This is a genomic window from Streptomyces reniochalinae (genome assembly GCF_003323735.1).
Taxonomy (GTDB): domain Bacteria; phylum Actinomycetota; class Actinomycetes; order Streptomycetales; family Streptomycetaceae; genus Streptomyces; species Streptomyces reniochalinae.
Genome location: NZ_QOIM01000045.1, coordinates 1 through 56,195, shown reverse-complemented (window position 1 = coordinate 56,195; position 56,195 = coordinate 1). Strand labels below are relative to the sequence as shown.

Annotated in this window: 52 protein-coding genes and 1 rRNA gene (1 of these 53 running past the window's edge); 14 read left to right on the top strand and 39 right to left on the bottom strand. The window is 72.1% G+C overall.

Going from position 1 to position 56,195, the window contains the following annotated elements; translation table 11 throughout:
- Window positions 1-1,695, bottom strand: the 5' portion of a protein-coding gene (locus DQ392_RS29645) for an AMP-dependent synthetase/ligase (RefSeq protein ID WP_114018797.1). Its footprint begins 192 nt before the window's first position; 1,695 of the gene's 1,887 nt are visible here — the first part of the coding sequence; it begins with the start codon at window positions 1,693-1,695; its stop codon lies off the left edge, out of view.
- 144 nt (window positions 1,696-1,839) lie between these two features.
- Window positions 1,840-3,159 (bottom strand): acetyl-CoA C-acetyltransferase, encoded by a 1,320-nt coding sequence (locus DQ392_RS29640; RefSeq protein ID WP_114018796.1) that lies wholly within the window; start codon window positions 3,157-3,159, stop codon window positions 1,840-1,842.
- A gap of 72 nt (window positions 3,160-3,231) precedes the next feature.
- Between DQ392_RS29640 and DQ392_RS29635 the strand changes: the two genes are divergently transcribed.
- The 3 genes from DQ392_RS29635 (at window position 3,232) to DQ392_RS29625 (ending at window position 5,922) form a co-directional block, all read left to right on the top strand.
- Window positions 3,232-4,605 carry a 3-oxoacyl-ACP reductase gene (locus DQ392_RS29635; RefSeq protein WP_114018795.1) on the top strand — a complete coding sequence of 458 codons (1,374 nt, stop codon included), beginning with the start codon at window positions 3,232-3,234 and terminating at the stop codon, window positions 4,603-4,605.
- A 26-nt stretch (window positions 4,606-4,631) separates the two neighbouring features.
- The gene (locus tag DQ392_RS29630) at window positions 4,632-5,609 is read left to right on the top strand and encodes a MaoC/PaaZ C-terminal domain-containing protein (RefSeq protein ID WP_114018794.1); all 978 of its coding nucleotides are present in this window, start codon (window positions 4,632-4,634) and stop codon (window positions 5,607-5,609) included.
- A 73-nt stretch (window positions 5,610-5,682) separates the two neighbouring features.
- Complete coding sequence (locus DQ392_RS29625; protein WP_114018793.1) at window positions 5,683-5,922, top strand: hypothetical protein; 240 nt, start codon at window positions 5,683-5,685, stop codon at window positions 5,920-5,922.
- A gap of 4 nt (window positions 5,923-5,926) precedes the next feature.
- Here the strand turns inward: DQ392_RS29625 and DQ392_RS29620 are convergent, their stop codons facing one another.
- The 7 genes from DQ392_RS29620 to DQ392_RS29590 form a co-directional block, all read right to left on the bottom strand.
- Window positions 5,927-6,565: a TetR/AcrR family transcriptional regulator gene (locus DQ392_RS29620; protein ID WP_114018887.1), complete on the bottom strand. Its 639-nt coding sequence runs from the start codon at window positions 6,563-6,565 to the stop codon at window positions 5,927-5,929.
- 136 nt (window positions 6,566-6,701) lie between these two features.
- Complete coding sequence (locus tag DQ392_RS29615; RefSeq protein WP_114018792.1) at window positions 6,702-8,051, bottom strand: dicarboxylate/amino acid:cation symporter; 1,350 nt, start codon at window positions 8,049-8,051, stop codon at window positions 6,702-6,704.
- Window positions 8,052-8,443: 392 nt separating this feature from the next.
- On the bottom strand, window positions 8,444-8,761 hold the full coding sequence (locus tag DQ392_RS29610; RefSeq protein WP_114018791.1) for a DUF4229 domain-containing protein: 318 nt from the start codon (window positions 8,759-8,761) through the stop codon (window positions 8,444-8,446).
- Window positions 8,762-8,895: 134 nt separating this feature from the next.
- Window positions 8,896-9,591, bottom strand: coding sequence for a UdgX family uracil-DNA binding protein (locus DQ392_RS29605; RefSeq protein ID WP_114018790.1), 696 nt, complete (start codon window positions 9,589-9,591; stop codon window positions 8,896-8,898).
- 50 nt (window positions 9,592-9,641) lie between these two features.
- Entirely contained in the window at window positions 9,642-10,706 is a 1,065-nt protein-coding gene (locus tag DQ392_RS29600) for a hypothetical protein (RefSeq protein WP_220182671.1), read from the bottom strand.
- A gap of 162 nt (window positions 10,707-10,868) precedes the next feature.
- Window positions 10,869-11,321, bottom strand: coding sequence for an Lrp/AsnC family transcriptional regulator (locus DQ392_RS29595; protein WP_114018789.1), 453 nt, complete (start codon window positions 11,319-11,321; stop codon window positions 10,869-10,871).
- Window positions 11,322-11,361: 40 nt separating this feature from the next.
- Window positions 11,362-12,048 (bottom strand): UbiX family flavin prenyltransferase, encoded by a 687-nt coding sequence (locus tag DQ392_RS29590; RefSeq protein WP_114018788.1) that lies wholly within the window; start codon window positions 12,046-12,048, stop codon window positions 11,362-11,364.
- A gap of 110 nt (window positions 12,049-12,158) precedes the next feature.
- On the opposite strand from DQ392_RS29590, the gene DQ392_RS29585 reads away from it, so the two are divergent.
- Together DQ392_RS29585 and DQ392_RS29580 are read left to right on the top strand one after the other, a co-directional pair.
- The gene (locus DQ392_RS29585) at window positions 12,159-13,301 is read left to right on the top strand and encodes a hypothetical protein (protein ID WP_114018787.1); all 1,143 of its coding nucleotides are present in this window, start codon (window positions 12,159-12,161) and stop codon (window positions 13,299-13,301) included.
- Window positions 13,302-13,537: 236 nt separating this feature from the next.
- On the top strand, window positions 13,538-14,140 hold the full coding sequence (locus DQ392_RS29580; protein WP_114018786.1) for a rhomboid family intramembrane serine protease: 603 nt from the start codon (window positions 13,538-13,540) through the stop codon (window positions 14,138-14,140).
- Between the two features lie 130 nt (window positions 14,141-14,270).
- Here DQ392_RS29580 and mqnP read toward each other — a convergent pair whose 3' ends face one another.
- Together mqnP and DQ392_RS29565 are read right to left on the bottom strand one after the other, a co-directional pair.
- Window positions 14,271-15,191 (bottom strand): menaquinone biosynthesis prenyltransferase MqnP, encoded by a 921-nt coding sequence (gene mqnP, locus DQ392_RS29570; protein WP_114018785.1) that lies wholly within the window; start codon window positions 15,189-15,191, stop codon window positions 14,271-14,273.
- Complete coding sequence (locus DQ392_RS29565; protein WP_114018784.1) at window positions 15,188-16,639, bottom strand: menaquinone biosynthesis decarboxylase; 1,452 nt, start codon at window positions 16,637-16,639, stop codon at window positions 15,188-15,190. The genes mqnP and DQ392_RS29565 overlap by 4 nt, the downstream gene beginning before the upstream one ends.
- 144 nt (window positions 16,640-16,783) lie before the next feature.
- Here DQ392_RS29565 and DQ392_RS29560 point away from each other — a divergent pair, with 144 nt between their 5' ends.
- Window positions 16,784-17,176 carry a PLD nuclease N-terminal domain-containing protein gene (locus DQ392_RS29560; RefSeq protein WP_245982136.1) on the top strand — a complete coding sequence of 131 codons (393 nt, stop codon included), beginning with the start codon at window positions 16,784-16,786 and terminating at the stop codon, window positions 17,174-17,176.
- 86 nt (window positions 17,177-17,262) lie between these two features.
- Here the strand turns inward: DQ392_RS29560 and DQ392_RS29555 are convergent, their stop codons facing one another.
- The 7 genes from DQ392_RS29555 to hemL form a co-directional block, all read right to left on the bottom strand.
- Window positions 17,263-17,811 (bottom strand): SRPBCC family protein, encoded by a 549-nt coding sequence (locus DQ392_RS29555; protein WP_114018783.1) that lies wholly within the window; start codon window positions 17,809-17,811, stop codon window positions 17,263-17,265.
- A 61-nt stretch (window positions 17,812-17,872) separates the two neighbouring features.
- Complete coding sequence (ccsB, locus tag DQ392_RS29550; protein ID WP_114018782.1) at window positions 17,873-19,000, bottom strand: c-type cytochrome biogenesis protein CcsB; 1,128 nt, start codon at window positions 18,998-19,000, stop codon at window positions 17,873-17,875.
- Window positions 18,997-20,799: a cytochrome c biogenesis protein ResB gene (gene resB, locus DQ392_RS29545; RefSeq protein WP_114018781.1), complete on the bottom strand. Its 1,803-nt coding sequence runs from the start codon at window positions 20,797-20,799 to the stop codon at window positions 18,997-18,999. Before resB ends, ccsB begins: the two co-directional genes overlap by 4 nt.
- A gap of 3 nt (window positions 20,800-20,802) precedes the next feature.
- Entirely contained in the window at window positions 20,803-21,597 is a 795-nt protein-coding gene (locus DQ392_RS29540) for a cytochrome c biogenesis CcdA family protein (protein ID WP_114018780.1), read from the bottom strand.
- Between the two features lie 7 nt (window positions 21,598-21,604).
- Window positions 21,605-22,207 carry a TlpA family protein disulfide reductase gene (locus DQ392_RS29535; RefSeq protein ID WP_114018779.1) on the bottom strand — a complete coding sequence of 201 codons (603 nt, stop codon included), beginning with the start codon at window positions 22,205-22,207 and terminating at the stop codon, window positions 21,605-21,607.
- Between the two features lie 168 nt (window positions 22,208-22,375).
- Window positions 22,376-23,035, bottom strand: a complete 660-nt coding sequence (locus DQ392_RS29530; RefSeq protein WP_245982135.1) for a histidine phosphatase family protein — start codon at window positions 23,033-23,035, stop codon at window positions 22,376-22,378.
- 101 nt (window positions 23,036-23,136) lie between these two features.
- Window positions 23,137-24,465, bottom strand: a complete 1,329-nt coding sequence (hemL, locus tag DQ392_RS29525; RefSeq protein ID WP_114018885.1) for a glutamate-1-semialdehyde 2,1-aminomutase — start codon at window positions 24,463-24,465, stop codon at window positions 23,137-23,139.
- A gap of 317 nt (window positions 24,466-24,782) precedes the next feature.
- Between hemL and DQ392_RS29520 the strand changes: the two genes are divergently transcribed.
- Window positions 24,783-25,373 (top strand): hypothetical protein, encoded by a 591-nt coding sequence (locus DQ392_RS29520; protein ID WP_242753161.1) that lies wholly within the window; start codon window positions 24,783-24,785, stop codon window positions 25,371-25,373.
- 304 nt (window positions 25,374-25,677) lie between these two features.
- Here the strand turns inward: DQ392_RS29520 and DQ392_RS29515 are convergent, their stop codons facing one another.
- On the bottom strand, window positions 25,678-27,498 hold the full coding sequence (locus DQ392_RS29515) for a BCCT family transporter (RefSeq protein WP_114018777.1): 1,821 nt from the start codon (window positions 27,496-27,498) through the stop codon (window positions 25,678-25,680).
- Between the two features lie 495 nt (window positions 27,499-27,993).
- Here DQ392_RS29515 and DQ392_RS29510 point away from each other — a divergent pair, with 495 nt between their 5' ends.
- The 3 genes from DQ392_RS29510 (at window position 27,994) to DQ392_RS29500 (ending at window position 31,566) form a co-directional block, all read left to right on the top strand.
- Window positions 27,994-29,016 carry a hypothetical protein gene (locus DQ392_RS29510; protein WP_114018776.1) on the top strand — a complete coding sequence of 341 codons (1,023 nt, stop codon included), beginning with the start codon at window positions 27,994-27,996 and terminating at the stop codon, window positions 29,014-29,016.
- 206 nt (window positions 29,017-29,222) lie between these two features.
- Window positions 29,223-29,939: a DUF3558 domain-containing protein gene (locus DQ392_RS29505; RefSeq protein WP_114018775.1), complete on the top strand. Its 717-nt coding sequence runs from the start codon at window positions 29,223-29,225 to the stop codon at window positions 29,937-29,939.
- 139 nt (window positions 29,940-30,078) lie between these two features.
- Complete coding sequence (locus tag DQ392_RS29500) at window positions 30,079-31,566, top strand: DUF2637 domain-containing protein (RefSeq protein WP_181856632.1); 1,488 nt, start codon at window positions 30,079-30,081, stop codon at window positions 31,564-31,566.
- 22 nt (window positions 31,567-31,588) lie between these two features.
- On the opposite strand, the gene lysS is transcribed toward DQ392_RS29500, so the two are convergent.
- On the bottom strand, window positions 31,589-33,337 hold the full coding sequence (gene lysS / locus DQ392_RS29495) for a lysine--tRNA ligase (protein WP_114018774.1): 1,749 nt from the start codon (window positions 33,335-33,337) through the stop codon (window positions 31,589-31,591).
- 138 nt (window positions 33,338-33,475) lie between these two features.
- Between lysS and argS the strand changes: the two genes are divergently transcribed.
- Window positions 33,476-35,254: an arginine--tRNA ligase gene (gene argS, locus DQ392_RS29490; protein ID WP_114018773.1), complete on the top strand. Its 1,779-nt coding sequence runs from the start codon at window positions 33,476-33,478 to the stop codon at window positions 35,252-35,254.
- Window positions 35,255-35,329: 75 nt separating this feature from the next.
- Here argS and DQ392_RS29485 read toward each other — a convergent pair whose 3' ends face one another.
- From DQ392_RS29485 to DQ392_RS29435, 11 genes are all read right to left on the bottom strand, one after another.
- Window positions 35,330-35,896, bottom strand: a complete 567-nt coding sequence (locus tag DQ392_RS29485; protein ID WP_114018772.1) for a GAF domain-containing protein — start codon at window positions 35,894-35,896, stop codon at window positions 35,330-35,332.
- The gene (locus tag DQ392_RS29480) at window positions 35,877-36,158 is read right to left on the bottom strand and encodes a P-loop NTPase family protein (protein WP_114018882.1); all 282 of its coding nucleotides are present in this window, start codon (window positions 36,156-36,158) and stop codon (window positions 35,877-35,879) included. Before DQ392_RS29480 ends, DQ392_RS29485 begins: the two co-directional genes overlap by 20 nt.
- On the bottom strand, window positions 36,136-36,513 hold the full coding sequence (locus tag DQ392_RS29475; RefSeq protein ID WP_114018771.1) for a DUF742 domain-containing protein: 378 nt from the start codon (window positions 36,511-36,513) through the stop codon (window positions 36,136-36,138). The genes DQ392_RS29480 and DQ392_RS29475 overlap by 23 nt, the downstream gene beginning before the upstream one ends.
- A gap of 4 nt (window positions 36,514-36,517) precedes the next feature.
- Window positions 36,518-36,934 carry a roadblock/LC7 domain-containing protein gene (locus tag DQ392_RS29470; protein WP_114018881.1) on the bottom strand — a complete coding sequence of 139 codons (417 nt, stop codon included), beginning with the start codon at window positions 36,932-36,934 and terminating at the stop codon, window positions 36,518-36,520.
- Between the two features lie 949 nt (window positions 36,935-37,883).
- Window positions 37,884-38,240, bottom strand: a complete 357-nt coding sequence (locus tag DQ392_RS29465; protein ID WP_181856631.1) for a cupin domain-containing protein — start codon at window positions 38,238-38,240, stop codon at window positions 37,884-37,886.
- Between the two features lie 307 nt (window positions 38,241-38,547).
- The gene (hemB, locus tag DQ392_RS29460) at window positions 38,548-39,549 is read right to left on the bottom strand and encodes a porphobilinogen synthase (RefSeq protein WP_114018769.1); all 1,002 of its coding nucleotides are present in this window, start codon (window positions 39,547-39,549) and stop codon (window positions 38,548-38,550) included.
- Window positions 39,546-41,183 (bottom strand): bifunctional uroporphyrinogen-III C-methyltransferase/uroporphyrinogen-III synthase, encoded by a 1,638-nt coding sequence (locus tag DQ392_RS29455; RefSeq protein WP_114018880.1) that lies wholly within the window; start codon window positions 41,181-41,183, stop codon window positions 39,546-39,548. Before DQ392_RS29455 ends, hemB begins: the two co-directional genes overlap by 4 nt.
- A gap of 62 nt (window positions 41,184-41,245) precedes the next feature.
- Window positions 41,246-42,256, bottom strand: a complete 1,011-nt coding sequence (hemC, locus tag DQ392_RS29450) for a hydroxymethylbilane synthase (RefSeq protein ID WP_114018768.1) — start codon at window positions 42,254-42,256, stop codon at window positions 41,246-41,248.
- Complete coding sequence (locus DQ392_RS29445; RefSeq protein WP_114018767.1) at window positions 42,253-43,569, bottom strand: glutamyl-tRNA reductase; 1,317 nt, start codon at window positions 43,567-43,569, stop codon at window positions 42,253-42,255. Before DQ392_RS29445 ends, hemC begins: the two co-directional genes overlap by 4 nt.
- A complete protein-coding gene (locus tag DQ392_RS29440; protein ID WP_114018766.1) occupies window positions 43,566-44,354 on the bottom strand; it encodes a redox-sensing transcriptional repressor Rex in 789 nt (262 codons plus the stop codon). The genes DQ392_RS29445 and DQ392_RS29440 overlap by 4 nt, the downstream gene beginning before the upstream one ends.
- A 612-nt stretch (window positions 44,355-44,966) precedes the next feature.
- Window positions 44,967-45,203, bottom strand: coding sequence for a glutaredoxin family protein (locus DQ392_RS29435; RefSeq protein WP_114018765.1), 237 nt, complete (start codon window positions 45,201-45,203; stop codon window positions 44,967-44,969).
- A gap of 54 nt (window positions 45,204-45,257) precedes the next feature.
- Here DQ392_RS29435 and DQ392_RS29430 point away from each other — a divergent pair, with 54 nt between their 5' ends.
- The 3 genes from DQ392_RS29430 (at window position 45,258) to DQ392_RS29420 (ending at window position 49,099) form a co-directional block, all read left to right on the top strand.
- A complete protein-coding gene (locus DQ392_RS29430) occupies window positions 45,258-46,202 on the top strand; it encodes an HAD family hydrolase (protein WP_114018764.1) in 945 nt (314 codons plus the stop codon).
- A gap of 400 nt (window positions 46,203-46,602) precedes the next feature.
- Entirely contained in the window at window positions 46,603-47,451 is an 849-nt protein-coding gene (locus DQ392_RS29425) for an ECF subfamily RNA polymerase sigma factor, BldN family (protein WP_114018763.1), read from the top strand.
- A 268-nt stretch (window positions 47,452-47,719) separates the two neighbouring features.
- Window positions 47,720-49,099, top strand: a complete 1,380-nt coding sequence (locus DQ392_RS29420; RefSeq protein ID WP_114018762.1) for a DUF5667 domain-containing protein — start codon at window positions 47,720-47,722, stop codon at window positions 49,097-49,099.
- Between the two features lie 109 nt (window positions 49,100-49,208).
- Here the strand turns inward: DQ392_RS29420 and DQ392_RS29415 are convergent, their stop codons facing one another.
- The 8 genes from DQ392_RS29415 to rrf all read right to left on the bottom strand — a co-directional run.
- Window positions 49,209-49,535, bottom strand: coding sequence for a hypothetical protein (locus tag DQ392_RS29415; RefSeq protein ID WP_114018761.1), 327 nt, complete (start codon window positions 49,533-49,535; stop codon window positions 49,209-49,211).
- Between the two features lie 145 nt (window positions 49,536-49,680).
- Window positions 49,681-50,943, bottom strand: a complete 1,263-nt coding sequence (locus DQ392_RS29410) for a lysophospholipid acyltransferase family protein (protein ID WP_114018760.1) — start codon at window positions 50,941-50,943, stop codon at window positions 49,681-49,683.
- Complete coding sequence (locus tag DQ392_RS29405) at window positions 50,936-52,033, bottom strand: NAD-dependent epimerase/dehydratase family protein (RefSeq protein ID WP_114018759.1); 1,098 nt, start codon at window positions 52,031-52,033, stop codon at window positions 50,936-50,938. Before DQ392_RS29405 ends, DQ392_RS29410 begins: the two co-directional genes overlap by 8 nt.
- Window positions 52,034-52,193: 160 nt before the next feature.
- The gene (locus DQ392_RS29400) at window positions 52,194-52,292 is read right to left on the bottom strand and encodes a 30S ribosomal protein bS22 (protein ID WP_003948845.1); all 99 of its coding nucleotides are present in this window, start codon (window positions 52,290-52,292) and stop codon (window positions 52,194-52,196) included.
- 182 nt (window positions 52,293-52,474) lie between these two features.
- Window positions 52,475-52,684, bottom strand: a complete 210-nt coding sequence (locus DQ392_RS29395) for a helix-turn-helix domain-containing protein (RefSeq protein ID WP_157846443.1) — start codon at window positions 52,682-52,684, stop codon at window positions 52,475-52,477.
- A gap of 857 nt (window positions 52,685-53,541) precedes the next feature.
- On the bottom strand, window positions 53,542-54,723 hold the full coding sequence (locus DQ392_RS29390; RefSeq protein ID WP_114018758.1) for an acetoin utilization protein AcuC: 1,182 nt from the start codon (window positions 54,721-54,723) through the stop codon (window positions 53,542-53,544).
- Entirely contained in the window at window positions 54,692-55,987 is a 1,296-nt protein-coding gene (locus DQ392_RS29385; RefSeq protein WP_114018757.1) for an MFS transporter, read from the bottom strand. The genes DQ392_RS29390 and DQ392_RS29385 overlap by 32 nt, the downstream gene beginning before the upstream one ends.
- A 96-nt stretch (window positions 55,988-56,083) precedes the next feature.
- Window positions 56,084-56,195 (bottom strand): 5S ribosomal RNA (gene rrf, locus DQ392_RS29380); the annotation flags it as partial.

Genomic DNA, 56,195 nt, shown 5'->3' with positions numbered 1-56,195 from the left:
CAGGTCCTCGTCGGCCACCAGGTCGGCCACGGACAGGTGTTCCTTCTTGTGCATCCGCTGCCAGTGCGCGAGCCCGTCGGGCTCCAGCGTCACCAGCGCCGCCACGTACGGGCGGTTGTCACCCACCACCAGGCACTGGCTGACCAGCGGATGGGCCCGCAGCCAGTCCTCCAGCGGCGCGGGCGCCACGTTCTTGCCGCCCGAGGTGATGATGAGGTCCTTCTTCCGCCCCGTGATGCTCAGGTACCCCTCCGAGTCCAGCGCCCCCAGGTCGCCGGTGGGCATCCAGCCGTCGGTGTCCGCGTGCGGGACGGCGCTCTCGGACTCCGCGTCCCAGTAGCCGCGGAAGACGTGCTCCCCCTTGATGAGCACCTCACCGTCGTCCGCTATCCGCAGCGACGTGCCGGGAACGGGCCAGCCGACCGTGCCCAGCCGTGGTTTGAGCGGCGGGGTGGCCGTGGTCGCCGCCGTCGTCTCGGTCAGCCCGTACCCCTCGTAGATCGTCACGCCCGCGCCCTCGAAGAACGCGGCCAGCCGGTGGCCCAGCGGGGAGCCGCCGCAGATGACGTAGCGGCAGCGCCCGCCCAGCGCGGCCCGGATCCGCCGGTAGATCAACGCGTCGTACAGCCCGCGCGCCGCCCGCAGCCCGACCCCGGGGCCGCCGCCGAACCCGTGCTCCTGTGCCTCGACCGCCTCCCCGTACCGCTGCGCGATCCGCGCCCCCCGGTCGAAGGAGGAGGCCCGGCCCATCTTCTCCGCCGTCGCCCGCCCGGTGTTGTAGACCTTCTCCAGCACGTACGGGATGCCCAGCAGGAACGTCGGGCGGAATCCGGCCAGGTCGGCCAGCAGGTCGTCCGTCTTGATACTCGGCGCGTGCCCGAGCCGCACCCGCGCCCGCAGGCAGCCGATCGCCACCATCCTGCCGAACACGTGCGACAGCGGCAGGAACAGCAGCGTCGAGGGCTCCTGCGACGTGACCGACTTGAAGACCGGATGCAGCAGCTCGATCGCGTTGTCCACCTCGGCGAAGAAGTTCCCGTGCGTGAGCACACAGCCCTTCGGGGCTCCCGTGGTGCCCGAGGTGTAGATCAGCGTCGCCACCGACTGCGGTGACAGGTCGGCGCGGCGCTCGGCCACCAGCGCGTCGGGCACCTGCCGCCCCGCGTCCACCACGTGGGAGACCGCGCCCGAGCTGAACTGCCACAGGTGCTCCAGCGCGGGCAGGTTGCCGCGCTCGGCGCTCAGCAGACGCGTCTGCTCCACGTCCTCCACGAAGCAGGCGCGGACCCGCGCGTCCTGGAGGATGTGGCGGGCCTGCGAGGCCGACGACGTCGGGTACACGGGCACCGTGATCAGGCCCGCCGCCCACGCGGCGAAGTCCGTCAGCGTCCACTCGTAGGTCGTACGGGCCATGATGGCGACCCGCTCGCCCGGCTGGAGGCCCAGCGCGATCAGGCCCTTGGCCATCGCCAGGACCTCCGCGGCGAAGTCGCCGGCCGACGTGGCGTACCAGGATCCGTCGGGGCTCTTGCGGCTGAACGCCGGCTGCTGGGGTGCCTCGGCGGCGTTGGTGAACGGGATGTCGGCGAGGGAGCCGGTGGTCACCCGCGGTGCCAGCGGCGGCACCGAGACCTCGCGGACACGGTCGGCCTCCACGGTGGTGCGCGGCGGCGTGAGGGTGGGCGGCTGCGGCATGGTGCGGCTCCTTGGTGGTCGGTGGGTGGGATCCCCCGGCCCCTCCCCCGGACTCCGTCCGGGGCCCCGCTGTCACCGTTCCCGGGGACTCGGCCTTGCGGATCCCGGGTTCCCGGCCTCTCCGGGGCGGGCTGGGGGCAGTGCCTAGGCGCGCTCCAGGACGGCGGTCACCCCCATCCCTCCGGCCGCACACACGGAGATGAGCGCTTTGGCCCCGGCGGGGGCGTCCCGCTGGGCGAGCAGCGCGGCGCCGGTCGCCACGAGCCGCGCCCCGGTCGCCGCGAACGGGTGCCCGGTGGCCAGCGAAGAGCCGGCGACGTTGAGCCGTTCCCGGTCGACGGGGGCCAGCCCCGCCTTCTCCCACGCGGCGAGCGTGGCCAGCACCTGGGAGGCGAACGCCTCGTGCATCTCGACCAGTTCGAAGTCCTCGATGCCGAGGCCGAGCCGCTCCAGCATGCGGGGCACGGCGACGGCGGGCGCCATCAGCAGCCCGTCGCAGGCGTCTTCGCCGTCGACGAAGTCGACGGCGGCCGTCTGGTAGGCGGACAGGTAGGCGAGCGGCCGCAGTCCGCGTTCGGCCGCCCAGTCCTCGCTCGCCAGGAGCACGGTGGCGGCGCCGTCGGTCAGCGGCGTGGAGTTCCCCGCGGTCATGGTCGCCTCGGCCGCGCCGCTCGCCGCGTCCCCGCCGGCGGCCGCTCCGAACACGGGTGCCAGCGCCGCGAGTTTCTCCGGCGTCGTGCCGGGGCGCAGGTTCTGGTCCCGGGCGAGCCCGTTGAAGGGCACGACGAGGTCGCGGAGCAGACCGGTGTCGTAGGCGGTGGCCAGCCGCTGGTGGCTGGTGGCGGCGAGGACGTCCTGCTCGTGGCGGCCGATGCCCCACGCGCGCGCGGTGCGGGCGGCGTGCTCGCCCATGGACAGCCCTGTGCGGGGCTCGGCGTTGCGCGGGATGTCCGGCATCAGGTGGCGGGGCCGGATCCGGGCGAGCTCGCGGGCCCGCTCCTTGAGGGTCTTCGCACGCCGGGTGGCGAGCAGGATGCGCCGCAGCTGGTCGTTCACGCCGAGCGGGGCGTCGCTGGCGGTGTCGGCGCCGCCGGCGATGCCTGCCTCGGTCTGGCCGAGCGCGATCTTGTTGGCGACGGCGATGACGGCCTGGAGGCCGGTGCCGCAGGCCTGTTGAATGTCGTAGGCGGGGGTGCGGTGGTCGAGCGCGGAGCCGAGGACGGTCTCGCGCGCGAGGTTGAAGTCGCGGCTGTGCTTGAGGACGGCGCCCGCGACGAACTCGTCGACCGCGTGTGCGCCGTGCAGCCCGTGGCGCTCCACCAAACCGTCGAGGGCCGCGGTGAGCATGTCCTGGTTCGAACAGGTGGCGTAGGGGCCGTCCGAGCGTGCGAAGGGGATACGGCTGCCGCCGATGACGGCGACGCGGCGCGGACGGTCCGCGCTGATGAGGCCGGTGGAACTCATCCTCGACCAAACTCCTGACCTGAAAGTAACCTTACTCCGAAGTAAATTTACGCGAGCCGGAGGAGTAGGGGAATGGCCGATCGCTACCTTCGTTGGACGCACACAGGACCGGGCCGTTTCCTCACACGCCGGCTCGGCCTCCCCCGTCCCGAGGTACTGCACCGCTGGACCGCGGAGCGTCCCACGCTGGAGGGCGGCCCGCTGCTGCACCTGACGGCCACCGCCACCGGAGGCTGCGACGAGAAGGAGCTGCGCACGGCGCTGGACGGCTGCGGCCTTCCCGTCGTACACGGTCCTGCGGACGGGGAAGGGCGCGTCGCCGCCGTACTCGTCGACGCTACGGCCCTCGGCACCGTGGCGGAACTGTCGGGCGTACACGCGTGCCTGCACCCGCTGCTGCGCCGGCTCGCGCCGTGCGGGCGCGTGGTACTGCTCGGAGCACGCCCCGCGCCGGACGACCACCACCAGGCCGCGGCGCAGCAGGCGTTGGCCGGCTTCATCCGCTCGCTCGGCAAGGAGCTGGGGCGGGGCCGCACGGCGAACCTGGTCCGCCTGGCAGCGACGGCGGGCGCGGACTCCGCGGCCTCCACACTGCGCTTCCTCTTCTCCCCCAGGTCCGCCTTCGTCAGCGGCCAGGTGGTCGAGGTGGCGGCGGACGAGACCGTGGCGCACTCCCGAGGCGGCGGCCCCACCGTAAGCGGCGACGGAAGCGGAACCGGCGGGGGGCGGCGTCTCGCCCTGGTGACCGGCGCCGCCCGCGGCATCGGCGAACAGATCGCACAGCGGCTGGCGCGCGAGGGGGCCCACGTCCTGTGCCTGGACGTGGAGCAGGCCGCGGACGACCTCGCCCGCGTCGCGGACCGCGTCGGCGGCACGGCGCTGCCCCTGGACATCACCGCCGACGACGCGGGCGCCCGCCTCGTCGAGGCGCTGCCGGACGGCCGGCTCGACGTCCTGGTCCACAACGCGGGCATCACCCGGGACCGCAGGCTCGTCAACATGGCCGCCGACCGGTTCACCTCCGTACTCGACGTCAACCTGGCCGGCGTGCTGCGCACCACCGACCACCTGCTGGCCGCGGGCGCGCTGCGCGGCTCACGCGTCGTCGCCACCGCCTCGATCGCGGGCATCGCCGGCAACGTGGGCCAGACCAACTACGCGGCCAGCAAGGCGGGCGTCATCGGCTTCGTACGGGCGCTCGCCCCGCGCGCGAGGGCGGAGTACGGGACCACGGTCAACGCCGTGGCGCCCGGTTTCATCGAGACGAAGATGACGGCCGCCGTACCGTTCCTCATCCGCGAGGCGGGGCGCCGGATGAACTCCCTCTCCCAGGGCGGGCAGCCCCTCGACGTGGCCGAGACCGTGGCCTGGCTCGCCGAGCCCGCCAGCCACGCGGTCAACGGCCAGACGGTCCGCGTCTGCGGCCAGTCCCTGCTCGGTGCCTGAGACGCCGCGACCTGAACGGAGCCCCCATGACGACACCGACACCACTGGCCCTGCACCTGCTCAAGGGAGCCCTCACCTCGCCCACCAAGCGGGGCCCCCACACCGGCGCCCGCCTGCCGCAGGACACGCTCACCCTGCCGCCCACCGCACCGGAACCCGAGCACGTGCGCCGCTACGCGCGGGTGTGCGGCCACGACCCCCGCGCGGACACGCTCCCGCCCGCGTACCCGCACGTGATGGCGTTCCCCCTGGCCACCCGGCTGATGGCACGCCGGGACTTCCCCTTCCCCCTCCTGGGGCTGGTGCACACCCGCATCGAGCTGACACGGCAGCGGCCGCTCGCCCGCACGGACGGGATCGCGCTGAGCGTCCACACCGAGGGCCTGGCCGCGCACCGCAGGGGGACGACGTTCGACGTGGTGACGCGGGCGGTCAGCGACGGGGAAGCCGTGTGGCACTCCCGCAGCACGTACCTGTGCAGGCACTCCGCCCCGGACACCGCGCCCGACGGGGACACACGTCCACGAGACGCGCCACCAGCGGGCGCGCCCGGCGAGGGCGCACAGCCCCCGGGCGCCGGCCCGCGCCGGAGCACGCGGCCGCCGGACGCCGAGCCCCTGCCCGCCGGGGAGACGTGGAGCCTGCCCGCGGGGCTGGGCCGCCGCTACGCCGCGGCCTCGGGCGACCGCAACCCCATCCACCTCCACGCGCTCACCGCCCGCGCCTTCGGCTTCCCCCGCGCCATCGCCCACGGGATGTGGACCTTCGCCCGCTGCCTGGCGGCCCACGAGGCGGGCAGCGGCGGCCGGGCCGACGGCATCGGCTTCGCGGAGGCGGACTTCAAGGCGCCCGTGCTCCTCCCGGCCCGGGTCGTGCACGCCGCCGACCCGGCCACCGGCGCGTTCGAGCTGCGCGGTACCGGCGAGCGGCCCCGGCTCCACCTCACCGGCCGCGTCAGCGCCGGACCCGGAAGCCGCGGCGAGACGGTCACCCGTTCGGCGTAACAAGAGGGGCGGGTGCACAGGCCCGGTGGTTGCGTGGCTGGAGTAGCGATCCTCTATGACGGGAGACTGGGTAATGGTCGTCGCGAAACTGCACGAAGCCGGACTGCGGAGTGAACACGCCTACTGCGCGGCCATGGCCTCGGTCGGCATCTCCTTCCTGAGCTGGGCCGCATCCGTCAAGGCGGAGAAGGCCGGCACGGACAGGGCCGACCGGTGGGGCATCTTCATCGGCGAGTGGGCGCCCACGTTCTTCGGCCTGGGCCTGGCCCTCTCCCAGTACGAGAACGGGAAGCTCTCCGGCTGGAAGAAGTAGCCGCTCACCTCGGCGCGGGCACCCACCGGGCGCCCTTGGTGAGGTTCTCCAGACCGGCCCAGCAGAAGTTCATCAGCGTCGCCGCCGTCTCCTTCGCGGAGGGGGCGGCGTCGGCACGCTGCGCCTTTTGCGTGTTGGCCCACTCGGCCAGCGACTCGGCCGCGCCGACCAGCGCGTGCGCCAGCCCTGAGACCTCCCGCTCGGCCAGTGCCCCGTCGCACCCGGCGTCCTGCGCCGCCTGCGCCAGCAGCTCCGTCACCAGCGTGAGCACCTCGACGCGCATCGCGGCGACCTCCCGCGCGATCGGCTCGCCCTGGGTGCGGGCACGGTGCAGCACGGCGACCCCGTCGGGGCGTGCCGCGGTGTGCGCGAAGAAGGCCGTCAGCCCGTTCCACAGCTGCTGGTCGGCCGAGACGCCACGCTCCCTCGTGCCCTGACGCACCGCCGCCACCAGCGCGCCGATCTCCCGCCGCACGCAGGCGGTGAACAGGTCCTCCTTGGACTTGAGGTAGAGGTACACCAGCGGCTTGGAGACCCCGGCGGCCTCCGCGATGTCGTCCATGGAGGCGGCCTGGTAGCCGTGGCGCGCGAAGGCGGCCACAGCGGCGTCCAGCATCTGCCGCTCCCGCACCTCGCGCGGCATCCGCTTCTGCCCCACGCTCTCCAACCCCTCTTCCCCGTCGCCCCGTCTGCCCCGTACCGCGTCAACTCCGGTCCCCCGCAAGCGTACGCGCCCCCGGCCGGGGGCCGGGGGCGCGCGGACACAGCGGGCGGGCAGGTCAGCCGGTGGTGACGGGCTCCTGCTTGACGGCCGGGCGGGGCACGGACGGGGCGTCGGCGTCCTCGATGCTGAAGCTGCGGGCGTGGGCGAACATCTCGCGGTCCAGGATCTTCTCCTTGGCGGAGACCAGGACCGGGATGACGACCTGCCCGGCGACGTTCGTCGCCGTGCGCATCATGTCCAGGATCGGGTCGATGGCCAGCAGCAGGCCCACGCCCTCCAGCGGCAGACCCAGAGTCGACAGCGTCAGGGTGAGCATCACCGTCGCGCCCGTGAGCCCCGCCGTGGCGGCCGAGCCGATGACCGAGACGAAGACGATCAGCAGGTACTCCTTGAGCCCCATGTCCACGTGGAAGAACTCGCCCACGAAGATGGCCGCGATCGCCGGGTAGATGGAGGCGCAGCCGTCCATCTTCGTCGTCGAGCCGAACGGCACCGCGAACGACGCGTACTCCTTGGGCACCCCGAGCCGCTCGGTGACCTTCTGCGTCAGCGGCATCGTGCCGACCGAGGAGCGGGAGACGAACGCCAGCTGGATCGCGGGCCAGGCGCCCTTGAAGAACTGGAGCGGGTTGACCTTGGCGACCGTGCCCAGCAGCAGCGGGTAGACGCCGAAGAGGACCAGCGCGCAGCCGACATAGATGTCGGCGGTGAAGGTGGCGTAGCTGCCGATCAGGTCCCAGCCGTAGTCCTTGATGGCGGTGCCGATCAGGCCGATGGTGCCCACGGGAGCCAGCCGGATGATCCACCACAGCGCCTTTTGGAGCAGCGCCAGGACGGACTCGCCCAGCTTGAGGATCGGTTCGGCCTTCTCCCCCAGCTTGAGCGCGGCGATACCGACGACGACCGCCATGAAGACGATCTGGAGCACCTGGAGTTCGGTGAACGGCGTGATGACGTCCTTGGGGATGATCCCCGTGAGGAAGTCCAGCCAGGAGCCCTGGGTGTCCGGCTCGGCGGCGTCCTTGGCGGACAGCCCCGTGCCGGATCCCGGGTTGGTGACCAGGCCGATGAGCAGCCCGAGCGCCACGGCGATCAGCGAGGTCGCCATGAACCACAGCAGGGTGCGGGTGGCGAGCCGGGCCGCGTTGTGCACGTTGCGCAGGTTGGTGATCGAGATGGTGATCGCGAAGAAGACCAGCGGGGCGACGGCCAGCTTCAGCAGCTGGACGAAGATCTCACCGATCTTGGTGAGTGCGGTGCCCAGCCAGGCGACGTCCCAGTTGTTGGCGACCCAGCCGAGGACCACGCCGAGGACGAGGCCGGCCAGGATCTGCGCCCAGAAGGGGACCTTGGGTATGCGGAAGCCCTTCGCGGGCGTGGCGGTATCGGACGGTGACGAGGACACGGACCTACTCCGGGGGCGTCATGGAGCGCGCCCAAAAAGGCGCGCTCTTGGGCTGGAAGGGGCGTCGCGAGCAGGGATCGCAGGACGGTGCGGTCGATTCGCGCCGGAGGGTAGTCCGGCCGCGCTGTCAGCGACAGGTCGCCGACATGCAGCGGCACAGATCGACGTGCAGCCGTGCCACGAGCGCCAGGCCGGGCCTTGCCCGGTGCGCGTCGGAAGTGGGGGCTGCGTTCGTCATGGCCGTCACGCTAACACTCCGTCTTTGGCTTACCCAAAGCATTCCTTTGGGTGGCAGGTACGGAACAGCTCAACGCCCCGCCGGGAGAAGCGCATTCCCGACGGGGCGTCGACGAAGGTGTGACGAGGGTTACACGACTACGGGAGTCACACGGCTACACGGTCCGCGACTCGCCGCGCGGCTGGGCGCCGTCCTCCTGGGACTGGTTGGCCGCCAGCCGCTCCTTGGCCCGGCCCACACCGCCCACGATCTGCTCGGACATGGCGTCCCGCTGCTTGCGCAGCAGCACATAGCTCAGGGGCGCCGAGAGGACCAGCGCCAGCAGCACCACCCAGACCGGGTTCGACTTGCCGATACCCGAGGGGATGACGCCGAACTGCGCCAGCAGCCCGACGACGACAAGGCAGCCGACGAAGATGCCAAGCCGCATGGTGGTGTAACGGAGCGTGGCGTGCGACCTGCTGCTGCTCACGGTGTCTTCTCCTCCATGCTCTCGGGCGTGTGGACGTTTGGGGCGTTTCGCGGATCCTCCCAGTCAAGCACAGGCCCCGCGGCGATCTTCGCCGCCCCCGGCCCGGGCAGCGGCCGGACCCAGGCGCGCCGCGGTCACTCCAGCACCCGCGCCGCCACTTGCAGATCGGCGAGGAAACCCGCGTACACCTCGTCCCGGTTCTCGGCGCGCAGGATCGCGGACGGATGGATCGTCGGCACCACCCGCTCGGAACGCCCCCGCACCACACGCTCCGTGCAGGTGCCGCGCTCCTTGGTGACGCGGAACGACGAGCCGAACAGCGCCTTGCCCGCCGTCGCCCCCAGCACCACCAGCACCTCGGGCTCCGTCAGCGCCAGCTCGGCGGCCAGCCACGGGCCGCACGCCCTCATCTCCCGCAGCGTCGGCGGCTTGTGGATACGCCGCTTCCCCCGCCCCTCCTCGTGCGCCCACTTGAAGTGCTTGACCGCGTTGGTGACGTACGCCTGCGCCGGATCGATCCCCGCCTCGCCCAACGCCCGGTCCAGCACCTGGCCGGCAGGGCCAACGAAAGGCCGGCCCCGGCGGTCCTCCTGATCCCCGGGCTGCTCCCCGACGAGCAGGACACGGGCCCGGGCGTCGCCACTGCCGAAGACCGTCCGCGTCGCGTCCTCGTGCAGCGGACACCCACGGCAGTCCGCCGCCGCTCCCCGCAGCCTGCGCAACCCCGCGTCGCCCCGCCCCGGCCGCTCCGGCAGGAACGGCGACGCGTCGTACGCCTCCTCGGGCCTGTCCGCACCGGTCCTTCGCCCCGCGCCCTTGTCAGTCGCCATACGGCTCGCGGTACCCCGCACCCCGGCGGCCCTCACAGGCCGCCGGCGGCTTACACCCGCATGGGCTGGGGCGCCTCGCGGCGGTCCGGGTCCGGCCCGTCGAAGGAGCGCAGGACACCGTGGTGGGCGTCGCGCTCGACGGGGCGGAAGCCGGTGTCGCGGATGAGCTCGACCAACTCGTCCCGCGTGAGGACGTCCGGGTCCCGAGAGGCCGCGGCAGCCGTCAGGCCCGCCATCTCGTCCGCGCCGTGCTGGAGCGCCAGCTGGGACGTCTGCGCGCCGTGCACCGCCCAGCGGGCCGCCACGTGCGCCACGTTGTCCAGCAGCAGCCTGCACACGGCGAACGTCGCCAGGACCTCGGCGCCGGTCGCGCCCTGCGGCCCCTCGTGGCGCAGCGGGACCAGAGCACGGAAGCCACCGGTCTCGTCCTGGAGCGCACGCAGCCGCAGCAGGTGGTCGACGCGCTCGGCGACCTCCTCGCCGTACCCGAAACGGAGCGTGCAGACGGTGGTCAGGCCCTTGTGGTGCGCCAGCCGGTGCACCCGGGCCCAGTCCGTCCAGCCCGCGCCCTCCGCCTCCCGCGCCACGTCCTCGGCCTCCGTGCCGGGCCCCTCGAAGCCCTCGCCCAGGGAAGCCGGCGCGGCCGCCAGCAGCTCGTCCAGCACCTCGCTCTCGCTCACCTGCGAGGCGGCGGCGAAACGGCTCACGTCGGCGGCTGTGAACGCGCGCAGCGCGACCGACTCGGGCAGGGCGGCGCGCAGCGCCCGCAGCGCCCGCACCCACTGCTCCCAGGCCGCGTCCTCGGCCGCGCCCAGGTGCAGTTCGGTGGCGCCGTCGGCTGCCAGGCGGGTGGCGGCCTCGACCATGTCGTCCACGTCGTCGGAGAGTTCGAGGCGGCGCTGCTCGGCGAAGTAGGCCACGTCGCCGTTCTTCAACGCCCGCGCCTCGTGCGCCAGACCGCCGAGCCAGGCCAGGTCGTCGGACGCGAAGAGCGCGACCCCGTCCTCGTGCCCCAGCCGCTCACCGGAGCGGACCTTGTTCTCAGCGTTCTCAGCGTTCTCAGCGTTTTCGGCGTTCTCCGCGTCCGCCGGCCGCCGCCGCAGCTCCCCGTCCATTCCTCGCGCCACCTGCCTGCCTCGTTGGTGCTTCTCGCGGTGTCGACCTGCCGCGTTCCATACGGCCCGCGACCGGGCCTCCCGTGCGGCCCCCGACGGGGCCCCGGGGGCCTTCCGGTGCCTCCGCGCGTCCCGACGACACTACGCCAGGCCGCCGGGGCCTCACTCCTCGGGCAGCTCGCCCACCCGGTTCTCCCACTTGGTGGACAGCACGATCGTGGTGCGCGTGCGGGAGACGCCCTCGGTGCCCGACAGCCGGCGGATGGTGCGCTCCAGCCCGTCCACATCCCCCGCCCGCACCTTGAGCATGTACGAGTCGTCGCCTGCGATGAACCAGCAGTCCTCGATCTCGTGCAGGGACCGCAGCCGCCCCGCCACGTCCTCGTGGTCCGTCGCGTCGGTCAGCTGGATGCCGATGAGGGCCGTCACCCCGAGCCCCAGCGAAGGGGCGTCGACAGTGGCGCGGTAGCCGGTGATCACCCCGGCCGCCTCCAGCCGGTTGATCCGGTCGGTGACGCTCGGCCCCGACAGCCCCACCAGCCGCCCCAGTTCCGCGTAGGAGGCCCTCCCGTTCTCCCGCAGCGCCTGGATGAGCTGCCTGTCCACCGCGTCCATGGTGCCGCTGCCTCCCGTTGTAGAAGTCCGAACCACGAATCTAAGGCATGGGCCCGACACCGCCCCGACCAAGCTCCCCCTCCCAGCGCCGGTACAACTGGTGCGGCACACCCGCCGCGTCCAGCGCCCGCCCCGCCACGAAGTCCACCAGGTCCTGGATGTGCCGGGCGCCCGCGTAGAAGGCGGGCGAGGCGGGCAGCACGACGGCGCCCGCCTCGTCCAGCGTCACCAGGTGCCGCAGCGTCTGCCCGCTGAGCGGGGTCTCCCGGACGGCGACGACGAGCGGACGGCGCTCCTTGAGCGTCACACTCGCCGCGCGCTGGAGCAGGTCCTTCGAGAGTCCGAGCGCCACACCGGCCACGCACGCCGTGCTCGCCGGGACGATCACCATGCCCTTGACCGGATACGACCCGGACGACGGCCCCGCCGCCAGGTCGCCCGGCGGCCAGTGGCGCACCCGGGCGGGGTCGGCGCCCGGCTCCGCCTTGAACGCGTCCGGGCTGCCGTCCGCGCCGCGGGCCAGCCAGCCGCGCAGGTCCGCCTCCGCGTGCGCGTCGCGGAACGGATGGCCCGTCTCGTCGAGGATCGTGAGGCGGGAGGCGCGGCTCACGACCAGGTCGACGTCCTCACCGGCGCTCAGCAGACCGCGGATGACCGCGGCCGCGTACGGCGTTCCCGAGGCCCCTGAGACGCCCACGATCCACGGCACCCGTCCTGTGTCACTCACGGGCCCGACCCTACTTGTGCCCTCCCGCTCCGCCCGGCGGGTCCGCCCCCTGGCCGGGAAACCGGACAGGCTCGGGGCGGGCACGGGGGCGCCCGCGTACCCTCGAGGCCATGCGTGTCACCCCGCTCCGCCTGACGGTCGCAGCCACGTGCGCGACGACGCTCGTCGCCGCCCTCACCGGATGCTCGGTGGCGGAGCGGCTGACCACGGGTCTGAAGGTGAAACACGCCTTCGAGAAGCTCGGCGAACAGCCGACGGCCTCCGTGCTGATGTCCGTGGACGGAAGCACGAGCGAGGCCGAGAAGTTCCTGCGCGCGGCAGGCGCCTCCGACACGGCCGCGACCCGGCACACCGCGAAGCTCCTCACCCGGGGTGAACTCACCTTCGCGGTGGGCTCCGACCGGGAGGAGACCCCGCTGAAGGAACTGAGCCGCTCCGAGCGGCTCCGCTTCGCGGCGGCGATCAACTTCGGCGGCAAGGACGTGCTGGCCGCCAAGTCGGTGGAGGAGAAGCTGTACATGCGGGTCAACCTGCGCTCGCTGGTGGCGCAGACGGGCGGAACCGCCGCGGACAAGCAGCGCGCCCGCCGGATCGTCTCGCTCGCCAAGGACCTGCCGACGACACTCGGCTCGGCCAGGGACGCGCTCAGGGGCAAGTGGGTGGAGATCGACCCCGAGGCGTTCGACGACTTCGCGCGCGCGGCCCAGGAGATCGCCGAGGACGAGAAGAAGGGCAAGTTCGGACAGCACGGCCCCGCGGTCTCCGAACAGAGCGACGAGACGAGCAAGCGCCTGAGCCGGGCGACCGCGGCGGGCCGCGCGCTCAACGGCGAGTCCGAGCGGGAGTTCCTGGAGGGCCTGGAGAAGACGCTCGGCGAGCACGCCGAGTTCCACAAGGCGGGCGAGTGGGGCGGCGCCGAGCACGTGACGGTCTCCATGCCGGCGCGCGAGGCCGCGCCGGACCTCTCGCGGGCGCTGGAGGCCCTGGGGGCGCGGCTGGACCCGGCCGAGGTCCCGGACAAGAAGGTCAGCGCGGACCTCCAGATCAGGCGCGGCCAGCTCACCGGCCTCACCGTCGACCTGGAGCAGTTCCTCGAAGGGAAGGACGCCAAGAAGGTGCACCTGCCGCTGCGGCTGGACTTCGGCGGGGGCCACGCCGTCTCGGTGGAGGCCCCGGACGGCGTCCGCGAGCTGGAGCCGCAGGACCTGCTGGCGGCCGTGGCGTACGGCGCTCTGGGCACCGGCGGGCTGTAGGGCCATCCTGGAGAGCGGCGCCGGAAGGCGGCTCATGAAGCCGCCCCGGGCCGCCGGGGAAGCGGCGGAACCACCGCCGGCGCGGGAGCACCACCGGCCGGAGGAGCCGGAGAACCACCGCCGGAGAAGCGGGGGAACCGGACAGCCCCCGCCCGGCGTTGTACGGACGACGGGACCCGTGTCGGTCCTGGGGGCATCGGGGACGGCGGGGACCGCTCCTCGCGAGGGAGGCGAGCATGGCGAACGGCTCGGGGGGCTCGGGCACCAGGGCGATGGCTGCGGGAAAGCTGATCGTCGGCTGGGTGGCGCTGCTGTGGCTGCTGGAGGCCGTCGACCAGGCCACGGACAACGCGCTGGACACCTTCGGCGTCGAGCCCCGCCGCGTGGACGAGCTGGTGGACGTCGTCCCGAGCGCCTTCATGCACTTCGGCTTCGAGCACCTGATCGCGAACACGCTGCCGCTGCTGATCCTCGGCTTCCTCGCGGCCCTGCGCGGGGTGGGCAGATTCCTGGCCGTCGCCGCGACGATCATCGTGGTCAGCGGCCTCGGCGTCTGGCTGATCGCCCCGGACGGAAGCAACACCGCGGGCGCCTCGGGGCTGATCTTCGGGCTGTTCGGCTATCTGCTGGCCCGCGGCTTCGTGGACCGCAGGATCACCGATGTCGCCCTCGGCAGCGTCGTCGCCGTCTTCTACGGCTCCATCCTGTGGGGCGTCCTGCCCACCGACACCGGCATCTCCTGGCAGGGCCACCTCTTCGGCCTCATAGGCGGCATCGTCGCCGCCCGCCTGACGGCCGAGCCCCGCCCGGCGGGCGAGGGCAAACCGGCCTGGCACTGAGCCACCCGGTGTGAGGGTAGCCAGGGAACTGGTTCTCCAGACGGCTGAGCTGTGAGTGCAGGCGGTCGGTCTCCGAAACGGTCACGGCGCTCTCCCTTCCCTAGCTCTCGATGGCAGAGGGAGAGGCTGCTCACACACTCAGCCCGCGCACCGCGAGATCCAGCAGGGCGCACACGAACAGGGCGATGCCGATGAAGCTGTTGACCTGGAAGAAGGCGCGGTTCAGGCGGGTCAGGTCGTGCGGGCGGACGATCGTGTGCTCGTAGACGAAGGCGGCGGTGACGATGACGAGGCCCAGCCAGTAGAAGGCACCCGCGTCCGTCAGCAGGCCGAAGGTGACCAGCAGGGCCACGGTGACCAGGTGGGCGGCGCGCGTGGTGTGGATGGCGGCCGCGGTGCCGAAGCGGGCCGGGAGGGACTTCACGCCGCCCGCCCGGTCGGCCTCGACGTCCTGGCAGGCGTAGATCAGATCGAAGCCGCCGATCCAGATGCCGACGGCCAGGCCGAGGACGGCGCCGTGCCAGGACCACGAGCCGGTGACGGCGAGCCACGCGCCGAGGGGGCCGATGGCCTGGGCGAGTCCGAGGATGGCGTGCGGGAAGTGGGTGAAGCGCTTCCCGTACGGGTAGACGACCATCGGCAGCGCCGCGAGGGGTGCCAGGGCCAGGCAGAGCGGGTTGAGCAGGGCGCAGGTGCCGAGGAAGACGACGAGGGCGACGGCGGCGCCGGTCCACGCCGTGCGCACGGAGACCGCGCCGGTGACCAGTTCGCGGCCCGCGGTGCGCGGGTTGCGGGCGTCGATCTCGCGGTCGATGATCCGGTTCGCGGCCATCGCGAAGGTCCGCATCCCCACCATGGCGACCGTCACCAGCAGCAGCTGCCACCAGTGGACGCTGCGGCTGTCGCGGTACATGGCGGTGAGCGCGGCGATGTAGGCGAAGGGCAGCGCGAAGACGGAGTGCTCGATGACCACCAGGCGGAGGAAGGCGCGGACGCGTCCGACGCCGGCGCCGGGCCCGGGGCCGACGATGCCCTCGGCGGTGCTGCTCACAGGCCGTACTCCTTCCAGCGGCGCGTCACCAGGTCGGCCACCTTCGCGTCGGACTCGATCATCTCCGGCCAGCCGCCGTCGCGCGTGTAGCCCTCCTCGGGGGTTTTGCGGGTGGCGTCGATGCCTGCCTTGCCGCCCCAGAACTGCTGGTAGGAGGCGTGGTCCAGGTGGTCGACGGGGCCCTCGGCCACGGTGAGGTCGCGCGCGTAGTCGACGTTGCCCAGGGCCCGCCAGGCGACCTCGTGCAGGTTCCGCACGTCGCAGTCGGCGTCGACGATGACGATGAGCTTGGTCAGCGACATCATGTGGGCGCCCCAGATGGCGTGCATCACCTTCTGGGCGTGCTTGGGGTACTTCTTGTCGATGGCCACGATCGCGCAGTTGTGGAAGCCGCCCGCCTCGGGCAGGTGGTAGTCGACGATGTCGGGCACGACGATCTTCAGCAGCGGCAGGAAGAACCGCTCGGTGGCCCGGCCCAGCGGCCCGTCCTCGGTCGGGGGCCGGCCGACCACGATCGACTGGAGCAGCGGCCGCTTCCGCGTCGTCACGCAGTCGATCCGCAGCGCGGGGAAGAGCTCCTGCGGGGTGTAGAAGCCGGTGTGGTCCCCGAAGGGGCCCTCGGGCAGCATCTCGCCGGGATCCAGCCAGCCCTCCAGCACGACCTCGGCGTCCGCGGGGACCTGGAGCGGGACGGTCTTGCAGTCGACCATCTCGACGCGCTTGCCCTGGAGGAAGCCGGCCAGCAGGTACTCGTCGATGTCGGCGGGCAGCGGCGCGGTGGAGGCGTAGGTGACGGCGGGCGGGCAGCCGAAGGCGATGGCGACGGGCAGTTTCTCGCCGCGCCGCGCGGCGACCTGGTAGTGGTTGCGGCTGTCCTTGTGGATCTGCCAGTGCATCCCGATGGTGCGCTTGTCGTGCCGCTGGAGCCGGTAGAGGCCCAGGTTGCGCACGCCGCTTTCGGGGTCCTTGGTGTGGGTGAGGCCCAGGTTGAAGAAGGAGCCGCCGTCGCCGGGCCAGGTGAACAGCGCGGGCAGCCGGTCCAGGTCCACCTCGTCGCCCCGGCGGACGACTTCCTGGACAGGCGCCTCCTTCACCTTCTTCGGCGGCACGTGCGTCATGGCACCGAGCTTCCCGAATGCCTCACGGAAGCCGACGAAGCCCTGCGGCAGCTCGGGCTTGAGCAGGCCGCCGATCTTGTCGCTGATCTCGTCGTAGGAGGACAGGCCGAGCGCCTTGAGCAGCCGGCGGTCCGTGCCGTAGACGTTCATGGCCAGCGGCATGTCCGAGCCCTTGACGTTCTCGAACAGCAGCGCGGGGCCGCCCGCCTTGTTCACCCGGTCGACGAGCTCCCCGACCTCCAGGTGGGGGTCGACCTCGGCCTTGACCCGGACGAGGTCGCGGTCACGCTCCAGCGCCCGCAGGAGCGAGCGGAGATCGTCGTATGCCATACCCCCCAGTATCTCCCTCGCGGCCCGCGCCCTGAGCGCCGGGGCCTGGGCGCGGCCCATTACGCTGGCACCGTGGGACCCGGACGCCGGGCCCTGCACCGCATCCGTCCGGCGGCATCTCGCACCCAGGGGGCGTTCCGCGTGATCATCAGGCTCCTGCCCGTCCTCGTGATCCTGGCCCTGTGGATCTACGCGTTCATCGACTGTCTGAACACCCCCGAGAACGAGGTGCGCAAGCTGCCCAAGGTGGTGTGGGTCATCCTCATCCTGCTGTTCGGGCAGGTGCTGCTGGGTCCCATCGCCTGGTTCCTGGTGGGCCGCCCCCGCCGCAACACCCCCTACGGCGCGGTACGTGCCGACGAACGCCGCTGGGTCGCCCCCGACGACAACCCGGAGTTCCTCAAGTCACTGGAGGGCGGCCGGCCGCCCGAGGATGAGGACGAGGCCGGCCGGGGCGGCGATTCCGCGCCCGAGCCGCGGCACCCGGACGAAGAGCTGCGCAACAACCGCCAGGACCGCAACCAGGACGACTCCTGACCCACCCTCCCGACGACGCCTCCCCGCCCCGCCTTCCTTCCCGGGAGGAAGCCCACCTTCTTCCCGCAGGAGAGGGAGCTTGGGGCTCACAGCCGGTCGGCGTACTCCGCGCGCAGCGCGGTGAAGCGGCTCGGCGTCCAGGCGGTCCAGTCCGCGGGGCGCCCCCGCAGCTCCTCGCTCAGCAGCTCGAAGTGCTGGTGCCAGCCGGCGAGGACGTCCAGCAGCCGGCCCGGGTCGCCGGTGAAGTCGTTGCGGAAGCGGACCCGGGTGCCCTCCTCGTCGGGCGCACCGCGCAGGGTGAAGCCGAAGGATCCGCGCGCGTCGACCGTGTACTCGGCGAGCCGCCGCCGCGACCACGCCGTGATCCGTCCCGGCGCGGTGAGGCGGTCGGCGGCGTCCGCTCCCCCGTGCAGCCAGCGCAGCGTCACCGCTCCGCCGGGCCCGGGCTCGAAGGGGTCGGCGGCGGCCAGCCACCCCCGCAGCCCCGCGGGGGTGGCCACCGCGGCCCAGACGCTCTCGGGCGGGTGCGGAAAGGACAGCTCGAAGCCGACCGTGTGGGCGGCGCCGTCGGCGCTGCTGCGTGCGCTTCCGTAGGGGACCCCGCCGGGTGCCGCCTGCTCGCTGTCGGTGCTCATGGCTCCAACCCTCTCCTTCGTCCCGCGCCCTGGTCCGTGTGCTGTGCGAGGGGGCGGGCGCTCAGACGCCCGCGTAGGAGTGCTTGCCGTTGAAGAAGATGTTCACGCCGTAGTAGTTGAACAGGAAGCAGGCGAACGCGAGGAGCGCGAGGTATGCGGCTTTGCGTCCCTTCCAGCCCGCCGTGGCGCGTGCGTGCAGGTAGCAAGCGTAGGCGACCCAGGTGATGAACGACCAGACCTCCTTCGGGTCCCAGCCCCAGTAGCGGCCCCAGGCGTCGCCCGCCCAGATGGCGCCCGCGACGATGGTGAAGGTCCAGAACGGGAAGACGGTGGCGTTGATCCGGTAGGCGAACTTGTCGAGGGAGGCCGCCGAGGGCAGCCGCTCCAGGATCGAGGTGCCCACGGCTCCCGGCTTGCCGCCGCCCAGCAGCTTCGTCTCGTAGGAGTCCCGGAACAGGTAGAGCAGCGAGCCGACGGCGCCGAGGTAGAGCAGCGCACCGCAGATGATGGCCAGCGAGACGTGGATCCACAGCCAGTAGGAGTGCAGCGCGGGCACCAGCTGGTCGCTGTCGGTGTACAGGACGGTGACGGCCAGGCCGAGGTCCAGCAGCACGGTGGTGACCAGCGGCAGTCCGATCCAGCGGACGTTCTTCTTGGCGATCAGAAAGCCCAGATACCCGGCGACGGCGACCATCGACAAAGCCGTCGAGAACTCGTACATGTTGCCCCAGGGGGCGCGCTGCACCGACAGGGAGCGGGTCAGCACTCCGGCGCAGTGCAGCAGGAAGGCGAGCACCGTCATCGAGACGGCGATGCGCCCGTACATGTCGCCCTGCTGGTCGCCCGCCGCGGCGCCGGGGCCGTCGGGCAGGTCGCCGCGCCGGCCGTTTCCGGAGCGGGTGACGATCTTCGGTGTCTTCGGCGGAGCAGGCTTCTCCAGCACGGCCGTACCGCCCTCGGCCGCCTTGGCCCGTACAGTGACGCCGCCGGTCTGCGCGGGCACGGCGTCGTCCGCGTCGGGCTTCTTGGTCAGCGCGGCGGCGGTGCGGGCCACCTTGCTGCGCGAGCCGAACGTCCACTCGGCGATGTACGCGCAGAAGGCCAGCACGTAGACGGCCATCGCCGAATAGACCAGATAGTTGCTGATCTGAGCGAGCTGCTCGTTGGGCTCGGCTGCCAGGAGGTTCACTTGCCTGCTCCTTCGGGGGCTTGGGCAGGATCGGCCGGTGTCTTGGACGCGTCCGCCTCATCGGTGGCGGCCTCGTCGGCGGCGTCGGCTCTCGTCTCGGACGCGACGGGTGCCGCGCCTTGCATATCGGTGGCCAGGGAGGCGAGTTCGTCGGGCAGCCGTGCGGACTCGCTGCGGCCCAGTGCGGCCATCTCGACGACGGTGGCGCCGTCGCCACCCGCGTACGCCCGCACCCACACGCGGCGGCGCTGGATGAACAGCGAACCGGCGAGCCCCGCGATGGCCGCCAGCGCACCGCCGAGGGCCCAGCCGTTGCCCACCTGGTGGGAGACCTGGAAGTTCGCCCACTCCTTGACGCCCTCGAACTCGAGGGAACCCGCGCCGTTGGGCAGGGTCATGGTGTCGCCGGGGGTGAGCTTCTTGGCGAAGGGGCTGCCGTCCTTCTCCGTGAACTTCTCCATGTTGTCGGTGTCGAGCTGGTAGACGTTCTGCGCGGGACCGCCGTCGACGCCGAGGTTGCCGTGGTAGGCGGTCAGGAACATCGCCGGGTTCTCCAGCAGGGGCGACTGGGAGAACATGGTGCCGCTGTCGGGCCGGAAGTCCGGGACGAAGAAGCCCTGGAAGCCGAGCTGGTCCTTGCGGCCCTTGGCGTCCACGTAGTCGGGGACCTTGACGACGCCGCTGGAGGTCTGGTTGTTGTCCTGCTGGAGGAAGGGCACGGGGCCGCGGTAGGCGAGGTCGCCCTTGCCGTCCTTGACGGAGACGACGGGCGCGTAGCCGTTCGCGATCAGGTAGACCTTGGAGGAACCGACCTGGAGCGGGTGGTTCACCTTGATCGTGCCCTCGGTCCCCTCGGCCTGCCCGCCCTTGGTGTAGGAGATGTCGGCGCGGTAGTCGCGCGCGGTGCCCTTGTTGGGGCCGCTGGTCTCGTAGGTGGCGTGGAAGTCCTTCAGCCGGAAGGAGAAGGGGTCGAGCATGCCGGAGGTGAACAGCGAGCCCGACTGGAAGTCGTCGTACTGGGTCAGCACGTTGGAGAAGCTGTCGCCCTGGACGACCAGCTTGCGGCCCTCGGACTTGAACAGCTGCCCGGAGGCGAACGCCAGCAGCAGGACGATCAGCGCGATGTGGAAGGCCAGGTTGCCCGCCTCCCGCAGATAGCCCTTCTCCGAGGCGACGGCGTCCTGCGACGACCCGCCGTCGTCCTGCTCCTGATGGGTGCGGAACCGCCTGCGCCTGAGCAGCGACCGCGCGGCGCCCAGCACCTGATCGGGCGCGGCCTCGGTGCGCCAGGTGGTGTAGACCGGCATCCGGTCGAGCCGGCGCGGCGCGCGCGGCGGGCGCGACCGCAGCTGGCCGAGGAACTGCCAGGTGCGGGGGACGATGCAGCCGATCAGCGAGATGAACAGCAGGATGTAGATCGCCGAGAACCACACCGAGGTGTAGACGTCGAACAGCTGGAGCTTGTCGTAGAGCGGCGCCAGCGTGGTGTGGTCCTCGCGGAACTTCTCGACCTTGAGCGCGTCCACCGGGGTCTGCGGGATCACGGAGCCGGGGATCGCGCCCAGCGACAGCAGGAAGAGCAGGATCAGCGCCACCCGCATCGACGTCAGCTGCCGCCAGAACCACCGCGCCCAGCCCAGCGGGCCGAGCGAGGGAACGTTCAGCTTCTCCTCGCTGGGCGCCGTCGACAGCTGCGCGGCCGCCTCCCGCTCCCTGGCCGCCTCGGACTCACCCGCGGTGCCCGCGCCCTCGGTCCCTGCCTCGGTACCGACGTCCTTGCCGGTATCGGTCGTGCTCATGGATCAGATCCCCACAGTGAAGTCGGACGACCAGACCGTGATCTCGTAGACGATCCGGTCCCAGATGCCTGTGACGAGCAGGACACCGACGGCGACGAGCATCCCGCCGCCGAGCCGCATGACCCACGCGTAGTGCCGCTTCACCCAGCCGAAGGCGCCCAGCGCGCGGCGGAAGGCGAGGGCGGCGAGGACGAAAGGAACGCCCAGCCCCAGACAGTAGGCCACCGTCAGCAGCGCACCGCGACCCGCGCTCCCCTGGTCCGAGGAGAGCGTGAGGACCGCGGCGAGGGTCGGCCCGATGCAGGGCGTCCAGCCGATACCGAAGAGCACCCCCAGCATGGGGGCGCCCGCCAGCCCTATCGCGGGCCGCTTGTGGATGCGCACCTCCCGCTGGGTGAGGCGCGCCAGCGGCCCCAGCACGCCCATGAAGGCGAGCCCCAGCAGGATCGTCAAAGCGCCCAGCACCTTGGAGATGACGTCCCGGTGCTCTTGGAGGGTGGCGCCGAAGCCGCCGAACAGGGCGCCGCCCGAGACGAAGACGGCGGTGAAGCCCAGCACGAAAAGGCCGGCGCCCAGGAACATCCGGCCGCGCCGCGCCTCGGCCAGGTCGGTGCCGCTGACCCCCGTGACGTAGGAGAGGTAGCCGGGCACCAGCGGCAGCACGCACGGCGAGAAGAAGGAGACCAGCCCGCCCAGCAGCGCGATCGGCAGCGCGAGCAGCAGGGCGCCGCTGAGGACGGTGTCGTTCACGCCCGAGGCCGCCAGAGAGGCCACGGGACCGGCCGCGAGGGAGGTCATGGGGCGGTCACTTCGCGTCGATCAGAGGGTCGAGCGCCGAGCGCAGCTCCTTCTCGCTCAGCGACTTCAGCGCCCGCACCGCGACCTTGCCGTCCCGGTCGAGGATGAGGGTGGAGGGGATGGCCTGCGGCGAGAGGGTGTTGCTGGGGAACTTGAGGATGAGCTTGCCACTGGGGTCGTAGAAGCTCGGATAGTCGACGTCGTAGCTGCGCTCGAACGCCTGCGCGTTGGCCTTGTCCAGGTCGCGGGTGTTGATGCCGAGGAACTGGACGTCCTGGTCCTCGGTGTCGTGGGCGACCTTGGTCAGGTTGGGGGCCTCCGCGCGGCAGGGGCTGCACCACGAGCCCCACACGTTGAGCACGACGACCTTGCCCTCGTAGTCGGAGAGCTTCAGCTTCTTTCCGTCCACCGAGGTGCCCGCCAGCTCCGGCGCCTCGGTGCGCTTGCCCTCGGGCACCTTGGTGATCTCACCCGTGCCCTTCACGAACTTCGTGTCGCCGGAGGACGAGCCGGGCTGCTCGCCGCTGCACGCGGACAGCAGCAGCGCGCCGGCGGCGACCCCGGCGGCCAGCAGGGTGGTGCGGCGGCGGGAGGCGCGGGTCTGGCTCATGTGAAAAGTTTCGCATGCGCGTATGAGCGATCTTCCGCACCCCCCTGTTGCCCCGTCGCCCTGACGCTTTGCACCGGTTGTGCGCGGCGCTCCCAACGGGCCGCACCCGAGGGGCGCCCACGGCGGGGTGCGGGACACGGCCGGCGCGCGGGTGCGGCCCACGGGCCTCTAGGCTCCCGCACCCCGCCCCTGTGCGCCCTTGGGGCCGCGGCCCCGCTTCGCCCCGCCGCGCAGGTGCTCCGGCACCAGGTCGCGGGCCGGTTCGGTGTAGCCGACGGAGACGATGCGGTCGCCGAGGAAGGTGAAGCTCGTCAGCGAGGCGAGCGTGCACTGGCGGCGGCGCGGATCGTGCCACAGCCTGCGGTGCTCGACGAAGCTGCGGAGGATCCAGATCGGCAGCTGGTGACTGACGCACACCGCCTCGTGGCCGCGCGCCGCGTCCTTCGCGGTCTCGATCGCGGCGCGCATCCGCACGACCTGTTCGAGGTACGGCTCGCCCCAGGAGGGGCGGAAGGGGTTGCGCAGGTGGCGCCAGTTCGCCGGCCTGCGCAGCGCGCCGTCGCCGACGCCAAAGGTCTTGCCCTCGAAGACGTTGCCGGCCTCGATCAGCCGTGCGTCGGTGGCCACGTCGAGTCCGTGCGCCTTGGCGACGGGGGCCGCGGTCTCCTGGGCGCGCTCCAGCGGGGAGGCGACGACGTGGGTGAGGTCGCGGCCTTCCAGGTGCTCGGCGACGCGGTCGGCCATGCGGCGGCCGAGGTCGGAGAGGTGGTAGCCGGGTTTGCGTCCGTACAGGACGCCGTCGGGGTTGTGGACCTCGCCGTGCCGCATCACGTGCACGACGGTGACGGTCTTGTCGTCCGTGCGGGCGCCGGTCTCGCCGCCGTCGAGCGCCTGGCTGCCGGTGTTCCGGCTCACGTCCTCGCCCTGGCTCATGCCGGCACCGCCTCGGCGGCGGCGCGGGCGGCGGCCGGCAGCGCGGCGGCGATCCGCTCGATGGCGCGCTCGTCGTGCGCGGCGGAGACGAACCAGATCTCGAAGCCGGACGGCGGCAGGTAGACGCCCTGGGAGAGCATCGAGTGGAAGAACGCGGTGAAGCGGAACGACTCCTGCTTCCTGGCGTCGTCGTACGTGCGGACCCCGGCGTCGCCGAAGTCGCCGAAGAAGACGGAGAACATGGTGCCCGCCGTCTGCACCGTGTGCGCCACGCCCGCGCTGGTCAGCGCCTCGGTGGCCAGCTCGCGCACCTGGCGCGCCGCGGAGTCGACCACGGCGTGCGCGGCGAAGTCGTTGGCGGCCAGCAGCCGCAGCTGGGCCAGGCCCGCGGCGGTGGCGACCGGGTTCCCCGACAGGGTGCCGGCCTGGTAGACGGGGCCTGCCGGAGCGAGGTGGTCCATGACGTCCTTGCGGCCGCCGAACGCGGCGGTCGGGAAGCCGCCGCCCATCACCTTCCCGAAGGTCACCAGGTCGGGGACGACACCGTCGATGCCGAACCAGCCGCGCGGGCTCGCGCGAAAGCCGGTCATGACCTCGTCGGAGATGAAGAGCGCGCCGTCGGCGGCGCACAGGTCCTTGAGCCCCTGGTTGAAGCCGTCGCGCGGCGGGACGATGCCCATGTTGCCCGGCGCGGCCTCGGTGATCACGCAGGCGATCTCGCGGGGGTGCGCGGCGAACGCCTCGCGGACCGCGTCCAGGTCGTTGTACGGCAGCACGATCGTGTCGCCGGCCTGCGCTCCGGTGACCCCCGGCGTGTCCGGCAGGCCCAGCGTGGCGACGCCGGACCCGGCCGAGGCGAGCAGCGCGTCGACGTGCCCGTGGTAGCACCCGGCGAACTTGACGACCTTGGGGCGGCCGGTGAACCCGCGCGCCAGCCGGATCGCCGACATGGTCGCCTCGGTGCCGGAGGAGACGAGACGTACCTGCTCGACGGGGTCGATCCGGTGCACGATCTCCTCGGCGAGCGCCACCTCGTCCTCGACGGGGGTGCCGAAGGACGTGCCGCGCTCCACGGCCTGCCGCACGGCCGCGGTGACCTCGGGGTGCGCGTGGCCGAGGATCGTCGGGCCCCAGGAGCAGACGAGGTCGACGTACTCCCTCCCGTCCGCGTCCGTGAGGTAGGGGCCGGAGCCCGACACCATGAACCGGGGCGTTCCGCCCACCCCGCGGAAGGCGCGGACCGGCGAGTTCACGCCTCCTGGTGTCACGGCGGCGGCGCGGTCGAAGAGCGACTGCGATACTGGTGCACTGTACGAGTAAGTCACGAAAGCCATGGTGTCATCAGGCCCGTGTGCGGGGCCTTCGGGGCGTTTCACGCTCCGTGGGACGGGGAGGTCTCTGACACGATGATCGGGCCGCACGGGGACGGCAGTGCGGCCCGGATGAGCAGTCGGGTGGTGACATGCATCGCGGTGGCGGACTGGGAGAGGGGCCCGGCCCCTCGGAGACTGGCCCGGAGCGTGCGCAGGGGCGCCACAGGCGCACTGCGGCCGAGACCGAGAGCGGGACCACAGCGGGGAGAACACACAGCGGCAGGCCGGACAGCGGCGCCGGGCCGAGCGGCGGCACGGCACACGAGGGCATGCAGCACGGCGGCGCCGGGCCGAACGGCCCGGTGGCGGAGGACGGGACCACGAGCGGCAGCGGACTCGTGCGGGGCGGCGGCCTCGGTCAGGGCGCCGGGCTCGCGGGAATCGGCAGCACGGCGAAGATCAGGAGCAGCAGGGGTGGCGGCCGAGTGGGGGTGACCTACAAGTACTTCGGGGCACCGGACGGTGCCACGGCCGCGCGCGTCCCCATCTCGATGCGCCCCGAGGAGCTGGGCGGGGACGAGTTGGGCCAGGGCATGTTCACCAAGATCAAGCCCGAGACGATGGCGGCGATGGTGCTGACGGGGATCGAGGGCATACCGCTGCACCGGGTCCCGCCGCTCGAACTCGTCGTCCTGCACCCGGACTACGCCGTGGTGAAGCTCCCCATGACGGTCGTCGACCCGCTGCGCGGCGTCGGGGACGAGACGGTGGGCGCGGCGGCGTTCATCTGGTCCACGGTCCCCGACCGGGCAGGGCCGCAGGACGCCTTCAACGTCTACCAGCTCCTGCACCGCTGGCAGGACTTCTCCGACCGCCTCCACGAGGCGGGCCACCAGGCCTACTGCCTGGTGTGGCCGTAAACCCTCCACCAACTCCCGCCGACGCCCCGCCAACCGCACCGCACCGCCAACCGCGCGGGCCGACCGCGCCGAGGAGGGCGCGCCGGGTGAGGGCGTGGACGCCGCGCCGCGGAAGTCGCCGCGCGAGGCCACGCACGAGGTGCCGCGGCTGTCGCCGGCCCGCCTGGGCGTACAAGCGGTGGCACACACGCGAACTGACGGCGCGCCAGAGCACGGGGCCTCACGCCTGAGTGCGAGGACGGGCGCCCCGCCACCGTGTCAGCGGTGGCGGGGCGCCCGTCCTCGTCGGGTGGGGATCTGACGCTCAGTCCTTGCCCTTGTCGGTGCTCACCCGCCCTGAGGCGGACGAGTCGCCCGACGCCTTGCCGTTCTGCGCACCGGCGGTCTCGCCGGAGTCGTCGGCCACCACGGCGTCGGCCACGGCCTGGGCCACCTCTTCGTCCAGGATCTCCGCGTCCAGCTTGGGCGCGTCCGGGTCGACCGGCGCGATCTGGAACTCGAAGTCGCCGCCGTACTGCTCGTGCCCGGCGACCACCGCGCTGCCCACGGCCTCCTCGCCCCGCTCGGTACGGATGATCAGCGGGTCCCTGCGCAGGTCCTTGGAGAGGGCGATGCACAAGCCGATCATCACGACCGTGAAGGGGACCGCCACCAAAATGGTGAGGTTCTTCAAACCTTCCAGCGCTTCGTCCCCACCACCACCGATCATCAGCATGATCGCGCCGACGGCGCCGGTGAGGACACCCCAGATGATGACGACGCCGCGGCTGGGCTCCAGCGTGCCCTTCTGCGAGAGCGTGCCCATCACGATCGAGGCCGCGTCCGCTCCGGAGACGAAGAAGATGCCGACCAGGAGCATCACGATGAAGCCGGTGACGCTGGCGATCGGGTACTCGTTCAGCACGTTGAACAGCTGCGCCTCCTGGGTGTCGCCCAGGTTGGTGCCGTCGGACTGGAGCTTCATGGCGGTGCCGCCGAAGATGGAGAACCAGATGAGGCTCACGACGCTGGGGACCAGGATCACGCCGCCGACGAACTGGCGGATGGTGCGGCCCCGGCTGATGCGGGCGATGAACATGCCCACGAACGGCGTCCAGGAGATCCACCAGGCCCAGTAGAAGACCGTCCAGCCGGACAGCCACTCGGCCACGCCCTTACCGCTTGAGGAGTCCGTCCGCCCGATCAGCTGCGGCAGGTCGCCGAGGTAGCTGCCGAGCGAGGTCGGCACCATGTTGAGCATGAGGATCGTCGGCCCGACGACGAAGAGGAAGACCACCAGCAGGCCGGCCAGCACCATGTTGATGTTGGACAGCCACTGGACGCCCCTCTCCACACCGGAGACGGCGGAGAAGACGAACGCCGCGGTCAGCACGACGATGATGGTGACCAGCACGCCGGTGCTGACCTTGCTCGCCCAGCCGGCCTCCTCTATGCCGCTGCCGATCTGGAGCGCGCCCAGACCCAGCGACGCGGCGGAGCCGAACAGCGTGGCGAAGATGGCGAGGATGTCGATGACCTTGCCGACACCGCCGTTGGCGGCCCGCTCACCGATCAGCGGGGTGAAGACCGCGCTGATCGTCTGCCGCCTGCCACGGCGGAAGCAGCTGTAGGCGATGGCGAGGCCGACGACCGCGTAGATCGCCCACGGGTGGAGCGTCCAGTGGAAGAGCGTGGTGGCCAGCGACGTCTGCATGCGGTCCGCGTCGTTGGCCGGGTCGGTGCCGGGCGGGGCGTCGTTGAAGTGGCTCAGCGGCTCGCTCACGCCGTAGAACATCAGCCCGATGCCCATGCCGGCGCTGAACATCATCGCGATCCACGAGACGGTCTTGAACTCCGGCTGCTCCCCCTCCTTGCCGAGGGTGATCTTGCCGTAGCGGCTGAAGGCCAGCCACAGCGAGAAGATCACGAAGCCCGTCGCGGCGAGCACGAAGGCCCAGCCACCGTTGTGCATCGTCCAGTCGAGCATCGTCTTGGAGACGTCGCCCAGCGAGTCCGTCGCGACCGCGCCCCATACGACGAAGATGAGCGTGAGCAGTGCCGTGACACCGAACACGATGCGATCGGTCTGGGGGCCCCGGGTCAGCCCCCCGCTGGAGGCATGAGCCTCCTCTGTCTCAGGTTTCACGTTTGACTATTGCCCTTCCTCCGGAGGACACGCGTCCTCGTTAGCGCGCGGTCTCTGACATGGATTCGCAGGGCCGCTACCCGACGCGGATGAAAGTAATCCGGCTGATCAGCGCCCTCCAAAGCCTGATTTTCCGCTCAACCGCCCACAGCAGCAGGTGCGTTGGACCGCACCTCGGCAACCGCCACCACGCTGCGTGACCAGTGGAACCCGGTAAGCCTAGGGCCCCTGCCACCGCCCGGAACCCCCGTGGAGGCGTCGACGGAGGGGTCGTTGCCAATCCGGAACATGGCGCGGCCGCACCGCGGGGCCTCCCACAAGGCCAGAAGAGCGGCGAAAGGGAAAAGACTGACTTTGCGCACCATAGGCGCCAGGCGACCGGACGCCCGAGCAGCGGGTGCGGTAGACATGGTGCCGTCGCCCCCTCGGCGGAACGCCTCACGGGCGTGCGCGGACGGCGACGCCCCCGACGACGACCCAGCGAGGAGGCCAGCCGTGCCGCGGAGGGCAAAGAGGGACGCCGTGCGCGCGCCGTACGCGACCAAGGCAGCACTCGCCCTCGTACTCGCCGGCGCCCTCACCGCCTGCACGGGCTCCTCCGACTCGGGGGACGGCAAGGACGGCAAGCCGGGAGGCTCTACGGCCTCCCCGAGCGCGGCCGAGCCCGGCAAGTACAGCACCCTGCCCGAACCGTGCGACGCCGTCGGCACGGGCACCCTGCGCGACCTGCTGCCCGGTGCCGCGGCGGCCGAGGACGACGGCACGGCGGCCCCCAGCCCGAGCGCCGACCCCTACGAGGGCGAGCCGAGCGCCACCTACGACACCGACCGCAGGGTCGGCTGCCGCTGGAAGAACGCCACCACTCTCAGCACCCGCCACCTGAACATCGACTTCGAGCGGGTGGTCTCCTACGACCCGTCCGTCAGCGACGACGAACAGGCGGCGCAGCTGTACGCCAAGAAGGCCCGCAAGGCGCACATTCCCCTCGCGCCGGGCGACGAGAGCACGGATTCCGACTCGGGCGCAGGCTCCGACTCCGACAAGGACCCCGACGCGTCGGGCGAGCCGGGCGAGAGCGGCGGCAAGACACCCGAGGGCCACGCCTCGCCGACCGAGGAGTCCGGCAGGGGCCACGAGAGCGACGGAGCCGACGAGCACGGCAAGGGCGGCACGGGCGGCTCCGCCGACTCGGACGGCGGCACGGGCGACAAGGGGGGCAAGGGTGGCGGGGACGGGGAGTCGGCCTCTCCCGGGTCCGAGACCCCCACCCCGGACGAGGACCTGGCACCCCGCTCCCTGGACGACCTGGCGGACGCCGCCTACATCGACGACGCGTTGCACACCGCGGACTCCGGCATCCACCGGGACGTCACCCTCGTCTTCCGCACCGCGAACGTGATCGCCACCGTCGAGTACGACCAGTGGGTGACCGACAAACACCGCATCCCGGACAGCGAGGAACTCCAGGAGAAGGCGCGCAAGCTCGCCGGCCACCTCGCGGAGCAGTTCGGAGACTGACCGAACCGACCAGGCCGACCGTATGGGGGCTTTCGCCCCTTTTTCCCGCACTCCGCTGTGGCCGACCCCACCCTGTGGGCAGTCCCACGCCCCGGAAGGTGCCGCGAAACGCCCACATGAGCCCACAGGTTGCGTACCGTTCCGACAGCACCGCTGCCACCCCCCGGCTCGGCACAACTGGTGAAGACCCCGGAAGCGAAGGAACCATGCACCGAAACGCCCCGCGCAACGCCCCTCGACGGAGCAAAACCGTCAGGAACACGCTCGCCTGTGCGGCAGTGGCGCTCCCCGTCCTGCTGGTCGCCGGCTGCTCCTCGGACTCCGACCAGGGCAAAGAGTCGGACTCCCCCTCGGCCTCGGCGAGCAAGTCGCCGACCGTGAAGCCCGCCAAGTTCAAGAAGCTGCCCGACTCGTGCAAGAGCCTCGGCAAGGACGCCGTCAAGGACCTCGTGCCCGGCACCGACGACAAGTCGGGCAAGAAGGTCGGCTCCGGTGACACCGACGCCTCCAACAGCTGCCTGTGGAGCGGGCTCGACAAGTACGACTACCGTCAGCTGACTCTCTCCTTCAAGCGCTTCGACTCCGACCCGGCCATCGGCGCGGGCGACAAGCGCGCCGCGGACCACGCCAAGCAGCAGGTCGACGAGAAGACCGCCAACAAGAGCAACCGCGACCTCAAGGAGTTCAAGGTCTCCGGCGTAGGCGACGAAGCCTCGGCCGTCGCCTACGAGACCAAGAAGGAAGACACCAAGGGCAAGACCTCCGAGTACCGGGCCGAGCGCTTGGTCACCCGCGTCGAGAACGTGGTGGTCACCGTCGACTACGAGGGCGCGGGCTTCGAGGACGCCAAGAAGCCGGACGCCGACGAGGTGAAGAAGAAGGCCGAGAAGGCGGCCAAGGAAGCGGTCAAGCAGATCACGTGACCGCCAGGTCGCCCACCGCGCCCCGGAGCCCGGCCCTTCCGCACGGAGGCCGGGCTCCGCGCATGCCGGGGCCCCGGAGTGTGCCAAGGTGGGCGCGCCAGTTTCCGAGGGCGGGTTCCAGAGGGTGGGGACAACTCCAGTGCAGGGCGTACAACTGACCCGAATACACCGCATACTGATCGCCGTCGTCATCGCCGGCGCCATGGTGATCGCCGCGATCGGTTTCGCGGGCTCCTACGCGGCCGTCCGCGACCTCGCGGAACGCAAGGGCTTCGGCGCCTTCGCCCCGTTCTTCCCCGTAGGCATCGACGCCGGCATCGTCGTCCTGCTCGCTTTGGACCTGCTGCTGACGTGGATCCGCATTCCCTTTCCGCTGCTGCGGCAGACCGCCTGGCTCCTGACGGCCGCCACCATCGCCTTCAACGGCGCCGCCGCCTGGCCCGACCCGCTCGGCGTGGGCATGCACGCGGTCATCCCGGTGCTCTTCGTCGTCACCGTGGAGGCGGCGCGGCACGCCACGGGACGCGTCGCCGCCATCACCGCGGACAAGCACATGGAAGGCGTGCGCCTCTCCCGCTGGATGCTGGCCTTCCCCTCCACCTTCCTGCTGTGGCGGCGGATGAAGCTGTGGGAGCTGCGCAGCTACGACCAGGTGATCCGGATGGAGCAGGACCGGCTCATCTACGAGACCCGGCTGCGCGCCCGGTACGGACGCGCCTGGCGGCGCCGGGCGCCCGTGGAGGCGCTGATGCCGTTGAAGCTCGTCCGCTACGGGGTGCCGCTGCGCGAGACGGCGCCCGAGGCCACCAGGCTCCCCGAGCCCGCACCCGAGGCCACCAGGCTGCCCGAGCCGGCGCCCGCGGTGGCCGGGACGGGGGCCGACGACGGCCTGCCGCCCGCGCAGATCCCGCCGGACGCGGCGACCGCGTGGGAGCCCGCCCCGCAGCACGAGACCGCGTCCGAACCCGCCGCCTCCGTCACCCCCGCTCCCCCTCCCGTGCAGCCCGCCCCGGCGCCGGAGGCCGGGTACGCCCCGCCCCCGGAGGACGAACCCGCCGACGGGCAGAGTGCGCAGACCGCGTCGGGGCCCGCGGCTCGGCGCCCGGCGGCCGAGTTCCCCGTGCCGGTGGCCCCCGGCCGCTACCGGCGCCTCGGCGAGCCGGCGGCGGCCACGGCGGACGCCCCGGCACCGGCGGCCCCCGCGCCCGTCGAGGAACTGTTCATCGAGCCGAGCCCGCCCGAGCCGACCCCCCACGAGGAGCCGGAGCAGCCCGGCCCGCACGTCCACGCGGACGCGGAGGCGTACCCGACCCCGGACACCGGAGGGGGCCCGGACCAGGGTCCGGGCGCGTTCGTGGAGGAGGACGAGGACGACAGCCCTTACGGCGGTGACGAGCCCGCCGGCATCCCCGACGGCATCCCCCGCGAAGAGGTCTACTTCGAGGCGTACCGCCACTACGTCGCCTCGCACGGCGCCTTCCCCACCGCGCGCCACCTCTCCCGCACGCTGCACGACGGCTTCGGGGTCACCACGGTGGACGGCAGGCTGCTGAGCGAGACCTATCTGGGCACGTACATGCGCGAGTTCAAGGACCGCTACAACACCGAGATGGGGCTCGCGGGGTAGCGGTCCGTGAACTCGGCCGGTGTCACGCCCCCAGCAGCTTGCGGACCCGCTCGGCGCCCACCGCGAGCAGCAGCGTGGGCAGCCGGGGGCCGGTCTCGCGGCTGACGAGGAGCCGGTAGAGCAGGGCGAAGAAGCCGCGCTGGGAGACCTTCAGCTCCGGGGTCGGCTTCGCGTCGGGGGCGAGCCCCGCCTGGATCTTCGGTACGCCGTACACCAGGGAGGTGAGGCCCTCGAGCGACCAGTTCTCCTCCAGCCCCTCCAGGAGCAGCCGCAGCGACTCGCGCTGCTGCTCGTCCAGCGAGGCGAGGAGTGCGGCGTCGGGCTCCTCGCGTACCCGGGTGCGCTGGTCGGCGGGGACCTGGGTGGTGATCCAGCGGTGGGCGCGGTCCAGGCGCGGGCGGACCTCGTCCAGGCTGTGCACCGGGTGGGCGGGGTCGAGCTCGCTGAGGATGCGCAGGGTCTGCTCCTCCTGGCCGCCGGTGATGTCGGCGACCGAGGCCAGCGTGCGGTACGGCAGCGGGCGCTCGGTGAGCGTGAGGGGGCCCAGTGCCGTGGTCGAGGCGCGGGTGTGCGCCGCGATGTCGGCGGGCTGGGCACTGCCGTCGGCGATCTTGCGGCCGAGCGCGTCCCACTCGTCGTAGGTGCGCTGGATCTCCTGGTCGAAGGCGACCTTGAAGGACTGGTTGGGCTTGCGCCGCGCGTACAGCCAGCGCAGCAGCGGGGCCTCCATGATCTGGAGGGCGTCTGCCGGGGTGGGGACGCCGCCCTTGGAGGAGGACATCTTGGCCATGCCGCTGATGCCGACGAAGGCGTACATCGGTCCGAGGGGCTGCTGCCCGCCGAAGATCTCCTTGACGAGCTGGCCGCCGACGACGAACGAGGATCCCGGCGACTGGTGGTCCACGCCGGAGGGTTCGAAGACGACGCCCTCGTACGCCCAGCGCATCGGCCAGTCGACCTTCCACACCAGCTTGCCGTGGTGGAAGGTGCGCAGCTCGACGGTCTCGCCGTGGCCGCACCGGCAGGTGTAGGTCAGCTCGGTGGTCGCGTCGTCGTAGGCGGTGACCGTGGTCAGGTCGCGGCCGCAGGCGGTGCAGTAGGGCTTGTACGGGTAGTAGGCGGAGCCCGCGCCGGCGCCGGAGCCGTCGTCCTCGCCCGCCGCGCCGGAGCCCTCGGCGGCCTCGGTCTCGGCCTCGTCCGGCTTCTGCTTCTTCTGCTGCTGGGGCTTCTTGCCGCCGCCCTTGGCTTCCTTCTCCAGCGTGCGGTACCGGTCCAGGACGGCGTCGATGCGCTCGCGCTCGCGCATGGCGAAGAGGATCTGCTCGGTGTAGACGCCCGAGGTGTACTGCGCGGTCTGGCTGATGCCGCGGTACTCCACGCCCAGCTCCAGCAGCGACGCCTCCATGGCGGCCCTGAAGTGCTCGGCCCAGCTGCCGTACGGACTGCCGGAGGGTGCGGGCACGGCGGTCAGGGGCCGGCCGATGTGCTGCTCCCAGGACTCGTCGACGCCCTCGACGCCGGCCGGGACCTTGCGGAACCGGTCGTAGTCGTCCCAGGACAGGAGGTGCTCGCAGTCCAGACCGCGGCGCTTGATCTCGTCAGCCACCAGGTGCGGCACCATGACCTCGCGCAGGTTGCCCAGGTGGATGGGGCCCGAGGGGCTCAGCCCTGACGCGCAGACGATCTTTTTGAGGCCGCGCCGCTCCGCTTCGGCGATGACGTCATCGGCGATACGGGAGACCCAGTCGGCCTCATGGGTGGTCAAAGCCACGTCCGGCACTTCCTTCTCGTCGCGCTCTTCAAACCTGCGCCGCCATTGTCCCACCCCGGAATCCGGCGGCGCTCCCCACTTCGCACGTGGGATACTGGATGGCGCATCCAGCCACCCCGACGGAACGGTCAGCACTCCATGGCTACGGTCCCCTCTCTCGCCGCTACGGTCCGCCTGCGCGTCTCGGACGCCCTCTCGGCTGCTCTGCCGGAGGCCGCCTCCGCCGACCCGCTGCTGCGACGTAGCGACCGGGCGGACTTCCAGGCCAACGGGATGCTGGCGCTCGCCAAGCAGCTGAAGGGGAACCCGCGCGAGCTTGCGGGGAAGGTCACCGAGGCGCTGCCCGCGCAGAACGAGGACGGGACGATCGCCCGGATCGAGGTCTCCGGCCCCGGCTTCCTCAACATCACCGTCGCCGACCGCGCGATCGTGGAGAACCTGGCCGCCCGCCGGCGGGACGAGCGCCTGGGCGTGCCGTACGCGGACGACCCCGGCACGACGGTGATCGACTACTCGCAGCCGAACGTCGCCAAGGAGATGCATGTCGGGCACCTGCGCTCGACGGTGATCGGCGACGCCGTCGTGCACCTGCTCGAACACCGGGGCGAGACGGTGATCCGGCGCCACCACATCGGCGACTGGGGCACCAACTTCGGCATGCTCATCCAGTACCTGATCGAGCACCCGCACGAGCTGGACCACGCCTCGGACACGGCCGACGCCAAGGACGCGGGCGAGGCCGCCATGGCCCGGCTCAACCGGCTCTACAAGTCCTCCCGCGCCCTGTTCGACTCCGACGAGGACTTCAAGGCGCGCGCCCGCGACCGGGTGCCCGCGCTCCAGAGCGGCGACGCGGAGACGCTGGCGCTCTGGCACAAGATCGTGGACGAGTCCAAGACGTACTTCCAGGGCGTCTACGACGAGCTGGACGTCGAGATCCGCGACGCGGACATCGTCGGCGAGAGCGCCTACAACGACGACCTCCAGCAGGTCGTCAAGGACCTGGAGGAGTCCGGGGTCGCCGTGCGGTCCGAGGGCGCGCTGTGCGTCTTCTTCGAGGACATCAAGGGCCCCGACGGCACGCCCACCCCGCTGATCGTCCAGAAGTCCAACGGCGGCTTCGGCTACGCCGCCACCGACCTGGCCGCCATCCGCAACCGCGTCGGCGACCTCAAGGCCGACACCCTGCTGTACGTGGTCGACGCGAGGCAGGCGCTGCACTTCAGGATGGTGTTCGAGACGGCGCAGCGCGCCGGCTGGCTGCCCGAGGGCGCCGCCAGGCAGCTCCCGTTCGGCACCGTGCTGGGCAAGGACGGCAAGCCGTTCAAGACCCGCGAGGGCGAGACGGTGCGGCTGGTCGACCTGCTGGACGAGGCGGTGGAGCGCGCGGCGGCCGTCGTCCGCGAGAAGGCCGACGCGAGCGTGGCCGAGGAGGAGATCCAGCGGCGCGCCCAGCAGGTCGGTATCGGCGCGGTCAAGTACGCGGACCTGTCCAACTCGATGACGCGCGACTACGTCTTCGATCTGGACCGTATGGTCTCCCTCCAGGGCGACACCAGCGTCTACCTCCAGTACGCGTACGCGCGGGTCCGCTCGATCTTCCGCAAGGCGAACGGGCTGGAGCCCGTGCCGCACCCGGAGCGCGAGCTGGTCCCGGCCGAGCGGGCGCTGGCCCTGCACCTGGACGGCTTCGGGGACACGCTGGTGACGGCGGCCGACGAGTACGCGCCGCACAAGCTGACGGCGTACCTGTACGAACTGGCCACGCTCTACAGCCGGTTCTTCGAGAACTGCCTCGTCCTCGACCCCGGGGAGCCCGAGCAGTCCGAGAACCGCCTGTTCCTGTGCGAGATGACCGCGAAGGTCCTCCACCAGGGCCTGGCGCTGCTCGGCATCCGCACGCCCGAGCGGCTGTGAGCCAGGGTCTCCCGTCCCGTTCGTGCCGGGCTCGCGCACCCCACGCGGCCGCGCACGACCTGCGGGGGTGCGCGGTCACGACGGGCCGACGCCGCGCAGGATCTCCTCCCGCAGCTCGGCGGCCATCGTCTTGATGGTCCGCAGCCCCTCCCTGCCCCACGGGCGCGGCCGCTGGTCGACGACGCAGACCGTGCCCAGCGCCATGCCCGAGGGGTCGAGCAGCGGCGCGCCCAGGTAGGACTTGATGCCCACCTCGTCCACGACGGGGTTGACGGCGAACCGGGCGAAGTCGCGCACGTCCTCCAGCACCAGCGCGGTACGCCGGGCCACGACGTGCACGCAGAAGCCGTGGTCGCGCTCCATCACCCGGCCCACGCCGCCGTCCGGGTCGACAGGACCCTTTTGCGGGTCCGTCGTCGAGTCGTACAGGCCCGAGAAGTACTGCCGCCGCTCGTCGATGAAGTTGACCATCGCGAAGGGCGCGTCCGTGACCCGGGCCAGCTCCCGCGCGAAGGCGTCGAACTCCGGTACCGGCCGCTCGCCGATGCCCAGTTCCCTCAGCCGGGCCACCCGCGCGGGCGCCTCGGTGTCCTGCGGGGTCACCAGCAGGCGGGCCGTGAGGTCAAGCGGTGTGAACGGCATGCGCGCTCCTCGGATCGATCAGGTGCCGGATGAGGGAGACGAGGACCCCGGTGGCGGAGTCGGGGGCGCGGGCGTCGCACGGGACGACGGGAACGCCCGGGTCGAGGTCGACCGCCACTCGCACCTCGTCGGGGTTGTAGCGGTGGGAGCCGTCGAACTCGTTGACGGCCCCCACGAAGGTCGTCTTGCCGACCCCGAACCCGCCCGCGACGATGATCTTCAGCGCGGTCGGGAAGGGGTCAGAGTCGTCTACGGAGCCCATCCAGCACCGCCTCCAGCAGTTCTCGGTCGTTCGTGGCCGGGCCCTGTAGATGGACGGGGCCCCGCGTGGTGACGGCGCCGCAGTCCACCAGGTCCGACAGCACCACCTTGGTGACGGTGGCGGGCAGGTGGACGGTCGCGGCGATCTCGGCGACGGACACGGGCCCGCCGCACAGTCCGAGCACCTGGCTGTGCTCGGGTCCCAGGTAGCCGCCCGGGCGGACACCGGTCGCCAGCACCAGCGTCAGCAGATCCAGGTCGGCCGAAGGTCTGGTGCGTCCCTCGCTGACGGTGTACGGGCGCACCAACCGGCCCGCGTCTTCGTCGAGCCAGGGCTCTTCGGGGTCTCCTGGCATGGCGTCAGGCGCCGTGAGGCTGCCGGGCCGGTGTCGCCAGGTACGGGCGGACGCTCTTGACCAGCATGGCCATCTCGTAGCCCAGCACGCCCGCGTCCGCCTCGCTCCCCGCGAACACGGCCAGACAGGCGCCCTGGCCCGCGGTACTGACGAACAGCAGCGAGCTGTCCAGCTCGACCACCACCTGGCGCACGTCGTCGCCGCCCGCGAAGCGCACTCCGGCACTGCGGCCCAGCGAGTACAGACCCGAGGCGAGCGCCGCCATGTGGTCCGCCGTGTCGGTCTCCAGCCCGTGCGCCGCCTTCACCAGCCCGTCCGAGGACAGCAACAGGGCGCTGCGCGCGTGCGGTACGCGCTCGACCAGTCCTGTCAGCAGCCAGGACAGGTCCACCGTCCGCTGTCGGAGGGGTGCTTCACTCATCTGTATCGCGTCTTCCTCTCGGTGGGCGGGGCTGTCTCCCGGCGTCGGTGGTCCGGATCGCCGCCGCCTCAAGGGGCCGGCCTGTCGCCGTACGGCGGAGACGGGGCGGGCCCGGGCGGCACGCGGCCTGCCCCCGCTCCTCGGAATCGGTCCCGGTCCCCTCTCGTCCGCGCCGAGCCCCTGCCGGGGCCCTTCCGCACCGCTGCCCGCCGCGCGGGGGGTGGCGCCGCGCGCGGCCAGGTCGGCGGCCTGTGCCACCGCGCTGTGCGCGGCGTGCCGCGCGAGGGCGAGTTCGTGGGCGAGCGAGTCCAGTGGGTCGCCGCCGGGGCGGGGTTCGGGCGCGGGCGCGTGCGGGGGCGCGCTGAGCGGTTGGCCCGCCTGGAGCCTGCGCAGTTGCGCCGCCGTCTCGGCACGGCCGCGCTCGGCCGCACGGCGCAGTCCGGCGTAGCGCGCCTGACAGGTGCGCGCCTGGGCGGCGGCGGTCCGCAGGCCGGCGACGAGCGCTGCGGCCGCGACGAGTAACGCCCCGGCGAGCACGCCCACGGCGCCGGTGTCGTCGAAACCGGTCCCCGCGGCCGTCGTGCCGCCGGGTTCCCCCGCGTTCCACAGGTAGGCCACGGCTCCGGCGCCGGCGAGTGCGACGACAAGGGCGGGCGCCGTCGCCAGCCGTATCAGACGGCGGCGTGCCGCCGCGTCCGCTGGAGGTTGAGGCATCGATTCCCTCGGTGATTCCGCTGCGAACAAGGTGCGTCCCCGCACGGCGGAGAACCGTCCTCTCCCGCTGGGTGGCGTGGGTCAGGCCATGGTGCTACGGCGCGGGGCGCGATGCGGGGCCCCGTCACAACTGCCATACAACTGGGCGGGTTCGACAGCGAGGTGTACGGAAACGAACGCATGCGAACGGGGAGCGGCCGGTCCCGGTCACCGGGACCGCCGGGCCCGACGGGCCTCAGCGCTCGGGGAAGAACGCGTACAGCAGGCAGCCCTGCTCGCTGTGCGGCTGGTGGGTGGAGCCCTTGGCCCCCCGGACGCGGCTGCCCGCCGGGTAGTGGCCGCCCTCGTCGCTGAGCTCTTCCTCGACGACGACCAGGATCTCGCTGCTGTCGCCGTGGTGGTCGGGCTCGGTGTAGCCGGACCCCGGGGCTAACCGTACGTATGCCTCGCGCGGCAGCGGGTCCGAGCCGTCCGCGGGGCTGGTCCAGCTGACCCCCTGGGCCGTCACCCCGGGGTACAGCTCGATCGGGTCGATGCTCTCCAGTGCCCGGGCGTCGACCACAGGGAAGTCGGGGCGCGTGGAAGTCGTCACGATGTGCTCCTCTTTGTCTGCGGCGGCGCTGCGACAAAGGGGACTTCGCGAGACGGGAGAGGCGCGCCGTCGAAGTCGCGCGGGTCAAGCCGTCCGGCACAGTGTGATGACATGACGTCAACTGCCTCGGCAGCGGGGGAACTTCGCCCTCCGCCGCCTCATGCGAACAAGGCCGAAGAGCGTAAGTGATCCTTCCGGCCCCCACAACGGAAACGGATTGATTGAGCGGACAACGACAAGGGCCCCTCCGCGACGGATGGGGCCCTCGACCGGGCCGGTGCCCTCTCGGGCACCGGCCGGCTCGGTTTCAGTACCGCGCGCGCAGCAGCGCCGCCGCCTCGGTCGCCCAGTAGGTGAGGATCATGTTCGCGCCGGCCCGGGTGAAGCTCGTCAGGGACTCCAGGACGGCCGCCTCGCGGTCGATCCAGCCCTTCTCCGCCGCCGCCTCGACCATCGCGTACTCGCCGGAGACCTGGTAGACGCCGACCGGCACCTCGGTCCGCTCGGCGAAGTCCCGCAGGACGTCCAGGTAGGGCAGGCCCGGCTTGACCATCACCATGTCCGCGCCCTCGGCCAGGTCGAGCGAGAGCTCGCGCAGCGCCTCACGCGCGTTGGCCGGGTCCTGCTGATACGTCTTGCGGTCGCCCTGGAGAGAGGAGCCGACGGCCTCGCGGAAGGGGCCGTAGAACGCGGAGGAGTACTTCGCCGTGTAGGCGAACAGGGCCACGTCCTGGTGCCCCGCCTCCTCCAGCGCAGCGCGGACGTAGCCGATCTGGCCGTCCATCATGCCGCTGGGCCCCAGCACGTGGGCGCCCGCGTCGGCCTGGACGCGAGCCATCTCGGCGTACCGCTCGAGCGTCGCGTCGTTGTCCACCCGTCCTTCGCCGGTGAGCACCCCGCAGTGGCCGTGGTCGGTGTACTCGTCCAGGCACAGGTCGGACATCAGCACCAGCGCGTCCCCGACCTCGGCCCGCACGTCCCGCAGCGCCACCTGGAGGATGCCCTCCGGATCGGTGCCCGCGGTGCCCGCCGCGTCCTTCTTCGCCTCCTCGGGCACGCCGTAGAGCATCAGCCCGCCGACGCCCGCCTCGGCCGCCTCCACGGCGGCCTTCCGCAGCGTGTCCCTGGTGTGCTGCACGACGCCCGGCATGGAGCCCACCGGCACAGGCTCGCCGATGCCCTCCCGCACGAAGGCGGGCAGGATCAGGTCGGACGGCCTGGTGTGGTGCTCGGCCACCAGCCTGCGCATGGCCGGGATGCTGCGCAGCCGCCGCGGCCTGGCAGCCGGGAAGCCGCCGTAGGTGCTCATGATGTGCGTGCCCTCCTCCTGGCCGGGCGCTTCTCGCTCGGCCGCTTCACCTGCTCGCCCGCCTCCAGCGCGGCGGCGCGGCGCTGGGCGCCGAAGTCGGCGAGCGCCTCGGCCAGCTTGTGCACGGACGGCTCGGGGGCCATCACGTCCACCCGCAGCCCGTGCTCCTCCGCGGTCTTGGCCGTGGCCGGGCCGATACAGGCGATGACGGTGACATTGTGCGGCTTGCCCGCGATACCGACCAGGTTGCGCACGGTGGACGACGAGGTGAACAGCACCGCGTCGAACCCGCCGCCCTTGATGGCCTCCCGGGTCTCGGCGGGCGGCGGCGAGGCGCGCACGGTGCGGTACGCGGTCACGTCGTCCACCTCCCAGCCCAGCTCGATCAGCCCGGCCACCAGCGTCTCGGTGGCGATGTCGGCGCGCGGCAGGAACACCCGGTCGATCGGGTCGAAGACCGGGTCGTAGGGCGGCCAGTCCTCCAGCAGCCCGGCGGCCGACTGCTCGCCGCTGGGCACCAGGTCCGGCTTCACGCCGAACTCGACCAGCGCCCTGGCGGTCTGCTCGCCCACCGCCGCGACCTTGATCCCGGCGAAGGCGCGGGCGTCGAGCCCGTACTCCTCGAACTTCTCGCGCACCGCCTTGACGGCGTTGACCGAGGTGAAGGCGATCCACTCGTAGCGGCCCGTCACCAGGCCCTTGACCGCGCGCTCCATCTGCTGCGGGGTACGCGGCGGCTCCACGGCGATCGTCGGCACCTCGGCCGGCACCGCGCCGTAGGAGCGCAGCTGGTCGGAGAGGGAGGCCGCCTGCTCCTTGGTGCGCGGCACCAGGACCTGCCAGCCGAACAGCGGCTTGGACTCGAACCAGGCCAGCTGGTCGCGCTGCGCCGGGGCACTGCGCTCGCCGACCACGGCTATGACGGGCTGCCCGCCGTCGGGCGAGGGCAGCACCTTGGCCTGCTTGAGGGTCTGCGTGATCCCCCCGAGCGTCGCGGCGAAGGTGCGCTGCCGGGTCGTGGTGCCGGCCAGCGTGACGGTCATGGGGGTGTCCGGCTTGCGGCCAGCGGCCACCAGCTCGCCCGCCGCCGCGCCGACCTCCTGGAGCGTCGTGGAGACCACGACGGTCGCGTCGCTGACGCCCAGCTCGGTCCAGCAGCGGTCGTCGGCCGTGGCCGCGTCGACGAACCGCACGTCCGTGCCCTGCCCGTCGCGCAGCGGCACACCGGCGTAGGCCGGCACGCCCACGGCCGCGGCGATGCCCGGCACGACCTCGAACGGAATGCCCTCGCCCGCCAGCGCGAGCATCTCCCTGGCGGCGTCCGAATCCAGCCCCGGGTCACCCGCGACCGCACGGACGACCCGCTTGCCGGCGCGCGCGGCGGCTATGGCAGACTCGCCCGCATCGATGGCCACATCGGCCGCCGGTGCGGAGGCAGTTGACGCCTCGTCAGTGACCGGCTGGAGCGGTGTGTCCACACCCGGGCGGGTGTGTACGCGCACGACGTCATGCACGCGGGAGTCGGCGACGAGCACGTCGGCCTGCCCCAGCGCCTCGACGGCGCGCAACGTCAGCAGACCCGGATCTCCGGGCCCGGCGCCCAGGAAGGTGACGCGTCCCTGTGCACCGTGCAGGTGCGCTCTCTTCGCGAATGCCGTCGTGCGTGCGGCGCTCGACTTGTCGGCGGCGGTGGGGCTCAAAGTGCTCGCTCCCCCATCAGACCGGCCGCACCCTTGGCGAGCATCTCGTCGGCGAGCTCCTGACCCATGCGGGCAAAGGCCGCATGGTCGACGCTCTCACCGTCGGACGCCGGTACGGGACCGGTGGTGGACAACTGCACCAGCGTGCGTCCGTCGGTGGTGCCGACGACGCCGCGCAGGCGCATTTCGGTGACAACCTGCCCCTCGACAAGCAGGTCGGCAAGCGCCCCCACGGGTGCGCTACAGCCGGCCTCCAAGGCGGCGAGCAGGGTTCGCTCGGCGGTGACGGCCGCCCGCGTGTGCGGGTCGTCCAGCTCCGCGAGCTGTGCGGCCAGGTGCGCGTTGGATGTCGCGCACTCGACGGCCAGTGCCCCCTGACCGGGGGCGGGAAGTACCTGATCCGGGCTGATCAGTTCGGTGGCCTCCTCGGCGAGGCGGCCGACGCGCTGGAGCCCGGCGGCGGCGAGGACGACCGCGTCGAGCTCACCGGAGCGCACGTACCCGATCCGGGTGTCGATATTCCCCCGGATCGCAACGGTCTCGACCTCCAGGCCCAGCGCGCGCGCCCAGGCGTGCACCTGCGCCATCCGGCGGGGCGAGCCCGTACCGATCCGCGCCTTGCCCGGCGCCGCGGCGCGCGCCAGCGCCTCGAAGCCCAGCCCGTCCCTGCCGACCAGCACGTCCCGCGCGTCCGCCCGCACCGGCACGGCTGCCAGAGCGAACTGCTCGGGCTGCGTCGTCGGCAGGTCCTTGAGCGAGTGCACCGCGAAGTCGATCTCACCGCTCAGCAACGCGTCCCGCAGCGCGTTGACGAACACCCCGGTGCCGCCGATCTGCGCCAGCTGCTCCTTGCTGACGTCCCCGTAGGTGGTGATCTCCACCAGCTCGACGGGGCGCCCGGTCACCCTGCGGACCTCCTCGGCGACCAGACCGGACTGCGCCATCGCGAGTTTGCTGCGGCGGGTGCCCAGCCTAAGTGGGGTGGTGGCTGTGGCATGGGTGTTCATTGCCGCTCCTGTTCCGGATTGCTGACAGCGGCGACCGCCTGCGGGTCGAGGTCGAAGAGTTCACGCAACGCGTCGGCGTACCCGGCGCCGCCGGGTTCGCCCGCGAGCTGCTTGACCCGCACCGTCGGCGCGTGCAGCAGCTTGTCCACGACGCGGCGCACGGTCTGCGTGACCTCCGCGCGCAGCTTGTCGTCCATGCCGTGCAGCCGCCCCTCCAGGCGGGCCAGCTCCCCGGCGACGACATCGGCGGCCATGGTGCGCAGCGCGACCACGGTCGGCGTGATCGTCGCGGCCCGCTGGGCCGCGCCGAACGCGGCCACCTCCTCGGCGACGAGGGAGCGCACGGCCTCCACGTCACCGGCCATCGGCGCGTCCGCCTCGGCGTCGGCGAGCGACTCGATGTCCACGAGCCGCACCCCGTCGATCCGGTGCGCGGCCACCTCCACGTCACGGGGCATGGCGAGGTCGAGCACCGCCAGCGCCGCCTCCCGCCGGCGGCCGCCGGCGGCGCCCTCGATGTCGGAGGCCGTCAGGACGAGACCCGTCGCACCGGTGCACGAGACCACCACGTCGGCCGCCGCCAGCTCACCGGCGACCGCCGCCATCGGCACGGCCCGAGCGCCGTCGAGGCTCTCCGCGAGCCGCTGCGCCCTGTCCAGGGTCCGGTTGGCGATCACCAGTTCGCCCGCACCGGCCCGAGCGAGCGTCACCGCGGCCAGCGAGGACATGGAACCGGCGCCGATCACCAGCGCCCGCTTGCCCCGCGCCCACTCCTCCACGGACGCTCCGGCCGCGAGCTGCTCCAGGCCGAAGGTCACCAGGGACTGACCGGCCTTGTCGATCCCCGTCTCGGAGTGCGCACGCTTGCCGACCCGCAGCGCCTGCTGGAACAGGTCGTTCAGCAGCCGGCCCGCCGTGTGCTGCTCCTGCGCGACGGCCAGCGCGTCCTTGATCTGCCCGAGGATCTGCCCCTCGCCGACGACCATCGAGTCCAGCCCGCACGCCACCGAGAACAGGTGGTGCACGGCACGGTCCTCGTAGTGCACGTACAGATAAGGGGTGAGCTCGTCCAGGCTGACGCCGCTGTGCTGCGCCAGCAGGGTGGACAGCTCGGCGACACCGGCGTGGAACTTGTCGACGTCCGCGTACAGTTCGATCCGGTTGCAGGTGGAGAGCACGGCCGCCTCGGCAGCGGGCTCGGCACCCACCGTGTCCTGCAACAGCTTGCCCCGCTCTCCGGGCTCCAGCGCCGCGCGCTCCAGCACGCTGACCGGCGCGCTGCGGTGGCTCAGGCCGACGACCAGCAGACTCATGCCGGCATCACGGCGGGCAGGTCCCCGTCAGGTCCGGACTCGGGCGGCCGCTTGGTGACGGCCACGGCGGGCGGTGCGGCGGGCGGCGCCGTGTCCACCTCGGGGGCCGACGCGGGCTCCTCGCCCGCCTTGCGCTGCTCGTGGAAGGCGAGGATCTGTAGCTCTATGGACAGATCCACCTTGCGGACGTCCACGCCCTCGGGCACGGACAGCACGGTCGGCGCGAAGTTGAGGATCGAGGTGATCCCGGCGGCCACCAGCCGGTCGCACACCTGCTGGGCCGCGCCCGCCGGGGTGGCGATCACGCCGATGGACACCCCGTTGTCGTCGATGATCTTCTCCAGCTCATCGGTGTGCTGGACCGGGATCCCGGCGACGGGCTTGCCCGACAGGCCCGGGTCGGCGTCGATCAGCGCCGCGACCCGGAAGCCGCGCGAGGCGAAACCGCCGTAGTTGGCGAGGGCCGCACCGAGATTACCGATACCGACGATCACGACGGGCCAGTCCTGCGTGAGCCCGAGCTCGCGTGAGATCTGGTAGACGAGGTACTCGACGTCGTAGCCGACCCCGCGGGTGCCGTAGGAGCCGAGGTAGGAGAAGTCCTTGCGGAGCTTGGCCGAGTTGACGCCGGCCGCCGAGGCCAGCTCCTCCGAGGATACAGTCGGCACCGAGCGCTCGGAGAGCGCCGTGAGTGCCCGCAGATACAGCGGAAGACGGGCGACGGTAGCCTCGGGGATTCCTCGGCTCCGACTCGTCGCCGGACGATGGTTTCGGCCAGTTGCCACGGTGCTCCTGCCGGTTGCGCGAAGCGGTGAGCGGTCGAACGTGAGGTGTCCTCGCGGACCGCTCCGTCCCGACCAGGCTATGCCTTTGTGAACGCGTGCACAAAGATGGTGTCCGCTTTGTCCGGTCAACGTGACCGGCGCCACAGGCATCAACGGGGACACCGGCCACACTCCTCACCAATACGCCCCCGGACGGCAAAACGCCCTCGATACTAATCGAAAGCAACTCGAACCCCGACCACATTCCCACTCGATGAGACCGCTTACGACGGGATTTGCGCGGTTTTCGACCGGCACCCTCGGGCGGACTGCCGGTGCCGGCGGATCCGGCCGTGCGGAACCTGTGCCCTCGCCCCGGCGGACGGGACCCGGGCCGGATCAGCCGGCCGGGCCGGGACCGAGACCGGCAAGGGGGCCCGCCCCTGAGGGACCGTGGAAGCCGGACCGGAACGGCGGGAACAGGACCGGAACGGCGGGAACAGGCCAGACCCCAGGGGCCGGGGGCTCCGGAACCGGCCGGATCACGGGGTCAGGCGGGCGCGCGGAGGGATCAGGGCGGGCGGGACGGCTCAGGGCCCAGGGCCCCGCACCCGGCCCTTCCGGGCGCCCGTGTCACTCAGTGAGGGCGCGGCGGAGGCGGTCGGGGTCGACGCGCCAGAAGTCGTGCTGCCGGCCGTCGACGAGGACGACGGGGATCTGTTCCCAGTAGGCGCGGTAGAGCTCCTGGTCCTGGTTGATGTCCTTCTCCTCCCAGGCCGCACCCACCTCGTCGCACACCCGCACGATCACGTCGCGCGCCACGTCACACAGATGACACCCGGGCTTCCCGATGAGGGTCACAGTCTTCATGCCCCATTCTCCGCACGTAACGGACCCACCGAACAAACTGGCTATGCTCGCGGCATGGCCCTTCCCGCATGGCTCACCTCTCGCAAGCGCTCCGCGACCGCGCGCAGCGTGCTCGCCGGCGAGGCCGCCGCGGAGGCGGCGCGCAAGCAGGAGCAGGAAGCGGCGGCCCGGGCAGCCGAGCGCGAGGGGCACGAGGCCGCCGAGGAGGCCGAGTTCCCCGTCGTGGGGGACGTCCGCGGGGCGGCGTTCTTCGATCTGGACAACACCGTCATGCAGGGGGCGGCTCTCTTCCACTTCGGGCGCGGCCTGTACAAGCGCAAGTTCTTCCGCAAGCGCGAACTCACCCGTTTCGCCTGGCAGCAGGCGTACTTCAGGCTCGCGGGCTCCGAGAACGCCGACCACATGCAGGACGCCCGCGAGAGTGCCCTGTCGATCGTCAAGGGCCACCGCGTCCACGAGTTGATGGCGATCGGCGAGGAGATCTACGACGAGTACATGGCCGGCCGCATCTGGCCGGGTACGCGCGCGCTGGCGCAGGCGCACCTGGACGCGGGCCAGAAGGTGTGGCTGGTGACGGCGGCGCCGGTGGAGACGGCCACGATCATCGCGCGGCGCCTGGGGCTGACCGGCGCGCTGGGAACGGTCGCCGAGTCGGTGGGCGGCATCTACACGGGGCGGCTGGTCGGTGAGCCGCTGCACGGGCCCGCGAAGGCGGAGGCGGTGCGGGCGCTGGCCGCGGCGGAGGGTCTCGCGCTGGAGCGGTGTGCCGCGTACAGCGATTCGGCGAACGACATTCCGATGCTGTCGCTGGTCGGCCATCCGTATGCGATCAATCCTGACAGCCGACTGCGGGCGCACGCGCGGGAAATGGGCTGGCGGCTGCGGGACTACCGCACGGGCCGTAAGGCGGCCAAGGTGGGGATCCCGGCGGCTGCCGGTGTGGGCGCGCTGGCGGGTGGCGCGGCGGCCGCCGTCGCGGTCCAGCGCCGGCGCCGGTAGGTCTGTCACGAGGGCGGCCGTCCGCGCGTCGCGGCACACCCCCGGCGCGTGTCCGCCGCGTTCCGGCGCGCGGAAGTGTCCGTGCGCCCCTGCCGCTGCCCGATCCAGCAGTGTTACCCGGCGTTGTCGCCCGCCAGTCCCGCAGCCCTCAGTCGGTCATAAATGATCGCCGAGGCGACATTTCCAGCCAGCCAAGTGATCAGTCTTGGCGGGCGAGTCACGCCTGAAAGCGGCGTCATTCCGTAACAGAGCGAACCGAATCGACGATTTTGGCAACTACGTGTAGTGCCGCCTGTACGAAGCGTTATTCTCCTCAGACGCAATTCGGTACCCATCCGTCCCTACGCCGGGTGAATGGTCCCGCACTGCACGTGATGGAAGCTCTGCCTCTGGGAGTCCCGTGTACCCACACGTCGGGGTTGACGCCTCGGGCCTGGCTACGCTGCGCACGACAGTCTTCGACCAACTGCGTGCGTTCGTCCCCACCGCGTACGCCGTCCCTGCCCTCGCCGCAACAGCCGTATCTGTCCCCGCAGGAGCCGCACCTGTCCCCGCAGGCCCCTGCCACGCCCTCGCGCACCGCGCCGCCGGCGCCACGACCCGCACCACCCGCACCACCACGACCCGCACCACCACGGCCGGCGGCCGACGCGCCCGGGGGGCGGGCGCCACCGCCCGGCGCCCCGCCGCCTCGGACACCGACAGCCGCCGGATGATGGACCTGGTCGAACAGGCCCAGGCCGGTGAGGCCGAAGCGTTCGGCCGGCTCTACGACCAGTACAGCGACACCGTCTACCGCTACATCTACTACCGCGTCGGCGGCCGGGCGACCGCCGAGGACCTGACCAGTGAGACCTTCCTGCGCGCTCTCCGCCGCATCGGAACCTTCACCTGGCAGGGCCGCGACTTCGGGGCCTGGCTGGTGACCATCGCCCGGAACCTCGTGGCCGACCACTTCAAGTCGAGCCGCTTCCGCCTCGAAGTGACCACCGGCGAGATGCTCGACGCCAACGAGGTGGAACGCTCCCCCGAGGAGTCGGTTCTGGAGTCCCTCTCCAACGCCGCCCTGCTGGAGGCCGTACGTAAGCTCAACCCCCAACAGCAGGAGTGCGTCACGCTCCGATTTCTGCAGGGGCTCTCGGTGGCCGAGACGGCGCGGGTCATGGGCAAGAACGAGGGGGCGATCAAAACCCTCCAGTACCGCGCCGTGCGCACCCTCGCCAGGCTCCTCCCCGACGACGCGCGCTGACCGGGCGTGCGCCCCGGCCTTCCGCGGGGCGTCCGGCAACTCTCGCGGAGCGCCCGGCGCTCCCGCGGGCTACGCACACCGGAACGCCGGTCACATCATCGTGACATCGGACTCCGTAACCCGACTGGCTTGCGCTCGTTGTGGGGGTTGCAGACTCCCCCAGCCGTGACCGGCCGGGGCTCGTTCACGCTCGAGCGGACGCGGTCGGTCACGCACCCCTTCCTGTGCGGCGGGGAGTCGACCGTGCTGACGAGAGGAGGTGCCGCCGGTGATCGGTTCCGTGCCGACCAGCCGACGGGCCATCGCCTTCGCCCAGGCCCTGGACGAGCAGGAGCGCGACGCGGGCGCGGCGGCCGACACAGGGTCCGAGGGCTCCGCGGACCCGGGGAGAAGCGGAGCGGCCCCACCGGGGGCGTCACCGCGGACGACACGGGCACGGCACGCGCCGTCCCGGTCGTCGGCCTCTCCCCCGGCGCCGCCCTCACCCTCCGCGTCGCCCCCGCACAGCCACCGGGCGGGCGGCACCGACCGGCCGCTGCTGCCGCTGGCGAGTGAACTGGCCGCGCTGCCCAGGCCTCAGCTGGACCCCGAGGTCAAGACGGTGCAGCGGGCGCAGCTGATCGCCGCCATGGAGACGGCCTTCGCCGAGGGCGGAACGGCCGCGCCGGACGCGCGGCTGCCCGAACAGCGCGACGGCCGGGCCGCCTCCCGCACCGGAAGGGGCGGCGCGCACCGCGCGCCGAACCCTCTGAGCAAGCTGCGTCCCAGGTCCCGGCTGGGCAAGGGGCTGGCGGCCGGCGGCCTGAGCGTCGGAGTGGCGGCGGGCGCACTGGGCGGCGCCGCGGCGGCCAGCACCGACGCTCTCCCGGGCGACAACCTCTACGGCCTCAAGCGCGGCATGGAGGACCTCAGGCTCGACCTGGCCGGTGACGACGCCGACCGCGGCAGCCTCCTGCTGGACCACGCCTCCACCCGCATGAAGGAGGCCCGCCGTCTCATGGAGCGGGACCGCGCGGGCGCGCTCGACCACGAGTCGCTCGCCGAGGTCCGCAGGGCCCTCTCGGGCATGCAGCACGACGCCTCGGAGGGGCACCGCCTGTTGAGCGCGGCCTACCGGCAGGACGGCGACCTGGCACCGATCCGGTCCCTGTCCAGCTTCGCCAAGGAGCACAGGGACGGCTGGAGCCGGCTGCGCGACCGGCTGCCGGTGCAGCTGCGCGACGTGGGCGAGAAGGTCACCTCCGTCTTCGACGCCATGGACGAGGACGTCACCCCTCTGCGGTCGCTTCTCCCGCCCGGGCCCCAGGACGGGGAGCGGGAGCGCGAGCGGGGCACGAGCGACCGTACGGGCGAGGAGTCGCCGTCCACGGAGCCCTCGACGCCGTCCTCGGACGGCACGCACGGGCGGGAGCGCCACAGCGAAGAGCCGTCGCCGTCCGACTCCCAGCGGCGCGACGGTGAGGGTCTGCTCGGCGGCGGCCTGCTCGGTCCCTCCGAGAAGCCCGAGCGCGGTGACGAGCCCACGGGCTCCCGCTCGGGTTCCGCCCCGGGGAACTCCGCCACGCCGGACGGCGAGCCCGAGATCACCCTCCCGCCGATCGTGCCTGAGGTGCTGCCGCGCCTGGGCCTGGACGACCGCGAGAAGTGAACGACCCCGAGGTGAACGACCGCGAGAAGTGAGGCCGCGCACCTGACGCACGACGAAGGGGGCACCGACGAACCGTCGGTGCCCCCTTCTCGCTGGTGCCGTGCCCCGCTCAGCCCTCTTCCCAGCTCGCGCTTCCCGCGCCGGTGCTGGCCGAGCCGCACTCGAAGCCCGAGGTGCCGGTGGCGCCCGGGTTCAGCGTGACCCAGTTGCCCGCACCGTCGAAGCCCCGCCCGCACACCACCGTGACGCGGAAGGCGACGGACTGGCTGGTGTTGTTGCGGCAGGCCGCCCAGCCCTGCCGCCCCGTGGTCTTGGTGTTGCAGTCCAGCACGTTGTCGGCGGAAACAGGCGGGGCGTCCGCAGCCGACGCCGTGCCGGCGAGCGGAACCACCGTCGCCGCACCGGCCATCAGGGTCGCCGCGAGCACGCGCTTCATGTTCGTCTCCCTCGTTCAGCGATGAGCGTCCTCCCGGCCGGCTCTGCTCGCCGGCCGATGTCCCCCACGGAACCAATGCGCCGTGCGCGTGCACACCTGTCACCTGTCAGGGCCGCCCGCGCCGGGGCTCCGAGCCCCGCAGCCGTCAGAAGAAGACCGAACGGCGCCGCACGAGGAGCTTGTAGAGGGTGTGCTGAATCGTCTCCCGTACCTGGTCGGTCAGGTTGAACATCAGCATCGGGTCCTCCGCCGCCTCGGGCGGATGGCCCTCGGTGGGCAGCGGCTCGCCGAACTGGATGGTCCACTTCGTCGGCAGCGGCACGGCACCCAGCGGCCCGAGCCAGGGGAAGGTGGGCGTGAGGGGGAAGTACGGGAAGCCCAACAGGCGCGCCAGCGTACGCGAGTTGCCGATCATCGGGTAGATCTCCTCGGCACCCACGATCGAGCACGGCACGATGGGCGCGCCCGCCCGCAGCGCCGTCGAGACGAAGCCGCCCCGCCCGAATCGCTGGAGCTTGTAGCGGTCGGCGAACGGCTTGCCGAGCCCCTTGAAGCCCTCCGGCATCACGCCGACGACCTCGCCGCGCTCCAGCAGCGTCTGCGCGTCCTCCGCGCAGGCGAGCGTGTGTCCGGCCTTGCGGGCCAGCTCGTTGACGACGGGCAGCATGAACACCAGGTCGGCGCCGAGCAACCGCAGGTGGCGGTCGGCGGGATGGTGGTCGTGGACGGCGACTTGGAGCATCAGCCCGTCGAGCGGCAGCGTCCCCGAGTGGTTGGCGACCACCAGCGCGGCCCCGTCGGCCGGTATGTTCTCCACGCCCCGCACCTCGACGCGGAAGTACTTCTCGAACACGGGGCGCAGCAGCGACATCAGGACCTGGTCGGTCAGGTCCTCGTCGTAGCCGAAGTCGTCGACCTCGTACTCTCCGGTGACCCGGCGCCTCAGGAACGCCAGCCCCCGCGCCGCCTGCTCCTCCCAGCCGGCTCCCAGCATCCGCTGGAGCAGCCCGCCGCCGCCGTCACCGCCCGCCGGGCCCGGCTCCCGCGCTGCGGACGTGGCCTGGTCCTTCCCCAAGCCCTCCTCCGAACCGTGCCCCGAGTCCTGCCCCGGATACGTCTCCGGCCCGGTCCCCGCGGCCTCTCCCGGTCCCTGGTCCGGCACGGTCGTCAGCGGCGGGCGTCGGGACGCACGGTCAGCGGACGAGCGGGCCGTGGACGAGCGGGCCGGGGTCTGCCGGCCGGCGGGCGAACGGTCCGCGCCCTTCCCGCCCTGGCCCTGGTGCTGTCCCTGGCCCTGGTGCTGTCCCTGGCCTTGGTGCTGTCCCTGCCGCTGCCCGTCGGGCGGACCGGCGGCGCCGCGCGGGCGGCCCCTGTCGTCGTCGAAGGGTATGACCTTCGCGTCACCCATCCCGGCGCACCTCCTCCTCGCTCCCGGCCCCGGCGGCCCGTGCCGAGGGGGCGGGTTTCCCCGGCAACAACCCGGCGACCCTGTCGACGGCCCGCGACAGGGCCGCCGGCGGCAGCAGTCCCAGGCCGTGGTTTTCGGCGAACGCCTCCAGCGTCTCCGCACTCGTACGGAGCGGTGTGAAGCCCAGCACGTCGCGGGCGTGCCCGGTCGCCACCACCCGCCCGTGCGTCAACAGCCGCAGCTGCTCGGGGGAGAAGTCCGTCAGACCGACCGCGCGCAGCGCTCCGCCGCCCCAGCGGATGGCGGGCAGCAGCGTCGGCACCGTCGGCCGCCCCAGCCGCCGGGCGCACTGGGAGAGCGGCAGCACCCCGTCCCCGGCGATGTTGAAGGTGCCCGCGCGAAGAGTTCCAACGCCGGGCTCGGCCGCCGCCAGGCGCAGCGCCTCGACCACGTCGTCGTCGTGCACGAACTGGAGCCGGGGGTCGTAGCCGAGCACGGTCGGCAGGACGGGCAGCGAGAAGTAGGCGGCGAGCGGCGACTCGGCGGCGGGGCCGAGGATGTGGGCGAAGCGCAGCACGGTCACGGCGACGTCGGGCCGCCGCCGCGCGAACCCGCGCACGTAGCCCTCCACCTCCACCGCGTCCTTGGCGAAGCCCCCGCCCGGCAGGGAGCGCGCCGGAGTCGCCTCGTCGAAGACGGCCGGATCGCGGGGCGCGGAACCGTACACGCTCGTCGTCGACTTGATCACCAACCGGCCGACGGTGGGCGTCTGCTGGCAGGCACCGAGCAGCTGCATGGCCCCTATGACGTTGGTCTCCTTGACCGCGCCGCGCCCCCCGCCGCCGGGTGTCAGCCCGGTGCCGTGCAGATCCATGTGCACGACGGTGTGCACCGCGTGCTCGGCGAGCACCTTGCCGATGGCGGGCTGCCGGATGTCGGCCCGCACGAACTCGGCGTCGCCCAGCGGGTCGGCCGGCGGGTGGGTGTCCACCCCGATGACCCGGCTCACCCCCGGCTCCCGCCGCACACGGCGGACGAACCGGGCACCGAGCGGCCTGCCCACACCGGTGACGAGTACGACCTTGCCCACAATCCCTCCCTGCGCCGCTCCCGGTACGGCCTCCCGCACGACGCGAGCCCCGACGCACGCGTGCTCCGGCGTCAGCTCCGACGCGTGCCCAAAGCAGAACCGCCGCCTTTCTCCCCGCACGGAGAGAAAGGCGGCGGTCAGTGGCGTGCGGTGCGCTCGCTCACTTCTTGTTGCGACGCTGCACACGCGTCCGCTTCAGCAGCTTGCGGTGCTTCTTCTTCGCCATCCGCTTACGCCGCTTCTTGATGACAGAGCCCACGACTACCCTCGCTCACGGATCATCCCCCACGGGGTGGGGGCGAACTCATTTCGATACTCGGTGCGGGGCGTCCGAGCCCACACGACCTACATGGGGCCACCCTACCCGGCACCGGACAGTGGATGTGAATCGAGGGGTGCCGCCCGCCACCGTCCGCGGTGACGGCCGCGTCGGGCCTCGGCCTAAGCGCTCTCCACCCCCACGTAGGACTCCTCGAGGTACTCGTGGACGGCCTTCTCCGGAACCCGGAAGGACCTGCCCACCCGGATCGCCGGCAGATGACCGCTGTGCACCAGGCGGTACACGGTCATCTTGGAGACTCGCATCACCGCGGCGACCTCCGCCACGGTCAGGAACACGACCTCGTTCAGAGGGCGTTCGTCAGCAGCCATGTCACACCTGAACCTTCCGCACATGTCGGGCACCGGCTTCCCCTCCGGTGACTCCTGCTCGCATGTGCGCTCTACCCCGGATCAGGGGCGCGTGATGCAAGTGATGAAGAGGAGCAGCTCTCGCTCGCCTACCGTGACAGACACGCTCGATTGAGTACATAGCGAGTAAGCGCGCGGTAGTAATCGGACTGCGCACCGTCACACCAGAGCGCCCCGCGCGAGGCTTCCTCCGGCCCCTGCCGCCCGCTCCGCGCCGTCGCGCGCCACCCCGTAGGACACCCGCGGCCCGCCGCCCCCGCCACGCCACTGACCTGCGCCGACACCTCAGCCGTCCCCCCGTTTCCCACCCCGTGTCACCGCCGGACGGCAGCGGCGCCCCACCCTCTCGCACAGTCGGGACCGCGCGGGGCGCGCGAGCGTGCGCCCCGCGCGCGGGCACTTTGCCGCACGCTGGTTACGCGAGGCGACGCGACCCCCCGTACGTAGGAGAAGCCGCACTGACGTACCCCGAATCGCATCGCTATGTCGGCAGGTCCCCCCTACGCCGGTGCTAGTCGGGCCGTCCAGACGCCGACAGGCGTGGGGCCAATGTGGCGTAGTTGTCCAGGAGTCGGCCAGGGGGCTGGGACGGCCGACGGGGGCGGCCCGGCTTCGCGGGGCCCCACGCGCCTCGGCGCGCCACTCCGCACCTGCCGATACCCCGCATCCGGCACCTTGCAACCGGCCTCGCCCGCGGCGTCCCTCAGCCACCTCCAGCCCTCAGCCTCCTGGCCCCCGGCCGAGGTTCGAGGCCCACGCCCACACGACCCACCACTCACGTCTCAAGACTCACGGGCCCAAGGCCCATGGCTGACAGCTCACGGCAGCAGCCCGTGGGCCGGGAACACCGCCCGGCGGGTGGCCCGGACCGCCTGGTCCAGCCGGTCCGCCGGGTCGTACCCGGACTCCTCCCAGCCCCGCCAGCGCGGCTCCAGCCCGTCCGTCATCCGCTGCGGGGCACCACCGCCGCCCGTCCGCGCGAAGACCTCCTGGCGCCACTCGGCCGGCACCTCCGCCTCCCTCGGCACCGGCTCACCCGCCGCGATCGCCACCAGGTGCGTCCACGTCCGCGGCACCACGTCCACCACCGCGTAGCCCCCGCCGCCGAGCGCCAGCCACCGGCCCTCCGCGTACGTGTGCGCCCACTCGTGCGCGGCCTCGGCGGCCACCCGCTGCGCGTCGACGCTCACCGCCAAGTGCGCCAGCGGGTCCTCGATGTGGGTGTCGGCGCCGTGCTGCGAGACCAGGAACTGCGGCTGGAAAGCGTCCAGCAGCTCGGGCACCACCGCGTGGACGGCCCGCAGCCACCCCTCGTCGGTCGTGCCCGGCGGCAGCGCCACGTTCACCGCGCTCCCCTCGGCGTCCGCACCGCCGCACTCCTCCGGCCAGCCCGTGCCGGGGAACAGCGTGCCGGGGTGCTCGTGCAGGGAGATCGTCAGCACCCGCGGATCGTCCCAGAACGCCGCCTGTACCCCGTCGCCGTGGTGCACGTCCACATCGACGTACGCGACGCGTTCCGCGCCCAGCTCCAGAAGCCGGGCGATGGCGAGAGCCGGGTCGTTGTAGACGCAGAAGCCGGACGCGCTCGCGGGCATGGCGTGGTGCAGCCCGCCGGCGAAGTTCACGGCGTGCAGCGCCTTTCCCCGCCAGACGGCTTCGGCCCCGCCCACCGACTGTCCGGCGATCAGCGCGGAGACCTCGTGCATGCGGGCGAACGCGGGATCGTCGACGGTGCCGAGACCGAACCTCTCGTCCGCCGACGCCGGGTCAGCGGACGCCTGCCGTACGGCCTCGATGTAGTCGGGCCTGTGGACGAGCCGCAACGTCGACTCCCCGACGGGCTTCGCCGCGACCACACGCAGCTCAGGACAGCTCTCCACCCCCAGCGACTCGATCAGGCGCTTCGTGAGCGCGAGCCGTACGGGGTCCATCGGATGCCCACGACCGAAGTCGTAGCCGGTGACGCCCTCATCCCACATCAACTGCGCGCGGCCGCTCATGCCCGCCACCGTATCGGCCGCGCCCGGCGAACGAGCCGGCGCAGGCCAGTGTCACCAGCACCAACACCATCGGGACGAGCATCGCGCCCCGGTAGTCCCAGGCGCCCCCCAGCGCTCCGACGAGCGGCGAACCCACCAGGAACCCTACGTAGTTGAAGACGTTCAGCCGCGCCACGGCCGCCTCGGACGCCGCGGGGAACAACCGTCCCGCGGCCACGAACGTCTGCGGCACGATCACACACAGCCCGAACCCCAGCACCGCGAACCCCGCGATCCCACTCCACGCCCCCGGCGCCACCGTCACCACCGCGAACCCCAGCGCCGCCACCACCGACCCCGCCCGTACGACGAACGCGGCCCCGAGCCGCCGCACCGCCAGGTCACCGGCCGTCCGCCCCACCAGCGTGGTCACCATGTAGACGTTGTACGGAACCGTGGCCAGCTGCTCCGAGCTGCCGAGCACGTCTTGCAGATACTTCGCGCTCCAGTTGGAGACGGTCGAGTCCCCGATGTACGCGAAGGCCATCACGAGGCAGAGCGGCATCAGCAGCCGCCAGGACACGCCGCCCCCGGCCCGGCCGCCGGACACCCCCGAACCCGCGTGCTCCTCCCTTATGGGCGGCTCCACCCCGACCGGGGCCTTCACCCCGGCCGGGTACTCCTCCCCGGCCGGATACGTCTCCCCCTCCGGAGGCTTCCCGGCGTCCACGTACCACCGGCTCGCCACCAGGGTCACCGGCAACAACACCGCCACCACGGGCCCGTACAGCACCAGCAACGACAGGTCCTCGTGCGCACCCAGCCAGGCGAGCGACGCCCCGACGATGCCGCCGAGGCTGTAGGCGGCGTGGAAACCCAGCATGATGCTGCGCCCGTACGCCCTCTCCAGGCTGACGCCGAGCATGTTCATCGCCGCGTCCAGCATCCCCACGGCCAGCCCGAACGCCACCAGCGCCGACGCCAGCTGCGTCAGCCCCTGGCCGCCGCCCACCCACACCAGCGTCAGGCACGTCGCCGCCTGCGACCACCGCAGCACCCTGCTCGGACGTACGCCGCGCACCAGGCGCTCGGCGAGGACACTCCCCACCCCCGCCACGACGGGGACGGCCGCGAGGAAGACCGGAAGCAGCGCGTCGGACACCCCGTACCTGTCCTGGATCGCGGGAATGCGCGTCACGAGCAGCGCGAACATCGCGCCCTGTACGAAGAACGCAGCGGCCAGTGCCAACCGCCCCCGCGCGCGCCGCGTCTGAGCCTGCGTCATGGGCGCAGAGCCTAGAACTCCCGGCTACGCGTGGGTAGGTGTACAACGCAAAAAAAGCCCCGTTGGCGTGTGCCAACGGGGCTTTCCTCACATGGAGTTCGGCGGCGTCCTACTCTCCCACACGCTCCCGCATGCAGTACCATCGGCGCTGAAAGGCTTAGCTTCCGGGTTCGGAATGTAACCGGGCGTTTCCCTCACGCTATGACCA

What these genes read in the sequence shown, in the direction of transcription:
- DQ392_RS29640 (WP_114018796.1), bottom strand. Translation starts at nt 3,159, where the DNA reads ATGAGTTCCACCGGCCTCATCAGCGCGGACCGTCCGCGCCGCGTCGCC.
- DQ392_RS29635 (WP_114018795.1), top strand. Translation starts at nt 3,232, where the DNA reads ATGGCCGATCGCTACCTTCGTTGGACGCACACAGGACCGGGCCGTTTC.
- DQ392_RS29630 (WP_114018794.1), top strand. Translation starts at nt 4,632, where the DNA reads ATGACGACACCGACACCACTGGCCCTGCACCTGCTCAAGGGAGCCCTC.
- DQ392_RS29625 (WP_114018793.1), top strand. Translation starts at nt 5,683, where the DNA reads ATGGTCGTCGCGAAACTGCACGAAGCCGGACTGCGGAGTGAACACGCC.
- DQ392_RS29620 (WP_114018887.1), bottom strand. Translation starts at nt 6,565, where the DNA reads ATGCCGCGCGAGGTGCGGGAGCGGCAGATGCTGGACGCCGCTGTGGCC.
- DQ392_RS29605 (WP_114018790.1), bottom strand. Translation starts at nt 9,591, where the DNA reads ATGGCGACTGACAAGGGCGCGGGGCGAAGGACCGGTGCGGACAGGCCC.
- DQ392_RS29600 (WP_220182671.1), bottom strand. Translation starts at nt 10,706, where the DNA reads ATGGACGGGGAGCTGCGGCGGCGGCCGGCGGACGCGGAGAACGCCGAA.
- DQ392_RS29595 (WP_114018789.1), bottom strand. Translation starts at nt 11,321, where the DNA reads ATGGACGCGGTGGACAGGCAGCTCATCCAGGCGCTGCGGGAGAACGGG.
- DQ392_RS29585 (WP_114018787.1), top strand. Translation starts at nt 12,159, where the DNA reads ATGCGTGTCACCCCGCTCCGCCTGACGGTCGCAGCCACGTGCGCGACG.
- DQ392_RS29580 (WP_114018786.1), top strand. Translation starts at nt 13,538, where the DNA reads ATGGCGAACGGCTCGGGGGGCTCGGGCACCAGGGCGATGGCTGCGGGA.
- DQ392_RS29565 (WP_114018784.1), bottom strand. Translation starts at nt 16,639, where the DNA reads ATGGCATACGACGATCTCCGCTCGCTCCTGCGGGCGCTGGAGCGTGAC.
- DQ392_RS29555 (WP_114018783.1), bottom strand. Translation starts at nt 17,811, where the DNA reads ATGAGCACCGACAGCGAGCAGGCGGCACCCGGCGGGGTCCCCTACGGA.
- resB (WP_114018781.1), bottom strand. Translation starts at nt 20,799, where the DNA reads ATGAGCACGACCGATACCGGCAAGGACGTCGGTACCGAGGCAGGGACC.
- DQ392_RS29540 (WP_114018780.1), bottom strand. Translation starts at nt 21,597, where the DNA reads ATGACCTCCCTCGCGGCCGGTCCCGTGGCCTCTCTGGCGGCCTCGGGC.
- DQ392_RS29535 (WP_114018779.1), bottom strand. Translation starts at nt 22,207, where the DNA reads ATGAGCCAGACCCGCGCCTCCCGCCGCCGCACCACCCTGCTGGCCGCC.
- DQ392_RS29530 (WP_245982135.1), bottom strand. Translation starts at nt 23,035, where the DNA reads ATGCGGCACGGCGAGGTCCACAACCCCGACGGCGTCCTGTACGGACGC.
- DQ392_RS29520 (WP_242753161.1), top strand. Translation starts at nt 24,783, where the DNA reads ATGCAGCACGGCGGCGCCGGGCCGAACGGCCCGGTGGCGGAGGACGGG.
- DQ392_RS29505 (WP_114018775.1), top strand. Translation starts at nt 29,223, where the DNA reads ATGCACCGAAACGCCCCGCGCAACGCCCCTCGACGGAGCAAAACCGTC.
- argS (WP_114018773.1), top strand. Translation starts at nt 33,476, where the DNA reads ATGGCTACGGTCCCCTCTCTCGCCGCTACGGTCCGCCTGCGCGTCTCG.
- DQ392_RS29485 (WP_114018772.1), bottom strand. Translation starts at nt 35,896, where the DNA reads ATGCCGTTCACACCGCTTGACCTCACGGCCCGCCTGCTGGTGACCCCG.
- DQ392_RS29480 (WP_114018882.1), bottom strand. Translation starts at nt 36,158, where the DNA reads ATGGGCTCCGTAGACGACTCTGACCCCTTCCCGACCGCGCTGAAGATC.
- DQ392_RS29475 (WP_114018771.1), bottom strand. Translation starts at nt 36,513, where the DNA reads ATGCCAGGAGACCCCGAAGAGCCCTGGCTCGACGAAGACGCGGGCCGG.
- DQ392_RS29470 (WP_114018881.1), bottom strand. Translation starts at nt 36,934, where the DNA reads ATGAGTGAAGCACCCCTCCGACAGCGGACGGTGGACCTGTCCTGGCTG.
- hemB (WP_114018769.1), bottom strand. Translation starts at nt 39,549, where the DNA reads ATGAGCACCTACGGCGGCTTCCCGGCTGCCAGGCCGCGGCGGCTGCGC.
- hemC (WP_114018768.1), bottom strand. Translation starts at nt 42,256, where the DNA reads ATGAACACCCATGCCACAGCCACCACCCCACTTAGGCTGGGCACCCGC.
- DQ392_RS29445 (WP_114018767.1), bottom strand. Translation starts at nt 43,569, where the DNA reads ATGAGTCTGCTGGTCGTCGGCCTGAGCCACCGCAGCGCGCCGGTCAGC.
- DQ392_RS29435 (WP_114018765.1), bottom strand. Translation starts at nt 45,203, where the DNA reads ATGAAGACTGTGACCCTCATCGGGAAGCCCGGGTGTCATCTGTGTGAC.
- DQ392_RS29430 (WP_114018764.1), top strand. Translation starts at nt 45,258, where the DNA reads ATGGCCCTTCCCGCATGGCTCACCTCTCGCAAGCGCTCCGCGACCGCG.
- DQ392_RS29415 (WP_114018761.1), bottom strand. Translation starts at nt 49,535, where the DNA reads ATGAAGCGCGTGCTCGCGGCGACCCTGATGGCCGGTGCGGCGACGGTG.
- DQ392_RS29410 (WP_114018760.1), bottom strand. Translation starts at nt 50,943, where the DNA reads ATGGGTGACGCGAAGGTCATACCCTTCGACGACGACAGGGGCCGCCCG.
- DQ392_RS29395 (WP_157846443.1), bottom strand. Translation starts at nt 52,684, where the DNA reads ATGGCTGCTGACGAACGCCCTCTGAACGAGGTCGTGTTCCTGACCGTG.
- DQ392_RS29390 (WP_114018758.1), bottom strand. Translation starts at nt 54,723, where the DNA reads ATGAGCGGCCGCGCGCAGTTGATGTGGGATGAGGGCGTCACCGGCTAC.
- DQ392_RS29385 (WP_114018757.1), bottom strand. Translation starts at nt 55,987, where the DNA reads ATGACGCAGGCTCAGACGCGGCGCGCGCGGGGGCGGTTGGCACTGGCC.